Annotated in this window: 56 protein-coding genes (1 of these 56 running past the window's edge); 35 read left to right on the top strand and 21 right to left on the bottom strand. The window is 51.5% G+C overall.

The features are described 5' to 3' along the window. The first annotated feature begins 44 nt into the window (after positions 1 to 44). Entirely contained in the window at positions 45 to 2,060 is a 2,016-nt protein-coding gene (locus NDI45_RS11980) for a DICT sensory domain-containing protein (RefSeq protein WP_190790822.1), read from the top strand. Positions 2,061 to 2,152: 92 nt separating this feature from the next. Continuing rightward, positions 2,153 to 2,569: a VOC family protein gene (locus NDI45_RS11975; RefSeq protein WP_190790823.1), complete on the top strand. Its 417-nt coding sequence runs from the start codon at positions 2,153 to 2,155 to the stop codon at positions 2,567 to 2,569. A 30-nt stretch (positions 2,570 to 2,599) separates the two neighbouring features. Here NDI45_RS11975 and NDI45_RS11970 read toward each other — a convergent pair whose 3' ends face one another. After that, the gene (locus tag NDI45_RS11970; protein ID WP_190790824.1) at positions 2,600 to 2,776 is read right to left on the bottom strand and encodes a hypothetical protein; all 177 of its coding nucleotides are present in this window, start codon (positions 2,774 to 2,776) and stop codon (positions 2,600 to 2,602) included. 134 nt (positions 2,777 to 2,910) lie between these two features. On the opposite strand from NDI45_RS11970, the gene NDI45_RS11965 reads away from it, so the two are divergent. The 4 genes from NDI45_RS11965 to NDI45_RS11950 all read left to right on the top strand — a co-directional run bounded on the left by NDI45_RS11965 (position 2,911) and on the right by NDI45_RS11950 (position 4,796). Continuing rightward, complete coding sequence (locus NDI45_RS11965) at positions 2,911 to 3,216, top strand: hypothetical protein (RefSeq protein ID WP_190790825.1); 306 nt, start codon at positions 2,911 to 2,913, stop codon at positions 3,214 to 3,216. A 225-nt stretch (positions 3,217 to 3,441) separates the two neighbouring features. Next, positions 3,442 to 3,660 carry a hypothetical protein gene (locus NDI45_RS11960; RefSeq protein ID WP_190790826.1) on the top strand — a complete coding sequence of 73 codons (219 nt, stop codon included), beginning with the start codon at positions 3,442 to 3,444 and terminating at the stop codon, positions 3,658 to 3,660. Positions 3,661 to 3,989: 329 nt separating this feature from the next. Continuing rightward, on the top strand, positions 3,990 to 4,235 hold the full coding sequence (locus NDI45_RS11955) for a hypothetical protein (RefSeq protein WP_190790827.1): 246 nt from the start codon (positions 3,990 to 3,992) through the stop codon (positions 4,233 to 4,235). Positions 4,236 to 4,307: 72 nt separating this feature from the next. After that, a complete protein-coding gene (locus NDI45_RS11950) occupies positions 4,308 to 4,796 on the top strand; it encodes an FkbM family methyltransferase (protein WP_190790828.1) in 489 nt (162 codons plus the stop codon). 106 nt (positions 4,797 to 4,902) lie between these two features. Here NDI45_RS11950 and NDI45_RS11945 read toward each other — a convergent pair whose 3' ends face one another. Together NDI45_RS11945 and NDI45_RS11940 are read right to left on the bottom strand one after the other, a co-directional pair. After that, on the bottom strand, positions 4,903 to 5,598 hold the full coding sequence (locus tag NDI45_RS11945; RefSeq protein WP_199296419.1) for a tetratricopeptide repeat protein: 696 nt from the start codon (positions 5,596 to 5,598) through the stop codon (positions 4,903 to 4,905). A 495-nt stretch (positions 5,599 to 6,093) separates the two neighbouring features. Further along, complete coding sequence (locus tag NDI45_RS11940) at positions 6,094 to 6,291, bottom strand: hypothetical protein (protein WP_190790830.1); 198 nt, start codon at positions 6,289 to 6,291, stop codon at positions 6,094 to 6,096. Positions 6,292 to 6,426: 135 nt separating this feature from the next. Here NDI45_RS11940 and crtR point away from each other — a divergent pair, with 135 nt between their 5' ends. Next, entirely contained in the window at positions 6,427 to 7,380 is a 954-nt protein-coding gene (crtR, locus tag NDI45_RS11935) for a beta-carotene hydroxylase (protein WP_190790831.1), read from the top strand. Between the two features lie 203 nt (positions 7,381 to 7,583). Continuing rightward, positions 7,584 to 8,150 carry an NADPH-dependent FMN reductase gene (locus NDI45_RS11930; RefSeq protein ID WP_190790832.1) on the top strand — a complete coding sequence of 189 codons (567 nt, stop codon included), beginning with the start codon at positions 7,584 to 7,586 and terminating at the stop codon, positions 8,148 to 8,150. A gap of 77 nt (positions 8,151 to 8,227) precedes the next feature. On the opposite strand, the gene NDI45_RS11925 is transcribed toward NDI45_RS11930, so the two are convergent. Continuing rightward, positions 8,228 to 9,418, bottom strand: a complete 1,191-nt coding sequence (locus NDI45_RS11925; protein WP_348247462.1) for a glycosyltransferase — start codon at positions 9,416 to 9,418, stop codon at positions 8,228 to 8,230. A 696-nt stretch (positions 9,419 to 10,114) separates the two neighbouring features. On the opposite strand from NDI45_RS11925, the gene gloB reads away from it, so the two are divergent. After that, positions 10,115 to 10,888, top strand: a complete 774-nt coding sequence (gene gloB, locus NDI45_RS11920) for a hydroxyacylglutathione hydrolase (RefSeq protein WP_348247461.1) — start codon at positions 10,115 to 10,117, stop codon at positions 10,886 to 10,888. Positions 10,889 to 10,975: 87 nt separating this feature from the next. Here the strand turns inward: gloB and xth are convergent, their stop codons facing one another. The 4 genes from xth to rpmG all read right to left on the bottom strand — a co-directional run bounded on the left by xth (position 10,976) and on the right by rpmG (position 14,454). Continuing rightward, positions 10,976 to 11,761 carry an exodeoxyribonuclease III gene (xth, locus tag NDI45_RS11915; RefSeq protein ID WP_190790835.1) on the bottom strand — a complete coding sequence of 262 codons (786 nt, stop codon included), beginning with the start codon at positions 11,759 to 11,761 and terminating at the stop codon, positions 10,976 to 10,978. Between the two features lie 88 nt (positions 11,762 to 11,849). After that, entirely contained in the window at positions 11,850 to 13,883 is a 2,034-nt protein-coding gene (locus NDI45_RS11910) for a ribonuclease R family protein (RefSeq protein WP_348247460.1), read from the bottom strand. 87 nt (positions 13,884 to 13,970) lie between these two features. After that, positions 13,971 to 14,186, bottom strand: a complete 216-nt coding sequence (rpsR, locus tag NDI45_RS11905; protein ID WP_088892805.1) for a 30S ribosomal protein S18 — start codon at positions 14,184 to 14,186, stop codon at positions 13,971 to 13,973. Between the two features lie 79 nt (positions 14,187 to 14,265). After that, a complete protein-coding gene (rpmG, locus tag NDI45_RS11900) occupies positions 14,266 to 14,454 on the bottom strand; it encodes a 50S ribosomal protein L33 (protein WP_190790837.1) in 189 nt (62 codons plus the stop codon). Positions 14,455 to 14,556: 102 nt separating this feature from the next. Between rpmG and glp the strand changes: the two genes are divergently transcribed. The 4 genes from glp to NDI45_RS11880 all read left to right on the top strand — a co-directional run bounded on the left by glp (position 14,557) and on the right by NDI45_RS11880 (position 19,649). Further along, complete coding sequence (gene glp / locus NDI45_RS11895; RefSeq protein ID WP_190790838.1) at positions 14,557 to 15,810, top strand: gephyrin-like molybdotransferase Glp; 1,254 nt, start codon at positions 14,557 to 14,559, stop codon at positions 15,808 to 15,810. A gap of 152 nt (positions 15,811 to 15,962) precedes the next feature. Further along, entirely contained in the window at positions 15,963 to 17,267 is a 1,305-nt protein-coding gene (locus tag NDI45_RS11890) for a PRC-barrel domain-containing protein (protein ID WP_190790839.1), read from the top strand. Between the two features lie 48 nt (positions 17,268 to 17,315). Beyond that, positions 17,316 to 18,461: a hypothetical protein gene (locus NDI45_RS11885; protein WP_348247459.1), complete on the top strand. Its 1,146-nt coding sequence runs from the start codon at positions 17,316 to 17,318 to the stop codon at positions 18,459 to 18,461. A 231-nt stretch (positions 18,462 to 18,692) separates the two neighbouring features. Then, positions 18,693 to 19,649: an NAD-dependent epimerase/dehydratase family protein gene (locus NDI45_RS11880; RefSeq protein ID WP_348247458.1), complete on the top strand. Its 957-nt coding sequence runs from the start codon at positions 18,693 to 18,695 to the stop codon at positions 19,647 to 19,649. 116 nt (positions 19,650 to 19,765) lie between these two features. On the opposite strand, the gene NDI45_RS11875 is transcribed toward NDI45_RS11880, so the two are convergent. The 4 genes from NDI45_RS11875 to NDI45_RS11860 all read right to left on the bottom strand — a co-directional run bounded on the left by NDI45_RS11875 (position 19,766) and on the right by NDI45_RS11860 (position 24,898). Further along, a complete protein-coding gene (locus tag NDI45_RS11875; protein WP_347277837.1) occupies positions 19,766 to 20,446 on the bottom strand; it encodes an ABC transporter ATP-binding protein in 681 nt (226 codons plus the stop codon). 525 nt (positions 20,447 to 20,971) lie between these two features. Beyond that, positions 20,972 to 22,204: an ABC transporter permease gene (locus NDI45_RS11870; protein WP_348247457.1), complete on the bottom strand. Its 1,233-nt coding sequence runs from the start codon at positions 22,202 to 22,204 to the stop codon at positions 20,972 to 20,974. A 285-nt stretch (positions 22,205 to 22,489) separates the two neighbouring features. Continuing rightward, positions 22,490 to 24,037 carry a mercuric reductase gene (locus NDI45_RS11865; protein WP_348247456.1) on the bottom strand — a complete coding sequence of 516 codons (1,548 nt, stop codon included), beginning with the start codon at positions 24,035 to 24,037 and terminating at the stop codon, positions 22,490 to 22,492. A gap of 246 nt (positions 24,038 to 24,283) precedes the next feature. Further along, a complete protein-coding gene (locus NDI45_RS11860) occupies positions 24,284 to 24,898 on the bottom strand; it encodes a superoxide dismutase (protein ID WP_348247455.1) in 615 nt (204 codons plus the stop codon). Positions 24,899 to 25,288: 390 nt separating this feature from the next. On the opposite strand from NDI45_RS11860, the gene secD reads away from it, so the two are divergent. The 4 genes from secD to NDI45_RS11840 are packed head-to-tail and all read left to right on the top strand — an operon-like array spanning position 25,289 to position 29,158. Then, entirely contained in the window at positions 25,289 to 26,707 is a 1,419-nt protein-coding gene (secD, locus tag NDI45_RS11855) for a protein translocase subunit SecD (RefSeq protein ID WP_348247454.1), read from the top strand. Continuing rightward, positions 26,704 to 27,654, top strand: coding sequence for a protein translocase subunit SecF (gene secF, locus NDI45_RS11850; protein WP_348247453.1), 951 nt, complete (start codon positions 26,704 to 26,706; stop codon positions 27,652 to 27,654). The genes secD and secF overlap by 4 nt, the downstream gene beginning before the upstream one ends. A gap of 6 nt (positions 27,655 to 27,660) precedes the next feature. Further along, complete coding sequence (locus NDI45_RS11845; protein ID WP_348247452.1) at positions 27,661 to 28,317, top strand: Uma2 family endonuclease; 657 nt, start codon at positions 27,661 to 27,663, stop codon at positions 28,315 to 28,317. Positions 28,318 to 28,360: 43 nt separating this feature from the next. Then, positions 28,361 to 29,158 carry an RMD1 family protein gene (locus NDI45_RS11840; protein ID WP_348247451.1) on the top strand — a complete coding sequence of 266 codons (798 nt, stop codon included), beginning with the start codon at positions 28,361 to 28,363 and terminating at the stop codon, positions 29,156 to 29,158. A 13-nt stretch (positions 29,159 to 29,171) separates the two neighbouring features. Here the strand turns inward: NDI45_RS11840 and NDI45_RS11835 are convergent, their stop codons facing one another. Next, positions 29,172 to 29,477 carry a DUF3288 family protein gene (locus NDI45_RS11835; protein WP_190789960.1) on the bottom strand — a complete coding sequence of 102 codons (306 nt, stop codon included), beginning with the start codon at positions 29,475 to 29,477 and terminating at the stop codon, positions 29,172 to 29,174. A 66-nt stretch (positions 29,478 to 29,543) separates the two neighbouring features. Next, positions 29,544 to 30,434, bottom strand: coding sequence for a LysR family transcriptional regulator (locus NDI45_RS11830; RefSeq protein ID WP_348247450.1), 891 nt, complete (start codon positions 30,432 to 30,434; stop codon positions 29,544 to 29,546). A gap of 190 nt (positions 30,435 to 30,624) precedes the next feature. Between NDI45_RS11830 and NDI45_RS11825 the strand changes: the two genes are divergently transcribed. After that, positions 30,625 to 31,329, top strand: coding sequence for a pirin family protein (locus tag NDI45_RS11825; protein ID WP_348247449.1), 705 nt, complete (start codon positions 30,625 to 30,627; stop codon positions 31,327 to 31,329). A 117-nt stretch (positions 31,330 to 31,446) separates the two neighbouring features. On the opposite strand, the gene NDI45_RS11820 is transcribed toward NDI45_RS11825, so the two are convergent. After that, positions 31,447 to 32,616 (bottom strand): low temperature requirement protein A, encoded by a 1,170-nt coding sequence (locus NDI45_RS11820; protein ID WP_190789962.1) that lies wholly within the window; start codon positions 32,614 to 32,616, stop codon positions 31,447 to 31,449. A gap of 267 nt (positions 32,617 to 32,883) precedes the next feature. Here NDI45_RS11820 and NDI45_RS11815 point away from each other — a divergent pair, with 267 nt between their 5' ends. The 3 genes from NDI45_RS11815 to NDI45_RS11805 all read left to right on the top strand — a co-directional run bounded on the left by NDI45_RS11815 (position 32,884) and on the right by NDI45_RS11805 (position 36,160). Next, entirely contained in the window at positions 32,884 to 33,615 is a 732-nt protein-coding gene (locus tag NDI45_RS11815; protein WP_190789963.1) for an SDR family oxidoreductase, read from the top strand. 372 nt (positions 33,616 to 33,987) lie between these two features. Continuing rightward, on the top strand, positions 33,988 to 34,329 hold the full coding sequence (locus NDI45_RS11810; protein ID WP_190789964.1) for a hypothetical protein: 342 nt from the start codon (positions 33,988 to 33,990) through the stop codon (positions 34,327 to 34,329). 232 nt (positions 34,330 to 34,561) lie between these two features. Then, the gene (locus tag NDI45_RS11805) at positions 34,562 to 36,160 is read left to right on the top strand and encodes a HAMP domain-containing sensor histidine kinase (protein ID WP_348247448.1); all 1,599 of its coding nucleotides are present in this window, start codon (positions 34,562 to 34,564) and stop codon (positions 36,158 to 36,160) included. Here NDI45_RS11805 and NDI45_RS11800 read toward each other — a convergent pair. The 3 genes from NDI45_RS11800 to NDI45_RS11790 form a co-directional block, all read right to left on the bottom strand. Further along, positions 36,146 to 38,389 (bottom strand): ATP-binding protein, encoded by a 2,244-nt coding sequence (locus NDI45_RS11800; protein WP_190792857.1) that lies wholly within the window; start codon positions 38,387 to 38,389, stop codon positions 36,146 to 36,148. The genes NDI45_RS11805 and NDI45_RS11800 overlap by 15 nt on opposite strands. A 380-nt stretch (positions 38,390 to 38,769) precedes the next feature. Beyond that, a complete protein-coding gene (gene cysH / locus NDI45_RS11795) occupies positions 38,770 to 39,519 on the bottom strand; it encodes a phosphoadenosine phosphosulfate reductase (RefSeq protein WP_190792858.1) in 750 nt (249 codons plus the stop codon). Between the two features lie 109 nt (positions 39,520 to 39,628). Continuing rightward, positions 39,629 to 39,796: a hypothetical protein gene (locus tag NDI45_RS11790; RefSeq protein ID WP_348247447.1), complete on the bottom strand. Its 168-nt coding sequence runs from the start codon at positions 39,794 to 39,796 to the stop codon at positions 39,629 to 39,631. Between the two features lie 176 nt (positions 39,797 to 39,972). Between NDI45_RS11790 and NDI45_RS11785 the strand changes: the two genes are divergently transcribed. From NDI45_RS11785 to NDI45_RS11765, 5 genes are all read left to right on the top strand, one after another. Next, a complete protein-coding gene (locus NDI45_RS11785) occupies positions 39,973 to 40,260 on the top strand; it encodes a glutaredoxin family protein (RefSeq protein WP_190792859.1) in 288 nt (95 codons plus the stop codon). 31 nt (positions 40,261 to 40,291) lie between these two features. Continuing rightward, on the top strand, positions 40,292 to 41,788 hold the full coding sequence (locus tag NDI45_RS11780; protein ID WP_190792860.1) for a UDP-N-acetylmuramoyl-L-alanyl-D-glutamate--2,6-diaminopimelate ligase: 1,497 nt from the start codon (positions 40,292 to 40,294) through the stop codon (positions 41,786 to 41,788). A gap of 164 nt (positions 41,789 to 41,952) precedes the next feature. Beyond that, a complete protein-coding gene (locus NDI45_RS11775; protein WP_348247446.1) occupies positions 41,953 to 43,641 on the top strand; it encodes an ATP-binding protein in 1,689 nt (562 codons plus the stop codon). 293 nt (positions 43,642 to 43,934) lie between these two features. Further along, positions 43,935 to 44,399: an NUDIX domain-containing protein gene (locus NDI45_RS11770; protein WP_348247445.1), complete on the top strand. Its 465-nt coding sequence runs from the start codon at positions 43,935 to 43,937 to the stop codon at positions 44,397 to 44,399. Position 44,400: 1 nt separating this feature from the next. Then, positions 44,401 to 44,559 (top strand): hypothetical protein, encoded by a 159-nt coding sequence (locus NDI45_RS11765; RefSeq protein ID WP_190792863.1) that lies wholly within the window; start codon positions 44,401 to 44,403, stop codon positions 44,557 to 44,559. A 54-nt stretch (positions 44,560 to 44,613) separates the two neighbouring features. Here the strand turns inward: NDI45_RS11765 and NDI45_RS11760 are convergent, their stop codons facing one another. Then, positions 44,614 to 45,012, bottom strand: a complete 399-nt coding sequence (locus tag NDI45_RS11760) for a response regulator (RefSeq protein WP_190792864.1) — start codon at positions 45,010 to 45,012, stop codon at positions 44,614 to 44,616. 248 nt (positions 45,013 to 45,260) lie between these two features. On the opposite strand from NDI45_RS11760, the gene gyrA reads away from it, so the two are divergent. The 5 genes from gyrA (at position 45,261) to NDI45_RS11735 (ending at position 52,296) form a co-directional block, all read left to right on the top strand. Next, on the top strand, positions 45,261 to 47,804 hold the full coding sequence (gene gyrA / locus NDI45_RS11755; RefSeq protein ID WP_348247444.1) for a DNA gyrase subunit A: 2,544 nt from the start codon (positions 45,261 to 45,263) through the stop codon (positions 47,802 to 47,804). A gap of 402 nt (positions 47,805 to 48,206) precedes the next feature. Beyond that, entirely contained in the window at positions 48,207 to 48,737 is a 531-nt protein-coding gene (locus tag NDI45_RS11750) for a MarR family transcriptional regulator (protein WP_190792866.1), read from the top strand. 188 nt (positions 48,738 to 48,925) lie between these two features. Next, complete coding sequence (locus NDI45_RS11745; RefSeq protein ID WP_348247443.1) at positions 48,926 to 50,263, top strand: efflux RND transporter periplasmic adaptor subunit; 1,338 nt, start codon at positions 48,926 to 48,928, stop codon at positions 50,261 to 50,263. Between the two features lie 80 nt (positions 50,264 to 50,343). Continuing rightward, positions 50,344 to 51,561: an ABC transporter permease gene (locus NDI45_RS11740; protein ID WP_190792867.1), complete on the top strand. Its 1,218-nt coding sequence runs from the start codon at positions 50,344 to 50,346 to the stop codon at positions 51,559 to 51,561. A gap of 9 nt (positions 51,562 to 51,570) precedes the next feature. After that, positions 51,571 to 52,296 carry an ABC transporter ATP-binding protein gene (locus NDI45_RS11735; RefSeq protein ID WP_348247442.1) on the top strand — a complete coding sequence of 242 codons (726 nt, stop codon included), beginning with the start codon at positions 51,571 to 51,573 and terminating at the stop codon, positions 52,294 to 52,296. A gap of 198 nt (positions 52,297 to 52,494) precedes the next feature. On the opposite strand, the gene NDI45_RS11730 is transcribed toward NDI45_RS11735, so the two are convergent. Next, entirely contained in the window at positions 52,495 to 52,665 is a 171-nt protein-coding gene (locus NDI45_RS11730) for a hypothetical protein (protein WP_348247441.1), read from the bottom strand. 146 nt (positions 52,666 to 52,811) lie between these two features. Between NDI45_RS11730 and NDI45_RS11725 the strand changes: the two genes are divergently transcribed. The 4 genes from NDI45_RS11725 (at position 52,812) to NDI45_RS11710 (ending at position 55,937) form a co-directional block, all read left to right on the top strand. Continuing rightward, positions 52,812 to 53,342, top strand: coding sequence for a pentapeptide repeat-containing protein (locus NDI45_RS11725; RefSeq protein WP_190792870.1), 531 nt, complete (start codon positions 52,812 to 52,814; stop codon positions 53,340 to 53,342). Between the two features lie 341 nt (positions 53,343 to 53,683). Then, on the top strand, positions 53,684 to 54,268 hold the full coding sequence (locus NDI45_RS11720) for a sigma-70 family RNA polymerase sigma factor (protein ID WP_190792871.1): 585 nt from the start codon (positions 53,684 to 53,686) through the stop codon (positions 54,266 to 54,268). 6 nt (positions 54,269 to 54,274) lie between these two features. Then, positions 54,275 to 55,027 carry an anti-sigma factor gene (locus NDI45_RS11715; RefSeq protein ID WP_348247440.1) on the top strand — a complete coding sequence of 251 codons (753 nt, stop codon included), beginning with the start codon at positions 54,275 to 54,277 and terminating at the stop codon, positions 55,025 to 55,027. 412 nt (positions 55,028 to 55,439) lie between these two features. Continuing rightward, positions 55,440 to 55,937, top strand: a complete 498-nt coding sequence (locus NDI45_RS11710; protein ID WP_348247493.1) for a GNAT family N-acetyltransferase — start codon at positions 55,440 to 55,442, stop codon at positions 55,935 to 55,937. Between the two features lie 189 nt (positions 55,938 to 56,126). Here NDI45_RS11710 and NDI45_RS11705 read toward each other — a convergent pair whose 3' ends face one another. Further along, on the bottom strand, positions 56,127 to 56,857 hold the 3' portion of the coding sequence (locus NDI45_RS11705) for an AraC family transcriptional regulator (RefSeq protein ID WP_348247439.1). It continues 145 nt past the right edge of the window; the window shows 731 of its 876 coding nt (coding positions 146-876); its start codon lies off the right edge, out of view; its stop codon occupies positions 56,127 to 56,129.

Here is a 56,857-nt window from a genome sequence, read left to right as displayed (position 1 = left end):
TGTACCTCGACCTGTTTTCCGTAGGGATCGACAAAGTACTGCCAATGAGCCTCCAAACTTCCGTTCTGGAAGAGTTATTGCAGATCGCGCCCCAACTGCGACCCCAGCTTTACTTCAAGTCCTCCCTGACTGCCCTTTCGCACGCAATGGAGGATCAAGTCCTGGCGGGCGGATCAACTTCTTCACTGGTGATTGCCAGCTTCCAGCGTGAGCGATTTTATCGCCAGGAGGCACACCGCTACGAACGCATTGCTGCTCTGACGCCCCAAGTATATGTGCTGGCTGCACCTGAAACCAGTTTTACAAGCGCATCGAGAGAATATGAAACGATCGCCTTTGAGCCAGACGATCGCCTCAGTCAGGAATGGCACCTGGTGGTGATTGGGCAGCAGTATGCGGCTTGTTTGCTTTGTCAGGAACGCTATCCCGCTCCTGTTACCAGTCGAGGAGAGGCGGCAGGCATGGATCAAACGCGCCGCTTTGAGGGCATCTGGACGTTCGATCGCCAGGTGAGCGAGCAGGCAGCAAAACTCTTGTTGAACCGCATTCAGGTTTATCGACCGGAACTAAGCGAAAAAATTGAGCAGGCAAAAGAAATGTTCCTGACCCACCCCCTGCCGACCGAAGGACTGGGGGTTGACCCCGATCCGTTTGCTCAGCGACTGGTGACTTATTTGCAGGCGGGACAATACAAATTGCTCAAGGCATACCGATCGATCGCTGCCCAGGAACGACGAGAACGATTGGTGAATTCGATTACGTCTGCCATTCGTCGATCGCTCGACCCCAACGAAATCTTTAAGGTGGCAGTGGCGGAGCTGGGACAGGCGATGGAAGTCTGTCGCTGTGTGCTGTATCGCTGCCGGGCAACGGATACGACGACGACGATTAGCTACGAATATCGATCGAATCCATCAATCCGTTCACTGATGGGCGAGGAATGGTTACTGAGCCGTAATCCCCTGTTTCAGACCGTCGCGCAAAAGCAGGAAAGCCTCTCGGTTCCCAATACCCAGGATTCAACGTTTGATTTCTCCCCGATTCAGACCCGGCTCGATCGCTGGCAAATTCGCTCGTGGCTAATGGTTCCCGTGGTGTATCAAGGCAAGCTGCTCGGCATGATGGAACTGCATCACTGCAAGAGCGAACCGCACGCCTGGACTCATGATGAAATCGGCATGGTTGAGGCGATCGCCACACAGCTTGGTGTCGCCCTGATTCAGGCAGAATCCTATGCCAACCTGGAAGACCTGAACCAGCAGCTTGAAGCATTGGAGCGCACCCGCAGCAACCTGATCGCCATTACTGGACACGAGCTGAGAACGCCGCTTTCTACGATTCAGGTCTGTCTGGAAAGCCTGGTGAGCGAACCGGATATGATGCCCGAACTGCGGCAGGTGATGCTGAATACGGCGATGACCGATGCCGATCGCATGAGAAAGCTGATTCAGGACTTTCTCACTTTGTCGCGGCTGGAAAGCGGACGAGTCGAGTGGCATTTGGAGCCGATCGCTTTGGAGGAAGTCGTTAGCCTGGCGTTGAGCAGCATTCGCACCCGCCAAGCAACCGAAGAACTGCCGCGCATCACCGCAGAAGTGCCGATCGAGCTGCCCCCGGTGAAGGCAGACGGCGAATGGCTAGTGGAAGTGTTATCGAAGCTGCTGGATAATGCTTGCAAGTTCACCAACCCGGAAGGCGAAGTGACTATCGAGGCAAAGCCCAACGGCGGCAAAATGCTGGAAGTGACGGTTATCGATACGGGACGCGGCATTGAACCGAATCGATTGGAGGCAGTCTTCGATCGCTTCTATCAGGAAGAAGGGGCACTGCGACGCACTGCAGGCGGCACGGGCTTGGGGCTGGCAATTTGTCGGCAGATTGTGCTGGGCTTGGGCGGTAAAATTTGGGCAGAATCGGCAGGACGCGACCAGGGCAGCCAGTTTCATTTCACGCTGCCGATCGCCCAGGAAAAGGAACCTCCCCCTCCCCCCGCCAAGCCTCCTCGCAGCTCCAAATCTTCGCGATCGAAGTCGAGCGATCGACGGGCGGCAATGAGTTAGTCATTCAAAGTCCCCTATTAATGGGGATTTAAGAGGCAATGCAGCACCTCGGATACTGCTCCAACATTCTTTCAAGCTTTAACCGCAAGTCTATGAGTCTTCGTCCTTTCCACGTTGCATTTCCCGTTACTGACCTGGCAGCAACCCGCAATTTCTACGAAACCCTGTTGGGTTGCTCGATTGGGCGCACCTCCGATCGCTGGATTGACTTTAATTTTTTTGGGCATCAAATCACCGCTCACCTGGCTCCGTCTGCCACAGGGACACCCACGAATCCTGTAGACGGCAAAAATGTTCCGGTGCAGCACTGGGGCGTGATTCTGGAAATGAACGAATGGCAAATACTCGCCGATCGTCTCACCCAGCAGGGCATTGAATTTATTATCAAACCCTATACTCGCTTCAAGGGAGAAGTGGGCGAACAGGCAACAATGTTTTTTCTCGATCCGAGCGGCAATGCGCTGGAATTTAAGGCGTTTGCTCAGGATGAGGCGATTTTTGCCCGGTAGTGAGTGAGCAAGTGAGCGGCTGAGTCTTTATCAGGGAAGGTCGGGACAGGTGAACTGGTCTTCAACTGCGGTCAGCGTGACTTCCTGAGTTTCGTTTGATGGGAGGAGCGTCTTTTGCAGTCGGAGGGTAGCGTCGGTTAGTTCCAGAAATTCTAAAACTTGAGCCTCCTCTGGCGATTGCTCCGTCACCTTCTGAGCGATTCGCACAAGGTAAAACTGTTAAAAGGACGATCATCTCGTTCCTTAACCAAGGAGTTTTCGAGCTGTGTTCAAGCTCCTGAAGTAGCCCCGTTTATGCTGGAGCTAATGCTGTCGTCAAAAGCTCCGCAAGTGGCGCGGCGATGGTTAAAGGGGATAATTGCCTGAATCATGCACGAATTGAAGCAATACTGAACGCTCTGAGGCAAAGCAAATTAGACAGTTCCCAGCCGTTCATTGTGGCAGTTCAGGCTCAGATCGATCGTGCTGCAACCGATTCCTTTGCCTGGAAACTGTTTGAACTCTGGTTAGAAGGCGCACCTTCCAGAGAAAACTGGGCGATGATGGCAGTCGGCCTGCCGCTAATGCAAATTAACGGCATTGCTCGCTGCACTCGGTCAGCCGTCCGAAACCATAAAATTTGTCCCGGGTCGAGTTTGTCTGGGTAGTCAGGGCTTAGTCATCGCGCCCATTTCCCTAATCCTTCAACGATCGGGCAACAGAATCATGCTCCAGCCCTGGGTCACGCACTCCTAGCTATCCCCCCATCCCCTTCCTCCCCTCCTCATTTCCTCTCTCCCCTCCCTCCAGCTGCTAAATCCACTGTCTAACCCGTAGGCGAGTCTGCCCGCTTCACGCTAGGATCAATGTGACAGTTACCCGAAGTGTCTCTCATGTTTATGGACGAATTGACCCCTGTAATCCGCGAACTTGCCGGACATCCGATCGCCTTTCTGGGAGGTTTTGTCTCTGGGCTACTGCGGCTCAATCTCGCAGACGATCCGGTTAAGAGCTGGCTTGAGCAGCAGTCTGGTGTCACGCTCACACAAAGCACGCCGTCAAACCAGACCAATGGCAACGGAAACGGTCCTCAGCAAATTTCGATCGATTAAAGCACCAGCTTGGAAGGGATTAGCCTTCCGATTGAGGATTTGTTAGAGGATTTGCTAAACGAGATGCTGCACTGCTCTTTCCTGATTGATTGCACTAGGCAGAGATCATCGTTTAGGCAATCAGAAAATCGCAAAAATGATCGATCGCCACACTTTTCCTAACCTGTGTTTATTCATGGCAAGGGGGATATGCTATTCAGACGGCGATCGATTTTTGTATTTGCATTCCGATTTGTATTTGCATTCCAATTAAATGCTAGGTTGAAGTGCTGTATTGAACTGAATGACAAAAGGTTGAGCAGTGAGCAGTACAGTTATTTCTTGATGGCATGAATGCGTATAACGATTTTAACTATCCGGCTAATATGGGGCTGCTCATTAGGCAGCTATTAGCTGACCCTAAATGTGAAGACCCCAAGCGTCTGGAGCGTTTTGGATTTAAGGCGTACTTCCAGAACGATGAGGACGGAATCATTCAAGAAATTTTTCAAAGAATTGGAATTAAACACCATGCATTCATTGAGTTTGGTGTGTGCGATGGCTTAGAAAATAACACTGTTTACCTGCTTTACTAGAGGTGGGGAGGACTGTGAATTGATGCCAGTCAGAAGCTTTGCGAGATCATTGCAAAAAGCGTTCAACCTGTTGTGCCCATTGCTCTCACAGTCGTCAATCAATTCATTACTGTAGAAAACATAAACGATTTATTTGTTCAAAATGGTTTCGAGGGTGAAATCGATTTGCTTTGTATTGATATTGATGGTAATGACTACCATGTTTGGAATGCCATTGAGTCTGTTTCTCCACGGGTCGTTGTCATTGAATACAATGACAAATTTCACCCTCCTGTGAACTGGACTATTGCCTATAACCCTGCTCATGAATGGCGAGGGACTGATTATTTTGGTGCGTCTCTCAAAGCTTTAGAAATCTTGGGTTTAAAGAAAGGCTACAGGCTTGTTGGCTCCAACCTTGCTGGTGTTAATGCTTTCTTTGTGCGAGAAGATTTAGTCGGCGATCGCTTCGCCGCACCATTTACCGCAGAAAATGACTATCACCCACCGCGATACTACTTACTGCCGTTCTACAGCCAATTAGGACATCAACCCGATTCTGGAGAATGGGTAGAAGGTTAAGAAGCGTTTAGTAGCCGATTAAGGCTCCAGGCAAGGCTTCAAATTGAGGTTTCAAACAGTGACTCGCGTCTGAGAAGCCTCAGGAACTGTCTTAAGCAGAAATGACTTAAGCAAAGGGGTAGAGCAACTCTCCCATCCAGCTTTCGACCTGATGACGCAGACGAGCCGAAGGATGGTGTGACTGTCCTTTCGTTGCGGGCAGTGCTTCGATCGCCCGATGATAGTCTCCAACGGCACAGTTCCAGTCGCCCCGCAGGTGATAAGTCCGTCCTCGCTCGGCGTAGATATGTCCTTCCAGGCGACCCAGACAAAGCGCCAGCTCAAAGCTTTCCAGGGCACGATCGTACATCTCTAGTTCCCGGAACGTGATTCCCTGATTAATCCAGACTCGGACATTGGCAGGGTTCAAATCGAGGGCAACATCGTAGTCCAAAATTGCCTCCAGGAATTGACCCTGAGCCGCATAGTAGTTCGCCCGGTTGTTGTAGGCACTGTCTAGCTGCGGATTGAGTTCGATCGCCCGGTTGTAGTCCTCGATCGCCGCTTCAAGCTGTCCGCTCTGGAAGTAAACCAAGCCCCGGTTGCTATAGTCGCTTGCGCTATTGGGGTAACGCTCGATCAGTTCGCTGAACAGGGCAACCGCAATATCAAAATGCCCTTGCTGCGCCTGGGTCAGTGCCTCCTGCCGCAGAAGTTGGTCTTGCTCTGCGCGACTAATGGTTGGCTGGGTATGAGAAAAATCTGCTGTTCGCTGTTTTCTGGTGAACCTGGACTGCCAGCGTCGCTGAAGAGGACGGTTCACGCTGCAATCGGGTATTCCTGATCCAGTTGGGCAGGGCGTACGGTTATCCCGTGAGGGGGACTGCTTCCCATTAGTTCTTTTACTTTGGCTGGCGAAAGTGCGTATATTCATGCCATCCTCACAGTTGCTAAAGCTCGTGGAGCCAAACGGATTTGAATCTCAAGATCAGTCTCTAAGTTTTGGATGTTTGAAACATCCTTCTATAGGTCACTTAATAAGCTGTCCATCGTACGAGTTTAAGGTTGAAACTACGGAAATCAAGGGAGGCTCTCGAATCTTGACAATCTCCCGCAAACGGGTCGCTAGGTAGAGTCCGTAAGGATTTCACGGCTAGTTCGTGCTTCTATCTCTATCAGTAGTATTGCGGAGTAAACCTGCGTTTTCTATAAAAGTTTAAGGAAGTCTAAATTATTTCTCTTAAGCTGCGATAAACCTTTTGTTTGACTAAAACCTGGAGTGACTTTTTAAGCTGAACAAAATTGTTAATTGCCTTCCTCATGCGATCGCCTCCAGGCAAGAATTGTTCCGCATTGCCTGACGCTGAGACGAATGAGTGTGTTCCACTTTGTGTTCTTGCATTCTTTTGTGTTCCTGCATTTTGTAGAAATCAGCACAGCGAACCCTTCTGACCGTAGAATCTTTAAAGCTTGCCTGAAACATATTTTTTTGCACCGCTTCCTTTGTCTTAAACAAAAAACTGCGCCGCGTTTTCTGAGAACAAGGGGAAAATAGTGTAAAGTTTTATCTCAGTGCATCCTGCTCGTTCCTACGAATGGGCCTGCGAACGAGGGCAAGTCGCTCAATTTAGCTGTAAGGAGAAAACAGACGATGTCGGAGGCAGTTCAGCCCCTGACTGTACCGAGGGAATTCCTGGGCGCGCCGAGGGCATGGAATCCAACGCTGCTCATGTTCCTGGTTTCAGTAGTCATGGCAATCCTATCCACGATTGGCTATTGGTGCTGGCACGTCCCCGACTGGATCTGCTTTTGCGCCAATGTTCTTGCGCTCCATATGGTGGGCACAGTCATTCACGACGCATCCCACAACGTTGCCCATAGCAATCGAATTGTGAATGCGCTGATGGGTCATGGCAGTGCCCTGCTGCTGGGATTTTCCTATCCGGTCTTTACCCGCGTCCACATGCAGCACCACGCCAATGTAAATGACCCAGAGAACGATCCCGACCACTATGTGTCTAGAGGCGGCCCGCTCTGGCTGATTTCGGCTCGCTTCTTCTACCACGAAATTTATTTTTTTAAGCGACGGCTGTGGCGCAAATATGAGCTTCTAGAGTGGGCAGTCGCTCGGCTGATTGTGATAACGATCGTCGTCCTGGGGATACAGTACGGCTTTGTTGGCTTTATCTTTAATTTTTGGTTTATTCCTTCGGGCATTGTTGGTCTGGCTTTGGGGCTGTTCTTTGACTACCTGCCTCATCGTCCCTTCCAAGAGCGCGATCGCTGGAAGAATGCGCGGGTCTACCCCAATCCCATTCTGAACGTGCTGATTATGGGGCAGAACTATCACCTGATCCACCATCTATGGCCCTCGATTCCCTGGTATAAGTATCAGCCTGCTTATCGAGCCACAAAGCCACTCCTCGACGCAAAAGGCTGCCATCAGACTTTAGGTTTGATGAAAGGCAAGGATTTCTGGAATTTCATTTACGATGTTTTTCTCGGAATCCATTTCCACAGCCATAAGCTTACTGCTGACTCGGCAAAGGCTGAATCTGCTTCTATCACCTCAATTCAGGATAAGTCGCATCAATCAGCAGCATAGCGATTTTGGCTGCCGATTCTGGCTGCATTAGGGGGAATGGGTCGTCCGAAGAAAGCGAAGGACATCTCATTCCCCTCTTTTCTTGTTTCCAGCTCTCCATCCTCAGATCTGCTTTCCATCTCCCTCCTAAGTCGTAGTCATTACAACTTTGCTTAAGCTATATTAAAAAATAGCTAAGATTAGTTGTCTAAGGACTCAGCCCTATGATCAAGGTTGTTGGTATTGGCGGCAGTTTGAGAGCTGATTCTTACAGTCAGCAAGCCTTAGAAATTGCAATGGAGCGAATTGAGGCGTTAGGCGCTGAAGTCGAGGTTTTAGACTTACGAGAGCTAGATCTTCCCTTTTGTGATGGTGGCAAAGACTATCCTAACCATCCAGACGTTGAGAAGCTGCGGGATGCAGTCCGTGAAGCAGATGGGATTATTCTGGCAACCCCCGAATATCACGGCAGCATTAGCGGTGTGCTGAAGAATGCGCTGGACTTGATGGGCTTTGAAGAATTCTCTGGCAAAGTAACGGGCTTTATCAGCGTTCTGGGTGGACAGTCGAACAGCAACGCCCTGAATGATCTGCGAATTATCATGCGCTGGGTTCATGCCTGGACGATTCCTGAACAGGTGGCGATCGGACAAGCCTGGAAAGCGTTTAATCAGCAGGGTGAACTTGTTGATTCTGATCTCTCGAAGCGATTAGACGCCTTTGCTCAAAGCCTGCTGGAAAACACCCACAAGCTTCGCAGTTTGCCTGAGCGTGAAATGGCTTCTGTTTAGGGTTTCCTTATCCCTATTTCCTGTAAGAGCATAATCAGGTTGTTGGGGCAGTTGCCAATCTGCCCTTTAACCGATTATCAGCAGTTTTCTAACACTGGGGCAAGCCGATGACTCATTGCTTCCAGGCTGTAATGCTCCCTGCACCGCTCCCTGGCACGCCGACCCCGATCGATCGCCTCCGCAAGATTGGCAAAGATGTGGGTGATCTCAGCCGCAAGCTGAGTGGGGGAACTAGAATCAACGAGATAGCCCGTATTCCCTAGGATCTGTGGAATATCACCGACACGAGTAGCCAGAATCGGTTTTGCCATTGCCATGCCGTCAGTAAGCTTTAACGGAAACTGAGCCTGGGCTGCTGGCGTGTCTCGCTGGGGGACAACCACAATATCGCTGGCGGCGATCGCCTCTGGCATTTTTTCATGCGAAAGCGCGGGTAATTTGATCAGCCATTGTCCCCATCGCTGCATCAGGTGACTGTCGTAATCGTCGTAGGGACTGCCGCCCACAATCACTAACCGTAAGTCGGGCTGGTTGAGCTGCTCTAACGCCATCAAAATATCTTCAACCCCTTTGTAGGGGCGAGGTGCGCCCGGAAACATCAGCACTCGATAGTCAGAAAGTCCAAAGTGCTGTTTAGCCGCTTGAGCGTCATACCGCTGCGGGTCGAACAATGATATATCCTTGCCGTTGGGAACGCACGTGCCGCCGAAACGGTGCTGGAGAAATTGGGTATGAACTGTTACGGCATTCGCACGCGAGACAAGCTTCTCGATCCAGCTTAGATAAAGCGGATGATCAGGCTGTCGCAAAGCACCCTTCGGTTTCAACACATCTCTAGCAAACTGTTTTAGCGTCGGGCAGTATTTCCAATCTTCTCCGCCATGCCAGCTTAGCTCCCAGTCATCAATGTCCAGGATCAGAGGGCGGCGTGTTTTCAAACGATGAAGCAGGGAAATTCCAAAGCTTGTAGGCTTCGGTTTGTAGGCATAGATAATATCGCCATCAATTTGCTTCATGAGATGACGCGCAGACTGGAAGAATTTGGGATAATCCGTTGGCGCGATCGTCACAATCGGCAAGTCAACTGTATAAGCGATCGCAGGGTCATCGCCAAATCCAAAAATTTCGACGCGATGTCCCAATTGCCGTAAAGCTTGAGCCAGTAGGAACGGACGAACGCCTCCACCCCAGCGACCAGCACCACTTTTTGATAAGTCACTGACTACAAGTGAGACGGTTGGCTTAGTTGTACGACGCTGAAAATCCATAAGTTTTAATGTTGAATTGCTGCGTTAGGTGATGGATGCCAACTTAGGTTAAAAAATGGCATCACTGGGGTTGATTTAGGCGAACTCTTTGATTAGCTCTAGGATTCCCTGGAGTTTGAGGAGATTACCGAGAAAAAGTGAACCTGAAAAAAACAGTGCATCCTTCCCAAAGAACGCACTGGCGCAGTAAGAACTAATGTCTCTAAACTTCTCTAAACTGAAATATATTCAAATCGAACTCTCAAATCTAATCAATCAGATGTAAATGCCCTGTTTGAACGTCATCGAAAAGACGATTAATCTGTCGCCTTTCTGCCTCGCTAAGTGATGTATCTGCCAGAATTACAGAAGTTAGATAAAAATAATCTTTGCAGCTGATCTGTTGGGTTAACCTGGTGCGATTGATCAATCGTCGAGCAGCTTCGGCTGATTTTTGAGCTGTAACGCGAACCATTCTATACCCCTACTCCTACCGTAACTAATGGCAGGACGTTTAGATTTGAGTTGAAGCTGATATGAATTAAAGCGAAATCAAATTGGTTGCCTTTGCCCGTTCTTCTATTCCGCAAAAGGCTTCTTTCTCACAGGCAAAGAGAGGGTGAGAATCCTGTAAAGCCTCAATTAACTTTAGCAGGCCAATTTTTCGGAAACCTGAGCGAAAATACAGAAAGAACTGTGTGAACCCTGGACTCAGTAATGCAAATTCACCGACTTCCTGCCCTATCTGATAACTATATTTTTGTGCTGCATGATCCCAATTCTCAGACTGCTGCCGTAATTGATCCGGCTGAAGCAGAGCCAGTTCTACGCTGTTTAAGCAACCTGAATGCGAGACTAGTCTCGATTTTGAACACCCATCACCACAGTGATCATGTAGGAGGCAATGCTCAGCTTCTCCGAACTTTTCCAGAGGCGATCGTTCACGGTGGAGCATCCGATCGAGGCAGAATTCCTGGACAGCAAATATTTTTGCAGGAGGGCGATCGAGTGACATTTGCTGATCGATCGGCGGAAGTCCTGGACGTGCCGGGACACACCAAGGCTCATATTGCCTATTACTTCGCGCCTGTTCATCCCGGAGAACCCGGTGAACTGTTTTGCGGCGATACACTATTTGCGGGCGGCTGTGGCAGGCTGTTTGAAGGCTCTCCGATGCAGATGGTGAATTCCCTGACCAAGATTCGATCGCTCCCGGATGATACGCGCATCTGGTGTGCCCATGAATATACGCAGAAAAATCTTCAGTTTGCGTTAACGGTGGACGAGCAAAACCAGGATTTACAGCATCGCGTAGCCCAGGTTAATCAGTTAAGAGGACGATCGGAAGCAACGATTCCCTCACTGCTGGGGGAAGAAAAACGGACCAATCCCTTTCTACGCTGGGATCAGCCTGTCCTTCAAACGAAGGTCAAAAGCCATGACCCAATTCAAACCTTCGCTCGACTGCGAGGCATGAAGGATCAGTTCTAGGGTGATGCAAATCTAGGATGACGCAAAGCAGTTTTCCCTACCGGGAATCGTCTCAACCCCTTGCTTCATCTCCCCATTCACTCACTCTTAAAGCAATTCCACCGTCACAGGGGCATGATCGCTCGGTTTCTCCCAGCCACGAGGCACAATATCTACTGCACAAGTCTGGGCACGATCGCGCAATTTCTCTGAGAGATAGTGATGGTCGATGCGCCAGCCGCGATTCCGCTGAAAGCCGCCCGTGCGGTAGTCCCACCAGGTAAATTGCCCGTCCTCATGAAACTGACGGCAGCCATCTGTAAATCCCAGGTCGAAAACCGATCGCTGAAGTGCCTCTCGTTCTGCTGGCGAGGACATAATGTGAGTGTCTTTGCCTTTGGGGTCGTAGATGTCCCGGTCTTCGGGGGCAATGTTGAAGTCTCCGCACACCAGGATTTCAGCGTGATCGGTTTGCCAAGCCTTGAGGTAGTCGCGCAGCACGGCAAGCCAGTTTAGCTTGTATTCGTATTTTTCGCTGCCGACTTCTGAGCCGTTAGGCACGTAAAGATTCACAATGCGAATGCCGTTTAGAACGCCGCTAATGACTCGCTTTTGTGCCTCAAAAGATGCTGCGGAACTACCAACGACTTCAGCAAAGCCAATGCTGACAGCTTCCAGAGGGGTGCGGCTAATCAGAGCAACGCCGTTATAGGATTTCTGTCCTGAAATGTAGGTGTGATAGCCCAGGTCTGTAAAGATCGATCGCGGAAAGTCTTCATCGACAACCTTGGTTTCCTGGACGCACAGCAGATCAACTTCGCTGGATTTGAGCCAGGTTTGCACCTGATCAAGGCGCGATCGAATCGAGTTGACATTCCAGGTGGCAATCTTCATGGCACTCTCTCTAGGGCAGTCCGGGCAGCAAAAAACAGCCTTCCTAGCTTACGGCAATTCGGGCTGTTTGAGGACGCCGAAGCAGCTCCTAAGCTGTTTGCGCCATTGAGCCTGTGACTTCTGTAAATTGGATAATGTCCTGACGTGGGTCAACGTAGGACACTTTGATTTCCAGCCGATCGCCCACTTCAACCGATCGGTTAAACCGCATTGCCATTTCCAGGCCCAAGTCTTCGATCAGCACCAGTCCCAGATTTTCGTGTTCGCGCAGCCAGCGCAGCATTAGCACTTGCCAGACCACATCGGCATGGCGACGCAGATACTCTAAGCCCCAGTAGCGATTCGTTTGTCGCTCGACCAGGGTGGATTCGTAGGCAGTGTTGCTAACTGATTGAATCAGTTCCTGGGCTTCTTCGGGCGAGAAGGGCAGCGGTGCACCCCGCAGGTGTGCCTTGATTTGAAAATGTGCCAGCAGATCGGCATAGCGGCGAATGGGGGAAGTGACCTGCGTATAGGTGTTGAGCCCGAGGCTCGCATGGCGGGCAGGCGTCAAACTAACTTCGCTACGAGGCATACAGCGACGAATCGCGCAGTAGCGCACGGGTCCGGCGGGAAGCTGCATGAGCTCTTCTTCGGGAGGCAATTCGGGCTGGGGTTGTCCCCGAAAAGGCAGCGGCAGATGGTGTTCTTCGCCATAGCGTCCGGCAACTTCTCCGGTCAGGATCATCATTTCGGCGACCAGATTGCGCGAGAGCGAGTCATCCAGTACGTCGATCGTAATCTCGTCGTCCCGCACTTTGATCGAAGATTCGGGCATCCGAATGCTGATTGCCCCCTGAGACTGTCTCCAGGCGTTGCGTCGCTTTGCCCAGATTGAGATTGCTTCGATTTCGGGTTCTGCCTCAACCTGTAATTCCAGCATTTCGTCTACATCTTCATAGGTGAGGCGGTAGGTGGGCTTGATCAAGCTGGGATGAATTTCGTATTCTTCGATCGCCCCCATCTCGTCCAAAATCACACCAAAGCTGAGCGCGGTACAAACCTGCCCCTGGTTGAGGCTCATTGGGCCGGTTGCCAGCTCGGACGGAAACATTGGGATCATTCCCGTGGGCAGATAAACTGTGGTGCTGCGGCGACGGGCTTCCAGATCCAGGTCGTCTCCGGGCATGACCCAGCGCGTCGGGTCGGCAATGTGTACCCAGAGCCGGTGTCGTCCGTCTGGCAAAAACTCGACACTCACCCCGTCATCAATTTCGCGGGTGCTTTCGTCGTCGATTGTATAAACTTTGAGCTGAGTCAGGTCAAGCCGATCGCGGTCTGGGTCAGGCGGCGGTGATGCAATGCGACTGTGAGCCATTTCAAGTACCCTTTGAGCGAATTGGGTTGGAATCTGGCTCCGCCGCAAGAACAAGTTTTCGTGGGGACTCCAGAGGCGAAGGTCTACCAAAAGCTGAAAAGCAGCTTGGGCGGTTTCCGGTTTACCCAGTGCAGACAGGGTTTCCAGAGCTGGGGTGCGATGTGTGGCTTCTTCACCTAACAGCGCGAACCGTTCAAGGGCTTCTAACCGGGGACGATCGCTCACCTGCCATTCTATCGATTCTCCGGTCAGGGCTTGTTGTAAGCGTGACAAAAATCCCTGCCATTCCTGGACTCGCTGTGCCTCGATCGTGGCTTGATGCTTGAGTTCATTCACCTGGGCAACGGGTCGCGGCTCGTAGCGATCGCCCTTTTGCTTAAAGTAAAGCTTGTCTTCGGAGAGTAAATAATAAGCCGCATAGCAAAGCGATGGGCTTGTGTCGGAGAAAAGGAGCATTGCCATTGTTGCGGGTTCGACTGCTTCTCCGTCTTCCACGAGCAGTTCCCAGGCAACTTCCAAGCTAGAAGGATCAAGATAGGGCTGAATCGACTGCCAGAAGCCGGAAATCTCTTTGGACTGATAAGCTTCTCTGGCGATCGTATAGGTGATTTGACGAGGATGCAGCGTGTGGGACTGTCCTCGCTCATCAACGACGATCAAATGCTTTTTTCCTTCGAGGCGATCGACTACCGCCAAGCGGCGCGGTCGTCCTTTCTCCGGCTGATCGCCTTGCAGTCGAAATTCAACTAAAGTGCCCTTTTCCATGTGTGCTGTGACGAGGGTTGTAAGCGTAGGGAATTTTCCACTATCAGCATATCGGGATAGAATCCCCTCCACCCACACCCGAATCCACTAACCTTCCTGATTCACGAACGGCAGGAGCGCGAGAATGCGTGCCCGCTTGATTGCTTGAGTCAGATCGCGCTGCTGTTTGGCAGTCAGACCCGTAATCCGGCGAGGCAGGATTTTTCCTCGTTCGGTGACGTATTTGCGGAGCAGATCAACATCTTTATAGTCGATCGGATCACCAGGCTTGATCGGAGAGACGCGGCGACGAAAGTAAGTCATAGGTCAAGATTTGCTTTATCTGTAGAAGAAATTAGAAAAAATCAACGGTCAACAGTGAGTCCAGGATTCAGGCAAGAAATTACTTAATTTCTTTGTGAGCCGTGTGACGGTTGCAGTGGGTGCAGAACTTTTTCAGTTCGAGTCTGCCAGTCGTGTTACGGCGGTTCTTCTGCGTGGTGTAGCGAGACACCCCGTAGGAACGCTTGTCTGGGTTGCTACGGCATTCCGTACATTCCAGAGTGATAATAATTCGGACACCTTTAGCCATAGTTGGAACGGTTTCTACCGGGCGCGACGATTAAACACAAACTCTTATTATTTCATACGAATCCAAGCTTGTGCAAGAAAACGCGAAATCCTGCTAAAACTTATGCTCTCTGCTCAAGACGCTGAAGCTCTGATTTTGAACCTGACCCAGCCGCTCGACCCAGAAAGCGATCGGGAAATGGTCGATTTACCCGCTGCTGCCGGACGCATTCTTGCTGCCCCAGTCACAGGAACGCAAGATTTTCCTTATTGGGATAACTCTGCAATGGACGGCTATGCAGTACGGCATCAGGATGTGGCTCAGGGAAGTGCAGAAGATCCGGTGATGCTGGAAATTGTCGAAGAAATTCCGGCAGGGAGTGCGCCGCAGAAAACGATTCAGCCCGGACAAGCTGCGCGGATTTTCACAGGTTCGATGCTGCCTCTGGGGGCGGATACGATCGTCATGCAGGAAGACACCCAGCCAGAAGGCGATCGAGTAAAGATTTTCACTACCCCTCAACCTCAAGCCTTTGTGCGACATCGAGCCGCTTTTTATCAGGCAGGGCAACCTTTATTAAATGCAGGCATTCGGCTGGGAGCGGCAGATATTGCAGTGCTGGCGACGGCTCAGTGTCTTCAGGTTCCGGTGTATCGATCGCCCCAAGTTGCGATTCTTTCCACAGGAAATGAACTCGTTTCGCCCGATCGCCCGCTTCAGCCCGGACAGATTGTAGACTCGAATCAGTACGCGCTTGCTGCGCTGGTGGCTCAAATGGGAGCGAAGCCCCTGCCTCTCGGAATTGTGCCCGATCAGCCGGAAGTCCTGAAAGAAAAAATGGCTGAGGCGATCGAATCTGCGGATCTCGTGCTGTCGTCGGGGGGCGTTTCGGTTGGGGATTATGATTATGTTGATCGCATTCTGGCAGAGTTGGGGGCAGAAATTCATGTGCGATCGGTCGCGGTCAAGCCCGGAAAGCCGCTAACCGTTGCCACCTTTCCTAAAGCCAATTCAAGCCGTCCGGTTCTCTACTTTGGACTTCCCGGAAACCCCGTCTCTGCGCTGGTGAGCTTCTGGCGATTCGTGCAGCCTGCGCTTCGTAAGTTATCCGGTTTACAGGCAGGATGGCAACCTGCGATCGTTCAAGGAAAAGTGCTGCAAGACTTGCGATCGGATGGTAAGCGGGAAAGCTATGTGTGGGGACAGGTGCAGTTGAGCGCGGGTGAATTGGCTTTTGAAGTCGCAGGGGGAGCGCAGAATTCAGGCAATCTGATCAATCTGGCACAGACGAGTGGGCTAGCGATCGTACCCGTAGGGACAACTCGTATTGCTGCTGGGGAATCCGTATCAATTTTGCTGGTGAATGGCTTGAGCTAAATGATTAAACTGAAGGAAAAGCTTCCTGCTATTCAGGTTTTGGTAGTTGGGTGATGTGTCCTACCTTGCCCCCTGAATTCCCCACTTTTAGGGGACTTTGAGACTGGATTTACCTTTTTTCTTTCCATTGCCTTCTCTTCCCATTGCCCTCCATGACGCAACTTCCCGATCGAGTCCGGCAAAGCAATTTTCTCAATCAGGTCATCATCGATCGCACCACGACTGAAGAACTGGGGCGGGTCGAAGTTCTGTGGATGTATGTGCCGAAGCATCGAGTGCTGGGGTTTGTGGGGAAAAGTGGGTTGCTGGGCAACAAGAAATTTGCCTTCAAGCTAGAGCAAGTGCAAGCTATTGGCGAAGGGGGGATCGTGACGCAGGGACAGCCCGAAACAACGACACCCGATCGCGTTAAACGGCTTGAGTCTTTGATGCAGCACGAAGTTTGGACGGAAGGCGGGGAACGGCTGGGGAAAGTAACCGATTGTGTGTTTAACCTGAAAACGGGCGAAATTACGCATTATCTCTTCGTTTCTAGCGATATTTCTGGAATTCTGGGCAGTATCTATCAGGTTTCGCCCCGATGGATTGGTAGTATTGGCGAGAAGCGAATTTTGCTGTCGGTGACTGCGATCGTTGAACCTTATCAGGAAAGCCTGCCGCAAAAGATTACGAAAACGGCTGAAACTCTGAAAGAAGAAGCGGTGCAGGAATGGCGATCGATCACTGAAAAAGCCACGGGACAGATCAAGCAAATTCGATCGCAGGTGAAGGAGCGAGGTCAGGAAGTTTCAGAGCGGCTGCGAGAAGAGGCACAAACGCTGGCAGAACGGGCGAAAGAGCAGAGTCAGACCCTGGCAGAGCAGGTCAAGGAACAAAGTCAAATCCTCAGCAGACAGCTTGAGGAAGGAATTCAAACCCTGACTGTGCAGGCGGAAGAAATCTTCGATCGCAGCGATGAACCAGAGACGCGCCAGTATTCCTATGAAGAAGCCGATTTCGATTGGGACTGGGATGAACTAGACGAGGAACCTTCTGGCGATTACCCCGAAGGGGAAACTGCTTTGCATCGCAATCCTCAAGACCAATCCGCTTCTCAGCGCAGTCGGGGCTTTAATACGTTTGTCGATGCGGACCCGTTTTCTGTGCAGGGGAATCGCGTTCCGTCTCACTCCTGGCAGCCAGGAACATCGAATACGAGCGGGGTAGAAGATCCCGGTAATCCGTTTGATTCCAATGCGATCGACGATTTTGACTTCGATGATGATTTCTGGAGTGATGAGCCTGCGTCTTCTGCACCCGTCACCCCAAAGCCAGCCTCCGAAAAGAGCCAGCCTGCTGTTCAAGAAGGTCGCCCTCTGGTTCCGCCCCTTGTCCCTCCGCCTCATCCGATGACCCCGAAGGAGGAACAGTTGCCCACTGCCGATGCTGACGACTTGGACGACGAACCCTGGATCTAATGTCGTGAAGGCGGTAAAGTCTCTATGTGAATCTACGCTGCTTCTGCCATGGGCCACGCTTCTTCTGCGATCGAGATCCGCTCTGTTCAAACCCCACAGGATCAGGAATTATTTCTGGATGTGCCTACCAGAGTTTACAAGGGCGATCGAAACTGGGTTCCGCCTTTTCGCAGCAGCATTGCCAAACAGCTTGCGCCGGATAATGCGTTTCGGCAGTACGGCAGGCTTCAGCAGTTTATTGCAGTGGATTCGCAAACCCAGGAAGCAGTTGGTCGGATTGTCGCGGCGGTAAATGATCGCCTGATTGAACGCGAAGGGCGACCGATCGGACTGATGGGCTATTTTGAGTGCATCAACGACTTTGACACAGCAGAGGCTTTGCTGAAAGCGGCTTGCGACTGGCTGCGAGAACAGGGAATGACGATCGTGCGGGGACCGATTGATTTGTTTACCCACAATCGCTGCCTGTTTCTGGTGCATGGCTTTGACACGCCGCCCACAATCATGATGCCCTACAACCCGCCCTATTACCCGGAGTTTGTAGAAAAGGATGGCTGGCACAAAGCGAAAGATGCTTATGCCTATGACTTTCCGATTGCAAGCGTTCTGCCGGAGGAGTTTGAAAAAGCATACCGAATCGCCACCAAAGCCGGGATCACGTTTCGCCCGATTCGCACCAAAGGCGCAGCATTCGAGGAGGACGCCATCAGCGTCTACAACCTGACAACGCAAATGTTTGCCAATAACTACAGCACCACACCCCGCCCTCAAGAGGAATTTCTGGAAGAAGCTCGATCGATGCAAACCCTGATCGATCCCGATGTGTTCCCGGTGGCAGAGCATGACGGCAAGATGATTGGCTACTGGTTTGGTTTACCGGACTACAATATCGCCCTGAAGCACGTTAACGGCAAACTCGACCTCTGGGGCACGCTGAAATTTCTCTGGTATCGCCGCAATATTGATCAGGGACGGGTGCTCCTGTTCTGCTGTTTACCTGAATACCGCCGCCAAAGGGTTCCCCTTGCGCTAATTTACCTGGGCTTGCAGGGCGGTCTGAAAAAAGGCAAACCCTATAAACGCGCAGAGCTGGGGCACGTTTACGAGGACAATATGCCCTCCCGCAAACTGATCGAGGCAACAGGCGGCAAAATCTACAAAACCTACCGGATTTATGAAAAAAGTTTAGGGTAGATATGCTGCTCAATCCGCCAAGACGCACTTCTCTAAAGACTCACAAAACTGGGACGATGTTCAAGACCTGGAACATCTTGTCAAAGACAAACGATCTGAAAAACGGGCAGCTTCTGCCAAAGGACATGGGATGTAAAGGTTCGGAATGATGCGTTACGGCTTCGTCTCACCTATCCTCTAGGTTATTCTGTCCAATCGATCGCATTCCGCATTCACTCGACCCTCGCAACTATGAAAGCACTCGTCACAGGCGCAAACGGATTTACTGGCTCTCATCTGGTTCAGGCATTGATCGATCGCGGCTTTGAAGTCGTTGCCTTGGTGCGAAAAACCAGCAATCTATGGCGTCTGGCGAAGCTGCCCGTACAGTATGCCTATGGCGACATTACCGATCGCCCTGCCCTAGAAGCCGCAATGCAGGGAGTTCAATGGGTGTTTCATACCGCTGCCTATGTGGAACTTGGTGTGGTAGACGCAGAGGCAATGGAGCGCATCAACGTCGAGGGAACTCGCGCCGTTCTCGAAGCGGCTCAGGCTGCGAATGTTGAAAAGATGGTCTATTGCAGCACGATCGGCGTGTATGGCGATACGCAGGGGCGATCGATCGACGAAACCTTTCAGCGGCAGCAGCAGGGCTTTTCCTCGGCATACGATCGCACCAAATATCTTGCACAGCAGCTTGTCGATCAGGCGGCAGCAAACGGTTTTCCAGTCGTGAGCGTCATGCCTTCCGGGATTTTTGGTGCGGACGATCCCCATTTTGGTCCTGTCCTGAAGACGTTTCGGCAGGGCAAGCTGAAAGTCTGGGCAGGGGGCGATCGCATTACGGGGATCGTTCACGTTGATGACTTAGTGAGTGCGATGTTGCTGGCGGCGGAAAAAGCCCCTTCCGGTTCGCACTACATTATCTCTGCCGGAGAGCTTTCCACCCGCGAAATGTTTGATTTTGTCAGTCAGGAAACCGGGGTGCCTGCTCCGCGTGAAGTGCCCCAGCCAATCGTCCGTCTTGCCGGAACTTTGCTTGACCCGATCGGGCAACTCTTCTCCTGGCAACCTCCGATCAGCCGTGAGCGAGTTCACTACATTTACGATCGCTGTGTGCGGGTCGATGCAAGTAAGGCACAGCGGGAACTAGGTTGGCAGCCGCGATCGGTAGAGGAAACGCTGAGAGATTGCTTGAAGGGTTAGAATTCCAGGAATTCAGAACGGCAATGGATGAAGGTGAGCCTGGCTAGGGAGGTGAAAGTCATCCCATAATTGCAACGCCAGAACCCGCCCCTGCACCTCAGATGTAAACTATCGCATCAGGTGAACTGCCAGACCGGGCTGGTTGTTGCACTGTGACCCTCGCCCAAAATGCCATCCTCTAACGACCCAATGCGATCGGCAACGTCAATAATGCGCGGATCGTGCGTTACCATGACCACCGTTCGATTCGCTTCTTTTGCCAGTTTACGAAGCAGGGTGATGACTGCATAACCGCTTTGAGAATCAAGGGAAGCCGTCGGTTCATCGGCAAAAATAAATTGCGGATTGCCTGCCAGAGCACGGGCGATTGCCACGCGCTGTTTCTGACCACCGGATAAGTCACGCGGCAGGTTTCTGGCTCGGTCTGCCAAACCTACCTGGTCAAGCAGCAGACTGGCTTCCTGGCGAGCGTGCCGTCCTTTAATGCCTTTGAAGTTGAGGGCAACCTCAATGTTTTCTAGCGCAGTCAGAGCCGGGAAGAGGTTAAATTCCTGAAAGATAAAGCCGATGTGCTTCAGCCGGAAGTTGGCAAGCTGCGATCGGCTCAGACGAGTCAAGTCTGTTCCTAGCAGAGATACATTCCCCTCCGTTGGCTTGAGGATACCGCCCAGAATCGAGAGGAGCGTCGTTTTACCAGAGCCAGACGGTCCCATCAAAAGCTGAATCTCACCGGGGTAAATGTCGAGATTGATTTGCTTTAGCGCGTGATAGGACTGTGAGCCGTTTTTAAAGACCATCTCCACATCGCGCACGACGATCGCCTTTCCTCCTGCCCGACGAGTCTCCAGACTGCTATCGCCAATTGGCGGCAATCCTTTTGATGATTCCGTAGCATTGACTTCAAAATTAACGCGAGTCGCTGTCATCTTCACTGTAAGCGTTGAGTGGGTGGGCGGTGGATGGAATGGGCAGCACTGAACAGACAGAAAGAAAGCCCGAACAACGAAGCCCGACAGACAGGGTGTGGAGGAGGAACAGAAATTAAACTGGGATCACGGAGCGCTTTGGGATAGCTTCACGGGAATTGATTGCAAATTCGGACAGCATTTTCAAAATGATATAGATTGCCTTTATTAATTGCCTTTAATGAGGAACTGCTTCGCATCATAGAAACAGCCTTAAGCCTTCAAAGATGCATAACCCGCATACAAATGCCCTGAACAATAAGAACGGGAACGAAAAGAGTTATCGGTTGTGATTCTTGATCGTTATTCATATCTTTTAACATCTGTCCTCGCTATCACACCCTGCCTTAAGTAGATTTACGATTTAAACACGATCGCTGGATCAACGCGGGTCACTCTTTGAATGGCGAACAGTGCAGATCCCACACACATTAAAACGGTGATGCCAAAGATGCCTGCGGCAGTGAGCGGCGTAATCAAAATTGCAATGCCCTGAGTAGCGTACGTCCAGGTTCCCAGTCCCCAACAAAGTGCCAGACTGGGGAAATATCCCAGAACTGCCATCCAGAGAGACTGCTGAATAATAATGCTGTAAATGACGCGATCGGCAACGCCCATTGCTTTTAGCGTGGCGAATTCTTTGATGTGGTCTGAAACCGACGAATAGAGAATCTGTCCGACGATCACCATGCCGACAATTACGCCCACCGTTGCCCCCAAGCCCAGGATAAAGCCCACTCCGGTTCGCCTAATCCAGTAGCTGCGAGTGCGAGTTGCCATCTCAGCACGGGTGTAAGCGCGGGTGTTCGGAAGCGTGTTCTCCAGGCGTTGCTTGAGCTGGTCTAGATTTTGTCCAGCCTCGGCACGGACCAGAATATAGCTGATGGGATCATTGGCTGCTAGGGGACTCGGTTTAACCGTGCCATTCCCTGGCGATGACTCATAAACGTTCCTGCAAAGAAACTGTCCGTTATTCATACGACAGTCTAGATTCGCAGTTCGGTTCCCGGTTACGTAAGCTTTTGCATTTTCGATCGAGGTGAATAGAAAGGCACTGGACGCGATCGACTGGGAATCACGGGTAATGCCTGCGACTTTAACGGGTAAGGAACCAAGCGTCGCCGTATCACCCACCTGCCGGACATCCAGACTGTCTAGCCTGCTGCGATCGATAATCACCTGATAAGGCTGCACATCTTTGAGGTCGCCAGACAGCATCTCGAAATCGCTAAAGAGCTGCCCGTTTGGGTCGAAGCCGAAAATCCGAACCGAGCTAATGTCACCTTGTGGACTGCGCCAGATGCCGCCTCCTAGTGCGAGGGCTTCTGCCCGATCAACCCCCTTCACCTGCTGAGCCTGAGGCAACAGACTGGCAGGGATCGGCAGGGTCAATTCCTGCTCAACCATGTCCTGATTGGCAACCCAAATATCGGCGGTAGAGCGATCGATCAGCAGCCCAACTGAGCGAATAAATCCGCTCAAAACGCCAACCTGAATTGCCACCAGACTCACCGCAAACATAATCCCAGCTTGCGCAACCAGAAAGCGGGGAATATCTTCAAATAAATTACGGCGAGCGATCGAAGCCATATTAAAAGGAGTATGTCAATAGCTAGGCTAGATGGTTCTAAACGGTATCCTCCTAGTGTCAAACAGTTACTAGGAAAAGACATCATCTTTTCGGAGTCACCCGATCGAATGAGAGATCGCCGAAAAGGAGGTAAACAAAGGAATTAAGCTCCAATATGAAGCTTACTAACAGACTCTACTGTGTTCAAGACAGCAAACTTGCTGACCTTGTGCCACTGACTCGCCAAATTCTTTACGCTGCTGAACTGTCTACTGCCCATCGTTTAAGCAATTGTTTCAGCCCGATTAGCGGGTCAGGCAACGAAGAATACCCAGAAGGGTTTGCGATCGAGGTGTCAGCAGGGTGCGGCGATAGGCATCTGCGGCTTTTTTAATTCCTTCTGCCTGAGTCGGATAGGGATGAATGACGCTGGAGAGCTTGCTCAGCCCCACCTTTCCCACGATCGCCGTCGTGATTTCGCTAATCATTTCTCCGGCGTGTTTTGCCACAATTGTCGCTCCCAAAATCCGATCCGTACCGGGTTGGTAATGGATTTTGACAAAGCCCTCGGTTTCGCTGTCGGTAATGGCACGATCGATTTTTTCAAGGGGAATGACAATGGTTTTAATTGCGATCCCTTGCTGTTGGGCTTCCTGAGTGGATAAGCCAACTCGCGCTACTTCTGGATCGGTGTACGTCACCCAGGGCATGACTAAATCGCTCAGCTTCGATCGCCCAATTCCAAACGGAGTGAATAACGCATTCTTGATCACAATCCGGGCGGCGGCATCAGCAGCATGAGTAAATTTCCAGTTCATGCAAATGTCCCCCGCTGCATAGATTTTGGGGTTGGTTGTTTGCAGATAGTCGTTAGTTTGGATACCCTGCTGCAAGTCATACTCTACGCCGATCGCCTCTAGATTTAGCTCCTCCACGTTTGGCGCACGTCCTGCCCCGACCAAGATTTCGTCCACCGTGACCGAAGCTTCCCTGCCCTCACTGCGGTAGGTAATGACCTTGCCTGCTGCCGTTCGCTCCACCCGTAGCACTTCACCTTCTAGGACAAGCTGAATTCCTTCCTGTCGAAAAACCTGCTGCACGATCTCGGCAGCATCCGGGTCTTCTCGCGTCAACACCTGCGCTCCCCGCTCTAGCAGCACCACTTCTGAGCCAAACCGTCGAAATGCCTGCGCTAGTTCACAGCCGATCGGACCTCCACCAACCACTGCCAATCGATCTGGGCGATCGGTCAGGCTGAAAACCGTTTCATTGGTTAAGTAGCCCGTTGTTTCCAGCCCGGGAATATTGGGGGCTGCGGCTCTTGCGCCCGTGGTGATGACCGCTTTCTGAAAGCGAAGAATTTCCCCTGCTACCCGGATCGATCGTCTATCTACAAACTTCGCCTCGCCCAAAAACACATCCACGCCAAGCGACTGAAAGCGATGTGCAGAATCGTTAGGGCTAATTTGCGATCGAATGCGCCGCACCCGCTCCATCACTGCTGCAAAATCGACCGAGGGTTCGTCTACCCCAATTCCGTAACCTGATGCTTTTTTGAGATCTGCAATGACACGGGACGATCGCAGTAAACTTTTCGAGGGCACACAGCCCACATTCAAACAGTCCCCGCCCATTAGATGCCGTTCAATTAGGGCAATCTTCAACCCCAACCCTAATCCGGCAGCTCCGCCAGCTATGACCAGTCCAGCTGTTCCCGCACCAATTACGACCAGATCATAGCAAGCCTGCGGGGTTGGATTTTTCCAGTTCAGTGGATGCACCTGAGCCACCAGAGCTTGATTGTAGTTGTCGTTGGGGAGAATCAACGGTTCAAAGGGTTGAGCGGCAGTCATGGAATTTTCTGAATGATTCGCTCTATCTATTGTGAGATAGACCTCTGTGGGACGGACATTTTTAGATCCAGGCAGGCAAGGACACCCATCCCAAATCCATTTCCATCCCACAATTCATTTAAGTTACAGCGTTTTTCACTCCTGTAAGGTACGGGGGTGTGGGGGCGAAGCCCCCACGCAGGGGCACAGCCCCTGCACCCCATTTTTTGTACTTCAATAGCCTGAACAAGGCTGTAAGTCACGATCCTAAGCCGTCGCTGCTGCCAGATTTTGCGCCACGAAGTCCCAGTTGACCAGATTTTCAACAAACGCCTTCTCGTAGTCGGGACGGCGATTCTGGTAATCCAGATAGTAGGCGTGTTCCCAGACATCCATTGTGAGCAGAGGAGTTTGACCCATCGCCAGCGGAGTCACTCCATCCGGGGTTTTGGTGATTTTGAGCGTACCGTTCTCCAGCACCAGCCATGCCCAGCCGCTACCAAACTGAGTAGTTCCAGCCGTAACGAACTGTTCTTTGAACGCATCATAGCTGCCAAAGTCAGCGTTGATTTTGTCCAGCAGTGCCCCGGTCGGAGTGCCGCCGCCATTGGGTTTCATGCAGTTCCAGTAAAACGTATGGTTCCAGGCTTGAGCTGCGTTGTTGAACAGCCCGCTCTGGCTTTTTGCTGCATCACCGTTGAAGGATGTTTTGATCACCTCTTCGATCGGCTTATCTGCCATGCCTTGCTCGGCTGCCATTTTGTTGTAGTTAGTGACGTAGGCAGCATGGTGTTTGTCATGGTGAAACTCCAGCGTACCGGAGGAGATATGAGGTTCTAGAGCCTTGTAATCATAAGGAAGGGGAGCTAGTTCGTAAGCCATCGTGTTCGTCCTCTCGTAAAATTGTTAAGTTCTATGGACTGAAACGTAAGAAAAGGGAATCAAAGGGAGTCGGTGTTTGCTGATCAAAAGCAGTTTCCCCTCGGGGGAATCGCCTCGCCCTTAACACCCAATCAGCCTAAATCTGTGCTGCATAAAATTCTCTTTTGCAGCAAGAAACAAACTATCGAAAGCATTTTATATCAAAAACTAGAGAATATTAGTATCCTGCCGCCCCCGTCGTTGTTTCTCAGTGACCTAAAAGCAAAATTAGAAGCAAAATCGTTCCCTCTACTTCCCTTACCTCCCTACTTACGATTCTCCCAAAAACACCCAAGCGAATCCGCCGAAAATGCGGCTATCATGTTGCATGGGCTACCGATACAGGTCAATATGGGCAGACAACGTTCGATCCTCGCATTTATCTTCGTGCTGGCAATCGCCGCGATCGTCGTACTAATAAAAGTGCCGCTCCAGCTTGGACTGGATTTGCAGGGCGGTTCGCAAATTACGCTTCAGGTCAGAACCACCGAAGCCGTCCCGCAGATTACGCCTGAAAAGCTGGACGGCGTAAAGCGCGTCGTCGAAAACCGAATTAACGGTTTGGGCGTTTCCGAAGCCGTAGTGCAAACGGTGGGTGAAAACCAGCTTCTCGTTCAGCTTCCGGGCGTAAGCGATCCGGCTCAGGCAGAGCGGGTTCTGGGCGGCACGGCGCAGCTTGACTTCCGGCGTCAGCGATCCGGAACCGAGGCCCAGTTGAGCGTAGAATATCAGGTCTTGCGGGGCTTGCTTCAGGAACAGGTTGCTCTGAGCCAGGGCAACGACCAGGAAGCGATTCAGAAGAATAAAGAAGCGATCGATCGCAGCAGTAAAGCGATCGCAGAACTATTTGATAAAACCGATTTCACAGGCGACAGTCTCAGGAATGCCTATCCGCAGCCGCTCGGGCAGGGAAGCAATACCTGGGAAGTGGTGCTGGTGTTTAACGATAAGGGAGCGGAGCAGTTTGCCCAGCTTACAAAAGATGTGGCAGGAACCGGACGCAGCTTGGGAATTTTCCTGGATCAGCGGCTTTTGAGTGCGCCGGTCGTGGATGCCCGCTATGCTGAAACCGGAATTACAGGCGGTACTGCCAGCATTAGCGGCAACTTTACGACTCAATCTGCCAACGATCTGGCAGTTCAGCTTCGCGGCGGTGCGTTGCCCGTTCCGGTGGAAGTTGTGGAAAACCGCACCGTGGGCGCAACCCTGGGGCAGGACAGCATTCAGCGCAGCATTTATGCCGGAGTTGCCGGGCTGCTGCTGGTGCTGATTTTTATGGTGATTTATTACCGTCTGCCTGGATTAATCGCCGATATTGCCCTGGTACTCTATGCCCTGTTTACGATGGCAATTTTTGACCTGCTCGGCGTGACCCTCACCCTGCCAGGAATTGCCGGATTCATTCTCAGCATCGGTATGGCGGTAGACGCAAACGTGCTGATTTTTGAGCGAACGCGGGAAGAGCTAAAAGCAGGCAAAACGCTGTACCGATCGGTCGAATCCGGCTTTTATCGCGCTTTTTCCAGTATTCTCGACAGTAACGTGACCACGCTGATTGCCTGTGCTGCCCTATTCTGGTTGGGAGCTGGACTGGTGCGCGGCTTTGCGCTGACGCTGGCTCTGGGCGTAGGCGTGAGTATGTTTACGGCACTCACCTGTAGCCGGACACTGCTGCTGCTGGCACTGAGTCTGCCCAGTCTGCGGAATCGGAACTGGTACTGTCCTAACCTCTCTGCTGCTCCTTCTCTTCAAGCCGAAAAAACGTCATGACACTGAAAGTCATTCAACAGCGATCGATCTGGTGGGCAATCTCTGGAGTCGTCATTCTAGCGGGTTTGATTGCCATGCTGATTTCCTGGCAGCAAATCGGTGCGCCACTGCGTCCCAGTCTCGACTTTGTGGGCGGAACTCGGCTGCAGCTTGAGCGTGATTGCGCTCAGCCCAATAACTGTACAGAGCCGATCGATCCGGCAATTGTGCGTCAGGTGTTAGAGTCGCAAAATCTGGCAAGCAGCAGCATTCAGATCGTGGGGCAGGATCAGCAAGCCGTGTCGCTGCGAACTTCTTTCCTCAGTCCTGATCAACGTTCCCAGCTTCAAGATGCGCTATCTAAAGAACTCGGCGCATTTGATCCCCAAAAAACTCAGATTGACACCGTAGGGCCAACGATCGGACGGCAGTTGTTTACCTCTGGTTTGCTGGCGTTGGTGCTGTCGTTTGTTGGGATCATGGTTTATGTAGGCTTTCGCTTTCAGCCGGACTTTGCGGTGTTTGCGATCGTCGCCCTGTTTCACGATGTGCTGATTACAGTCGGTATTTTTGCCATTCTGGGACTGACGCTGGGCATTGAGGTAGACAGCCTGTTTATCGTGGCACTGCTGACGATCGTGGGCTTTTCGGTCAACGATACCGTGGTCATTTACGATCGAATTCGAGAGACAACTCAGGTTGACGGCGATCGATCGATTAATGAGATTGTGGATGATGCCGTGAATCAAACCCTGGCCCGATCGATTAACACAACGCTGACGGCACTGCTGCCTTTGACGGCAATCTTCTTCCTGGGCGGCGATACGCTGAAGTATTTCGCGCTGGCTCTGATTATTGGTTTCCTTGCTGGAGCCTATTCCAGCATTTTCATTGCCAGTACAATGCTTGCTTGGTGGCGGGTGCGAAGTGAAAGAACCGTTTCAGCCACGCCGATCGAAGGGAACTAACGCGTCATGCCCAAAAAACCGATCGCAACCGAACAACGGGTGATCCTGCAAGATGTAAGCTGGGCGCAATATGAGCAGCTCTTAAAAGAACTCGGCAAAGAGCGACAAACACGGCTCACTTACTGGCGGGGCAAGCTAGAAATGATGACCCCGATCGACGCGCACGAGCGATGCAGTAAACTGATCGAGTCGCTGCTGCTGGTGCTGGCAGAAGAAAAACAAATTCCCTTGACGACGATCGCGCCTGTGCTGCTGAAGCACCCGGAATACGGCTATGCAACCGAAACCGATACGGGCTACTACCTTCAAACCAACGCGCTTCAGAAACGCAAGCCCGCGATTGTGCTTCCTGATGAACCACCGCCTGATGTGCTGGTCGAAGTCTCTCTAACCAAAAGCGCGATCGAAAAACTGCCGCTCTATGCCACGTTAGGGATTACCGAAGTTTGGCGATACCTGACAACCGCAGGCGATGATGTTCTCAAGGGCAAACTCCACATTTATCATCTGCACGATTCAGACTACGTTGAGCAGTCTCACAGCCTTCACTTTCCCTTCCTTCCCGCCGATCGCATTCAGCAATTTCTAGAGCAAAGCGACTCGATGAGTTTGGCAGCTGCACTGCGCGTTTTGCGATCGTGGGTGCAGGAGCTTTCTGATTGAGGCTTTTCTACCCTGGGGGAGAGGCTTCATAATCAAAATAAATATGCGAAAACTACTTTTTACAGACAAAGAAACGCTCAAAGTGCGGGCGATCTTTCTGGGCGAAAGCCTGGAACTTAAAGCACTAGAAACCACCGATTACCTCGGTAAGCTGCCACTAGTCGTTCCGGCGGGTGAGCAGGGTTGTGCCGTCTTCTTTCGCTACGGTGCCATTACCCTGTTTGGGTTGAGTCCAGTCGAGGAGGCTTCCTTCTTAAATAACCTGACGCCGTTTGTCACCCAGCCTTTTTCTAAGCCAGAAACTGAGGAAGCCGTGCTACAGCTCGATGTAGTGAACGGTGGGCGTGTCGAAAATGGCGTGATCTGGGTGCAGGATTTCAGCATTGAGCGACTGCAAATTGTGGCGGAAGTGCTGGCAAAAAGTGTTGTGTTAGCGCACTATGAGTCGGGAACCGCCCGCATTTTCGACCAGCTCGAACCCCTGGCAGATGGGCTTCAGCGCACTACCAAAGACGAACGCTGGGGTAAAGAACTGCTGCGGCAATTAGGCAGAACGCTCTCAATTCAGCACAGAATGGTGGGACGGGTCGAAATTACCGATAAGCCCGACTTGCTCTGGGATGCGCCCGACCTGGAAAGAATGTATCTCCGTCTTGAAGATGAATACGAGATTCGCGAACGCCATCAGGCACTTGAACGCAAGCTCAACCTGATTACCCAAACTGCAGAAACCGTGCTGGATCTGCTTCAGCATAATACGGGCTTACGGGTAGAGTGGTATGTGGTCGTTCTGATTGTGGTTGAGGTGCTGCTGTCGGTCTATGACGTGTTGATTCAGTAGCGATCGCCCCAGCCTAGCTCCAGTCGTCGCGCTGAGAGCCACGGCCGCGATAGACCTGCGCCACTTGATGAATCTGGCGTGTCCGGGTAAACAGCTCTTCCTCGGTCATCGACCACTGCTCTAGAGCACGCTCGAGATCTGCCTGAATATCCCTTGCTCCCGGAAACCCGTTGTACCGAATTCGCAGCCGCGCCAGTTCTGCTAGATTGTAATCCGTTGGCTCAGCGTCCAGTAGGGAATTGACGATCGCCCGATCGCTACTCCAGAGCGGATGCTGCTGGTCTTTCTGCCCTGTGTTCTTTTGAGATGCGTCTGCCATCGTTTGCTGCGGAATATTGAGGTGAAAATTGCCCCTCAAATCTTACCGAATTTCCTGCTGGAACGCCTAGCTCTGAGCAAATTGCTCCTGCAGAAAATCGACCAGCAACCGAACTTTGGTAGACAAATGACGATTAACGGGATAAAGCACCGAGATCGAAAGCTCAGGCGCGTGATAGTTGGGCAATATCTGCTTCAGCGTTCCCTGCTCTAACTCCTGCGACACGATAAACGTCGGTAGTAGGGTAATGCCCAGCCCGCGAACTGCCGCATCTCTCAGGACTTCTCCATTGTTAGAACACAGTGCCCCGCGCACCGTCATGGTTTGTTCTCCGTTTGGTCCAACAAGCGTCCACTGATTTTCGATCGCCAATTGCCCGTAATGCAAGCAGGAATGATGGCGTAGATCATCGGGACACTGGGGAATACCATGTGCTTCCAGGTAGGCTGGGGCAGCACAGAGAACTCGTTCAGCGAAAGTGAGCCGATGCGCGATCAGACTTGCGCTGTCCTGGAGTTCTGCAATTCGCACGGTGATATCAAAACCTTCTTCGATCGGATCAACAAAGCGATCGCTCAGGGTGAGCTGCACCTGAAGGTCGGGATATTGCGCCAGAAAGTTTGCCAGGGCAGGCGCGAGGTGCATCGTGCCGAAGGACATGGGAGCATTCACGCGCAGTCGTCCCTTGGGTTCTGCTTGAAGCTGGGTAATCGATCGCTCGGCTTCCTCTAGACTCGCCAGAATTTCTACAGAGCGTTCGTAAAAGGCGAGCCCGGTTTCGGTGGGAGTGACAACGCGCGTACTGCGATGCAAAAGCTGCACGCCCAATTCGTTTTCCAGGGCAATGACGAGCTTGTTGACCGCCGATCGCGACAGTCCCATTTCTCTAGCTGCCGCTGCAAAACCACCTGAGTTCACGACTTGGGTAAAGGCACGCAGGCTATCAAACTTATCCATGCTGACATTGTAGAGTAAATGGATACAGTGCGTTTATAAAATGATGTATTGTCTTTTATTTGGATTCAGTTCATAATCATAGTATGCCGAAAAGGAAAGGACGATCAAAACCACGATTTGCGATATCCTTTTCCACGCATTCCAGAAGACCCATTCTAGGAGACGTGACCTATCACAGGAGATTAAACAAATGATTACCCTTCGACCTGCCGAAGCTAGAGGTGCCGCGAATTTTGGTTGGCTTGATAGCCGCCATACTTTCTCTTTTGGCGAATACTTTGACCCCAATCACACGAGCTTTGCAAACCTGCGTGTGATCAACGAAGACAAAGTTGCTCCCGGTCAGGGGTTTGCCACCCACGGACACCGCGATATGGAAATCATTTCCTATGTTCTTGAAGGCGCATTAGAACATAAAGACAGCATTGGTACAGGATCGGTGATTCGTCCCGGAGATGTGCAGCGGATGTCTGCGGGAACAGGCATTTTGCACAGCGAATATAACGCTTCTAAGACTGAGCCAGTTCACTTTTTGCAAATCTGGATTTTGCCAGAGCGTAAGAGTATTGCACCCGGCTACGAACAGAAAACCTTTACCACTGCGGAAAAGCAGGGTCAGTTGCGTTTGGTTGGTTCGCAGGATGGTCGAAATGGCTCGATTACGATTCACCAGGATGTTGACTTGTATGCTGCCACACTACACGAAGGCGATGAAGTTAACCATCAATTTGAGAATGGACGAGTTGCCTGGTTACAAGTGGCGCGAGGAACAGTTGAGTTAAACGGTCAGCAATTGGCTGCGGGCGACGGTGCAGCGATCGCAGATGAACCCTTGATTACGCTGCGAGGAACGACCCCGAATGCAGAAGTGCTGATGTTTGATATGGCAGCGTAGATAATTGCTGCGGCAATTCAAGACAAGGTTCGTTCAAGACAGGGTTTATTCAAGACAAGCTTCACACTGGGAGCCGACGCATCATGAGAATGCTTGAAAAGTAGGATGCTTGAAAATTCATTTTGAGCGCAGGCACTCGATCCGCGACAGTCCAATCAGAATGAGGGCAAGTAACCCCACCATGAGGAAAGGCGTGAGGAAAGTGCCTAATCCTGCCAGCCCTGCACAAGCGATCGCGGCGATTCCACGTAGCAAAATGATGCGCCTGGAAAGCGAGCGTGGAGTCGCCCACTGAACTGCCGTCAAACTCAGCAAATACAACGCCACTCCGCCACCCAAAATCACAGAGAGCGCAGGAGATAGCCCTTCCGCTGCCGCTGCTGCCTCGATCGCCGCTTGAATTCCCACCCCGATCGCCACAATACCCATGAACAAAAAAACATGGCTATAGCCATATACATACGCATGCATCAACGCCCGTCGATCACCCCGCAAAGCTGAGTGAATAACAGAGTCATCGGCTCGCTCAAAGTACATCCACCACAGACTCACGGCGGCAATAAATCCAGCGATCGCCGTCAACACTTCGTACCACCGCCACTGAAGGTCGGCAACCCCGGTGGCAACTGCAATAATCGCTTCCCCCAGGACAATGATCACGAATAGTCCAAACCGTTCATCCATGTGCGAGACCTGCTGGGGCACAGAACGAATCGTGGCATAGGTAATAGGTCCTGTCGTGATTTCAATCAGCAGCGCAATACCCCAGAGCAAAAAGCGAATCGGCGGAGGAAGGACGATCGACACCAGCCACAGCACCAGCGCAACCGAAAAGCTGAGCGTGTACCGCTTTGTTAATTCTCGCGATTGAGGCACCAACCGCCACGCCTGGAAATATAAGCCAACAATGACCAGACGTAGTGCTGTATAAACGCTGGCAAATTGGGCTGATCCCTCAACCTGTAATGCCTCTGGCAGTGTTAACGCCAGCACAATCATGCCAAACATAATGCCCAGCATAATCAGGCGATAAAAGCCTTGCTCGACATTAAATTGGTCGGCATAGTAGCTGAAGTCAATCCATAGCCACCAGACCGGGATAAACAGGATCGCAAAGCTGGCAATGCCGCCCCAATCGAGATGGTCATGAAGCAGGTGGGCGAGTTCTGCGATCGCCACGACAAATACGAGGTCAAAAAAGAGTTCTAGCCAGGTCGCATGACGTTCTCGATTGCCTTTATGGTCTCCAGCGTAAAGTTGCAGTAATTGCCGTGGAATTGGGTTCATTTGCCTAAGTTCATCTTGCTTAGATTTTGCCTGGATTTTGCTTGAGCTGTATCTAAACTTTTGCCTAAACTGTACCTTCCCCCAGTCCGTTAATTGAGGAGAACATCGCCTCCTCATTTTAAAGTCGCCAAATTAGGGGGCACTATAGAACATTTAACGCTTTCCAAACAGCCTCTTAGGATAGAAGAACAGCTTGGGATAGCCGATCGCTTGAAACCATTTTGGAAATCAGTAGAATCAGGATAGCCCTGAGCCAAAGGCAAAGCTATGACCCAAGCTCGATCGCTTGATTTTCAGTTTCCCGAAGGAGGCATCGCACTTGTCACGGGAGCCAATCGGGGCATTGGACTGGAAGTTGTTCGTCAGCTTGCTCAGCAGGGGATGACAGTGATTCTCGGTTCTCGTGACCCGCAAAAAGGCAAAACGGCAGCCGCAAGATTGAGCGATGAAGGATTACAAGTGCTGCCGCGCCAGCTTGATGTCACAAATTCTGGCACTATTGCTCAGCTTGCGGCTCAGGTCGACCAGGAGTTTGGAAAGATAGACGTGCTGGTGAACAACGCAGGCATTCTGTATGATACCTGGCAGCAGCCCAGCACCGCTGACCTTGATACGGTGCAGGAGGCATTCAACACCAACACGCTCGGACCCTGGCGGATGTGCAGTGCCTTTGTGCCCCTGCTTCGTCGTAGCCAGCACGGTCGCATTGTCAATGTTTCCAGCGAAGCCGGGTCGATCGCCAGTATGGGCAAGAGCACCCCTGCTTATAGCGTCTCGAAAGCGGCACTCAACGCCTTGACTCGTACCCTAGCAGCAGAACTAAAGGATGCTGGCATTTTGGTAAATGCAATTTGTCCGGGCTGGGTGGCGACAGACATGGGAGGTTCAGGCGGACGACCCGTGACAGATGGGGCAGCCAGTGTAGTGTGGGCGGTGATGTTGCCGAATGACGGACCCACAGGCGGCTTTTTTCGAGATGGTAAGCCTTTGCCGTGGTAGGAATCAAACGAAACTCGCTCTTCCGGCGCAACCCCCCAGAATTGACCCCTTTAGGGGACTACCTAACGATGTCACCCTGAACCCTTCATTCCCCGGCGTTGCTGAATCGAAGTATGAAGACATAACTTGAGAGCCTGCATCGCCCCCTAAATCCCCCAATTCTGGGGGACTTTGAGGATCAGTTCCCCCCAATTTTGGGGGGCTAGGGGGGCTAGGGAGGCTAATCATACTCCAATTCAGCAACGCCCATTCCCCGATGCAGCAACACCAAATCGCTTTGCATTGCCGTATCAGGGAGCCTTGGATATCGTTTCAATCTTGCATTAATTCTGCATTCGTTCTTGCATCATCAAGCTCTACATCGAGTTTTGCATGATTCGGTTTTTGCACCATCAGATTTTGCATCATCCAGTTTTACCAAAGCAGTACAAAAGTGAAATATGCGCGATCGATCGGAAGCATTATTCAAAGACAGCTCATGTTTTGCGATTTTGGCTTGATTTTGACCGATTGATTATTGGAGCAGGGTCGGCAGGATTGGTAGCGACGAAACGGGCTGCTACTTGGATGAAGGTAGCGATCGCCGAACAGGATCATTTAGGCGGCGGCTGTGTCCTCTTTGTAAGACGACCACCGATCGGATTACCCAAACGCCAACTGTTCTCAGTCGTACTGAAGCTGCTGGTTTTTTCTTTAATTCTGTTAATTTTGTAACTTCCTGCTCTTCAAAATGACAGTACGGGGGGAGATTGCGACCTCAGGAGTACGGTTATGAGGTTGTTTCGATCGCGGAAATCTCGGTATCGTCGTAGTAGCAGGACAAAGATTATTCTTTTGAACTGGACAGCCCACGTTATCGTCAGGCTTCTCGGCAAGCTTTCCCAGTGTCATTCAATGTCCAGTGTCTCTGCCTGTTTCTTGCCGTCGGTCAGATAGGTAAAGTGTTGTGTATAAGTGGTATCTGCCAACTCTCAGTGAAATTCTGGCGTTGAGTACATCGCCTGTTTCTGCGCCAAATTCTGCGAATCCAAACTCTGTGAATCGCTTTCCGGCACAGCAGCAGGTGCGTGCAGAGCGGGAATGGAGTGGGGCGATCGCTGCCTTAAACGAACTTCTGCAACTCCAGGCTGCTTCAGGCTCTGCTGCTTTGGGCAAAGAAGTGTCAGGGGTGGTGCTGTCGGGTCCGGTTGCCGTGCTGGATCAGTGTTTGGTGCATCAGTTTGCTGCCTGGACGCTAACGGTGAGTTCGCCTCAGGAGCGGTTAAAGCTTCCGGCTGCTGAGAATTTGCCGATCGACTCTGCCTATGCCACGCCGCCTACCCTGCCACTGATGGCGAGCGACCCGCTGGCTGGTGAGCAGTTTTGCCTGGTGCTTACCCCGACTCTAAGTTTGGCAATGGCAGTTGGCGAAACCCCTGCCGGAACTCCGACTTTTCTGTTTTCCTTTGAACCCGAAACCGTATGGCAGGCATGGCGCTCGATTCAGGCAAGGCTGAAGCTTGCGTTTGCTCCTGCTCTTAGCAATCTGGAATCTCTGGTCGAGCAGTTTGCTCCGGTCGCGCCCGACTATCGCACAGTGATGCAGTTCACGCGGCTGATGCTAACCCACCTTCCCGACCCGGCAGACCTGGAGGCAGACGATCGCAAACGGGTTGAGAGCATTGCTGCGCCTAGCGTGAAGCCACCCGCTTACAAAACTGTTCAGCCGATTAAAGTATCTGTGCCGCCTAAACATCACGGGAAGAAGTCAAAGTATCCCGGTGAGAGGGTGTTCACCGTTGAGCCGATTCTTTCCCATGGCGCGGAGACGGTTGTTAACCAGGGCAATGCCTGCCCTGATACCGAACTGCTTCAGGCGATCGCCCATGAAGTGCGGACTCCCCTGACTACGATTCGTACCCTGACTCGACTGCTGCTGAAGCGCAAAGAACTCAGCCCAGACGTGATCAAGCGACTGCAAACTATCGATCGCGAATGCACCGAGCAAATCGATCGCTTTAACCTGATTTTTCGCGCTGCCGAACTGGAGACGACCCAAACTCGCGCTCCGCTCAGTCCGCTTTCACCGATTTCCCTGGCACAGGTGCTTCAGCAAAACATCGATCGCTGGCAGCAGCAAGCCACTCAGCATAGCCATACGCTCGAAGTCAGCCTGCCGCAAAAGCTGCCAATGGTCATCACCGATCCCACAATGCTTGATCAGGCACTCACGGGATTAGTCGATCGCATTACCCACAGCCTGCCGCCGAGAAGCCATATCCATGTGTGCGTCACCCTGGCAGGACATCAGCTCAAGCTGCAATTTGAGTCATACCCGGAAGGCAAATCCAAAGACGGCAAAGAAGAAGGCATGAAGTTTGGCGTGATGCCGACACTGAAATCGATTGGTCAACTGCTGATGTTCCAGCCGGAGACGGGCAATCTTAGCCTGAATATGAGCGTCACCAAAAACCTTTTTCAGGTGTTGGGCGGCAAGCTGATCGTGAAGCATCACCCGCAACAGGGCGAGATTTTAACAGTTTTTCTGCCTCTAGAAACGCGGTAAAGGCGATCGCTCTGCTGAGGTGAGTTCAGTTGTTTTATGGGCTTCCAGTTGAATTGGGAGCTGAATTATGAATTCGGTTCCTTCTCCAACCGTCGAGAAACAGTCTAATTTACCACCATGCTTCTCGACAATAATCTGATGGCTAATAGACATTCCCATGCCCGTTCCTTTGCCAATCGGTTTGGTTGTGAAAAAGGGATTAAAAATAGACTGACGAATCGCTTCCGGCATGCCAGAGCCATTGTCAGCGATCGTAATTTCTACCCAATCTGTATTGACAGTTGAAGTACGAATTGTAATTTGATTCGGATGATCTTTTAGCTCCTGATAAGTCCGCTTTGTGTTACTTTCTTCGAGAGCATCGATCGCGTTTACCAGAATATTCATAAAGACTTGGTTGAGCTGTCCGGGATAACATTCCACCAAAGGAAGCTCGCCGTAATCCCGAATTACCTGAATTTCTGGACGGTTGGTGTTCACTTTCAGTCGATGCTGCAAAATCATCAAGGTACTATCCAATCCCTCATGAATATTGACTTCTTTGACCTGCGCTTCATCTAAGCGGGAGAAGGTGCGGAGAGATTTGACAATTTCTTGAATTCGCTCTGTTCCAACTCTCATGGAGGCAAGCAGCTTCAGAACATCTTCTGTGAGAAACTCCAGCTCTATATCGTCAAGTTTGGCTTGAATTGCTGAAGGTGGAACCGGAAATTCTTGCTGATAAAGCTGGATCAGCTCTAAAAGATCCTGGCTATATTGGCTTACATGTGCCACATTTCCATGAATGAAATTCACAGGATTGTTAATTTCGTGAGCAACTCCAGCCACTAATTGCCCCAGGCTTGACATTTTCTCAGCCTGAATCATTTGAGATTGAGTGCGCTGAAGTTCTTGAAGTGTATTGCTCAATTCTGTGGTGCGTTCTTCAACTCGTTGTTCTAGCTGTTCATTGGTTCGCTCTAGCGCAGTAAAAGATTCGCGGAGCTGCTGCGTCATTTGATTAAACGAACGAGCCAAAACTCCTAACTCTCGAACATTCGATGGATTCACAGTTTGATCGAATGCTCCATCTGCAATTGCCTCAGATGCCTGGCTCAAGCGCAGAATGGGTTGAGAAATCCATTTTGATGTATAGATACCTAGAATCGTTGCCGTAATCAGTGCAGCGAAACAGAGCAGAATGGTGGTGCGGGTGTTGGCATTGATTTCTGCCATGAAGTCCGCTTCGGGAATGACCACAACACTGAACCAATTAATTCCGCGCCCGTCTTGAAGCGGGGAGATTTGTACAAATTGACGACCGCTATCCGTTTGAATCTCAAACTGCTGAATTTGATTAATCTGACTGAAACTCCCAAATTGGTCGCTCAAGGCTTTTGCGGTAGCCTGAATGACAGGATTTTCAGAATTCTCAGCTGGAACGAGTTCTAGTTTCTGATCATGTATTTTGAAGGGTTGCTCAACCTTTGAACTCGCAATCAAATTGCCAGTACGATCGACAATAAACGTTTGTCCGGTCTGTCCGACTGCCACGTTTTTTAGAAACTCATGAATTTGTGAAAGGCGAAAGTTGCTGCTTTGCACCCCTAAAAGATTGCCTGTTTCGCTGTAGATGGGTTGAGATAGAGAAATGGTAACTCTTGAGGTTGCAGCCCCGACAAAAATTTCGCTCCAAATAGGCTGACCCGCTTCCAGCGCAGCTTTGTACCAGGGGCGCGTCCGTGCGTCGAACGGCTGAGTTTGCAGTAATTCAGCCCGTCTACCTCGTTCATCAAGGCGATAGCTCTGGCGATCGAGTCGGTTTGCTTCTTCGATTGTGCGAGCTACAATGAGTCCCTCTTCCAGGCGATCTATAAGAATGTTAGTCCCGCTAGGAGTGGCAATCTGAAGGAAATCGACTGTGTTTTGGTTCACCAAACGCCAATAGAAATGCTCTAATGCGGGGATGTCTGTTACATCAGGCTGCCCTCCTGCAATTCCAGCCGCAATCACTTGATTAATGATGTAGGGCTTTTCCAGATAATTGAGAATTTGCTGATTAATGCGATCGCTAATTTCACTGCGTAACTGGGATGTTGCTTTTTCAACTGATTTTTGACCGTTGCGGATCGCGAAATAACCCGTCAAGCCAACTGCCAGAAAGATTTGCAGCACGAAGGGAATGATTAGGATTAGGCGTAATGGTAGCTGTTTGACTATAAACCGCCGCTCCAGAACTTTGATCGCCATAGCTCGATAGACAAAGAAAGAGTGGCTTTATCGTTCCCTAGCGAATGCGACAAATCCCAACGCTTGATCATTTCCTGCTTGCGTGGCATTTCTATCTGGCATTCCTGTCTAGCATTAAGGGATACGGATAACCAAAACCGGGTAGGAGCCGTACTTTTGCAATCGGGTATGCGACCGGGTATGCGATCGGGCGTGATGGGTTTGCTAGGTGATCGAGGTACGATGCCCAACTTGCTCTGGTTAATTGCTATAAAAAATTGCCATAAAAATTGCCATAAAAAAAGGTGGACCAACCGCCCACCTGATGAAAATTAGTCGTAATTCGACCCGATCGGTAGCACTCCTGCGATAGAAGTCAGAATCGAGCTAAATCAAAATCTCTAGATATGAATACCGCACTCGGTTTTGCCGGTGCCGCGCCAGCGTCCAGCCCGCTCATCCTCGCCCTCGCCAACCGGAGTCGTGATCGGTTCATCGCCAATGCTGGGATAGCCTTGATCGTGGAGCGGGTTGTAGATGACTTTGTGTTCCATCGCGTATTCCCAGGACTGTTTGCGCGTCCAGGCTGCTAGTGGATTAATCTTGAGCCGCTGCTGGTTGTCTAGCTCAAAGACGGGCATATCGGCGCGGGTAACTGCCTGATCTCGTCTGCGTCCGGTAATCCAGGCGATCGTATTGAGTTCGTCCAGTCCGCGCTGAAGCGGTTCAATCTTGGTGAGCTGGTGGAACTTAGCGATATCGGTATCCCACAGAGCCTCGCCGTACTTAGCGGCAAATGCCTCACGCGAATCGACATCTGGAATTTTGTAGGTCTGGAGGTTCAGGCTGTACAGTTCCTTTGCTTTTTCAACCAGTTCCAGCGTTTGCTTGAAGTGGTACAGCGTATCCAGAAAGATGACGGGCACAGGCGGGACGAACTTGAGCTGGCGATACAGAATGTCTGTAATCACTAAATCGTCGATATTAAAGGCGCTCGTCTGCACCAGACCACTTGGAATATTCGCAGCACACCAGGACAAAATCTCCAGGGGGGTAGCGGTATCAAAGCGGCGGTTTAGCTCCTCCAAATCAAACTGACTGATATCGACAACGTGCTGTCCAGCGTCGGCTTCAGGGGAATAACTTGTCATAACCCGTTCTTTCAGGCTGATTTACTCTTGTGTATTGATACCTATTCTATCTTAGAAAGGCACATAAGCCGATCGGCTTAGGAGTTTGATAACGATATGCTGAGAGAGATCAGAATTCCTCATGCAACGCGCATGCTTTATCTGTCTCTCTGCCATGATTATTTCGCCAGGATTCCGCCAGAATTTCGATCGCGGCAGTATGTCCCGGTGGGAGAGCCTGGCTAATTGCCTGGCTACTTGTACTATTCCGTAGAAGGTGTGCGTGAAAGATCTGCATGAAAGATCTGCGTAAAAGAGCAAAGTATCTGTGCTGAGGAGTCTTGCCATTTGCAGGAGCGATCGCCTTGCCGGAAGATTGCCTTGCCAGCAAAGATCGCCGCAAATGTTGCCTCTTTTCTTTTGCCTGCTTGCAGGTGGAACAACGTTACCGCAAAGCTTAACTTTATTCTTACGATGAAACTCATTCTTTTTAGCAAGCCGGGCTGTCACCTCTGTGAAGGACTCCAGGAGAAGCTAGAGCAAATCCAGAGCCTGCAATTTGATCTGGAAGTGCGCGACATTACCACCCGCGACGATTGGTTTCAGGCATATCAATACGAAATTCCGGTGCTTTATCTGGTTGCCTCGTCTGACCCAACTCCTGTTCTGGTTCCGCGTATTTCGCCCCGTGCTTCGATCGAGCAAATCGATCGATTGTTGCAAAAGATCCTATTGCAGAGTTCGAAAAATAAGGCAGAATAATCGCAATTCCAGTCCAGGAGGAGCTGTCGATATGAAGCTGAAAGAACTGCTGTCTCACCTTCCCGCCCTGTCTGTGCTGCCCAATCACCCTGCACTAGAGGCTGAGGTCAAAGGATTAACGACCAATTCCCACGCCTGCCATCCCGGAGATGTGTTTATCGGGATGCCCGGAACCCGTGTGGATGGGGGCGAGTTTTGGCACAGTGCAATGGCGGCGGGGGCGGTTGCGGCGATCGTCTCCCCTGGGGCCGCAGAAAAATCAGCTTCAGCCATTGAATCGCACTGCGTCATTCCCTACCCGGATATGTGGCAAGCCTGTGCCCGGCTCGCGGCAGCTTTCTACCAGTTTCCTGCTGAGAAGATGAATCTGGTGGGGGTCACGGGAACTAACGGCAAAACGACGACGACGCATCTGATTGAGTTTTTGCTGCTTCAGGCACGGCAACCGGTTGCCCTGCTGGGAACGCTCTATGCTCGGTGGGCAGGCTATCAGCAGACGGCAGTTCACACCACGCCTTTTGCCGTCGAACTGCAAGAACAGCTTGCCGAAGCAGCTAATGCAGGCTCCCAAGTTGCCGTTCTGGAAGTGAGTTCCCACGCGCTGGCACAGGGTCGGGTCTGGGGTTGTCCGTTTGAGGTTGGCGTATTCACCAACCTGACACAGGATCACCTCGACTATCACAGAGATTTGGAAGATTATTTCAATGCAAAGGCTCTGCTGTTTAGCCCTGATTATTTGAAGGGACGGGCGATCGTGAATCAGGATGATCCCTACGGTCGTCGTTTAATCGAGCAAATTGAGCGCGATCGAGTCTGGACGTACAGCGTCACCGATTCCTCTGCGGATTTATGGACGAGCGATCTGGAATACGAATCCGACGGAGTGCGGGGCGTTTTGCATACGCCTGCTGGAGAAATTGCTTTTCAGTCGCCGCTGGTGGGACAGTACAACATTGCAAACGTGCTGGCGGCGATCGGTGCGGCTTTGCATCTCGGCGTAGATCTTCCGACGATCGCCCAGGCTTTGCCTCAGTTTGGCGGCGTACCGGGACGCATGGAGCGAGTGCAGACTAATCTCCAGCAAGATATTAGTGTCATTGTGGACTATGCCCACACGCCGGATAGCTTGGAAAACTTGCTGCGGGCATCGCGTCCATTTATTTCGGGGCGGATGATCTGCGTGTTTGGCTGCGGGGGCGATCGCGATCGAACCAAGCGTCCGAAGATGGGAGCCATTGCCGCCGAGCTAGCAGACTGGGCAGTCGTTACCTCTGATAATCCGCGGACTGAAGACCCCAATCGCATTCTGCAGGACATTCTCGCCGGAATTCCTGAAACGGTAGAACCCACGGTGATTGCCGATCGTGCCTTAGCGATTGAAACGGCAATTCTGGAGGCGCAGCCCGGAGATGGGGTGTTGATTGCCGGAAAAGGACACGAGGATTATCAAATTTTGGGAACGGAAAAGGTGCATTTTGACGATCGAGAACAGGCGCGGCTGTCCTTATCAATGAGGCAAAATCAGTAAGGCAAAATTAATGAGGCAAAGAAAACTAGATTTGCAGCATTAACGCTGATCAGGGGGAAGGATGGAGAAAGTTAACAGAAAAAGTACGAATTTGTCCAGAGGGCTGCACAATCGGTATAGGTAGCCCCACCCTTGATCTCTTTCCTTTTTCTATCCTCATAATCATGACAGCTTTGCCCCCCGTTAACCGATCGCTTTATGAGTTAGCAAGTCAGGCTGCCTCTGCTTCCTCGCCGCTGCAACTCAGTCCCACGACATTTAAATCGATGGTAGGGCTGATGTTTGATTTTTTGCTGGAACAGCCATCCCCTGCGGCGGTCTGGGTCAAACTGCCAAGAGGAACAGCCTGGCAGGCAGAACTCAATCGTTTTTGCCAGACCGCTCAATTGCCGCATCAGATCTACCTGCTGCAAACCCAGGCTGAAATGGTGCAGGAAGCCGCCCAAGCCAGAAAAGACAGATCAGTTCATGCAAAGCGATTGGCATCGGCTCCGCAGCCTCCTGCTCAACAGATAACCGACTGGACAGACGACATGATGGACATAACCGTCATTGGCGCGCCTGTTTCCAAAGCCGACCCTGAGCCAGCGGGCAGCAGCAATGTCAAGATTTATTCCCTCACGCTTGCCGCCGAGGCCCAGCTTAAACGAGAGTACTTTGTGCTGGCAGCGACGGCTCATTTTTATGGGCTGATTCTGGCGCATCGCCCTCGATTGAACCGCAACAGCAGCATGGATAGGCTGGCATGGAGTGAGCCGGATCGACTGGCAGGAAGACCAGCCGGGATTCAGGATGACGAAGGGCTGGAACGCAAGCATCCGCTCCTGACGCTGTATTCGTTTGATGCTGCGCTGCTGAAGTCCGTGCTTCAAGGGGTGAATCAGGCGGTGATTTGCGAAGAAACCGCTCGATCGCCGGAAGTGATGCCGCTGACTTGGGAGCAGCTTCAGGCACAGGGCATGGCTCAGAGTCTTGATCCCTTGCTGCTTGCCCAACTCCTGACCAAACAGGTGCAGCGACAGGAAGACTTGTGGCGCAGTGGGGCGATCGATCGACAGCGGGCAAAGCAGGCAGCAGAACTTCAGCAGGAAAACCAGCAGTTACTTGCTCTCCTTCAGCAGAAAAATGATTTTGTCCAAAACCTGGGGCAGGAACTCCGTACGCCGCTTGCCACCATGAAAACTGCTCTGTCGCTGCTCAACTCGCCCAGCCTTAAACCGCCTCAGCGTCAAAAATACATGGAAATGCTCAGTCGCGAGTGCGATCGACAAAACTCCCTGATCTCCAGTGGTTTGTCGCTGCTGCAAATTGAAAATACTGCCGAAGTCGCGCAGGAACCGCTGCGGTTGAGCGAAGTCGTGCCGGGTGTGGTCAGCACCTATCAGCCGCTTGCTGAGGAAAAGGGCGTGCGGTTGGCTTATACCGTGCCAGAAGAACTTCCTCCGGTTGCCTGCTCACTCCACTGGCTACGGCAAATTGTGATTAATCTGCTGCACAACAGCATCAAATTTACGCCCGGTGGGGGTCAGGTCTGGGTCAGAGTCAGACAGCAAGACGATCGCCTTTTGATCGAGTTTCGCGATACCGGAGTCGGCATTGCCACCAGTGAACTGCCAAAAATCTTCGATCGCTTTTATCGGGGTCGCCAATCCGGAGAAGATAGCGGTGTGGGACTGGGGCTAACGATCGTGCAGCAGCTTGTAACGCGCTGTGGCGGGTCGATTAGCGTCAAGAGTAAGCCAGGCGAAGGAACCCTGTTTGTAGTGCTTCTGCCCATTTATTCTGGCTCTGCAAAAACGGTTGATGCGACGCAAAATGGCTTTTCTCCTGGTGGGGGCAGCAGCGAACTGTGAAGTGGTTTAATTACGAGCGTGAGTCAAACTTCCTCCAAGCCTATTTCTTTTTCTTCTTTTTGCTCTTCTTGGAATTGGCAATTGGCGCGTTGCCAAATCCTTCTGGTTTGTAGGCGCGGTTGGTGATTGCTTTTACGGTCTTCATCATTTGCATCAGTACTTAACGGGCTGGGTAGAGCGATTAAGGCTTATGAAGGCTTGTCCTTTCCTTCGTTTTGAGGATTTGCAGAGGCGATATAGCACAATGGACTAGAGCGAATCCGATTCCCCTACATTCCATGAATCCGATCGGCATGAATCTTCCTAATTCCGCTTCAATTTCCGAACGAGTTCGCGCCTTTATTTTGCGTCAGAATGCCTGTAGCCAGTATGAGCTCCTGCTGTTTCGCCATCCGCGTTGTGTGGAGGCTCCCATCCAGATTCCGGGCGGGGGGGTTGATCCCGGAGAGTCGATCGAAGCAGCCCTGTATCGGGAAGTAGCAGAAGAAAGCGGTCTAACCGATCTGCAAATTGTTCGCAGACTGGGAACGGTCGATCGCTGTGACCTGAAATCGAAACGAGTCACTCGCCGTCACTATTACTTGCTGGAAGCTCCATCGACTCTACCCGATCACTGGGAGCACACCGTATTTGGTACAGGGGCAGATCGTGGCATGTGCTTTACCTTTTTTTGGCAGCGTCCGCCGATCGCCTATCCAAAGCTCAACTACTCAATTTTTGTCAATCCACGCGATCTGCCCGAACTGTTTCTGAGTTAGTTTGTTTGCGATCGAAGCAACGGAGCGACTCAAGTTTCAGACGCTTGAGCATGGTTTGACGAGATACCTGAACGAATTTCCGATCGAAGCTCTGGTCGAAGCTTGGGTTGAAGCCTCGGTTGAACGGTCACTTTGCCAAACTTTTGTCAAAATGGAATAGTACGTATATACTCAGTTTGAGCATTCGTAGACCCAGTCGCGTCTGTTTGAAGAATTAGTCTTGTGGCAGCAATGCTATGACCTGATCGACAAACTGCTGATGATCCACCACCGGCTTCGAGATGTAGTCATCTGCGCCGCTTTGCCGAAGGAAATTTTCTCGATCACCTTCCATCGCGTGTGCCGTGACCAAAATGATTGGTAAACTAGCCGTCTGAGGATCGGACTTCAGCATTTGCGTGATCTTGATGCCGTCTACGGGCTTGCCCTGATACATACTGTGTGACAGAGACACATCCATTAGGATAATATCTGCCTCTTGTGCCTGGGCAATTTTCATAACTTCATCCACATTTTCGGTATGTTTAACTTCTAGCCCGCCTCGTTTTGTCAGTATTTTGGAGAATACTCGCGCATTAATCAAATCATCTTCCACAATTAGAACGGTCTTCATCGTTTTTCTCTCTGTTAGCTCTTTATCTAACCTTAGTTCAAGCGTAGAGGATCGTCATGTCCGATCGTCGAATCATCTGGTCGTTTCAATGAATAATTAAATGAAGCAGAGGTGTGAGAAGCCCGCTTCAGAAGGGGACAGTGCCCCTGCTTCCCCAAAACACGCTTACAACTTGCTCACGACCATTGGCAATGCACGCCTCAACCGTCGTGATTTTATGACTCGCGAATTGCAAAGGAATCTGACTCATGGCTGAACAACTCAACATCTTAAATTCAGGACAGGTGATTGCCACCGCCTTGCACACCGAAGTGCAGCGATCGTACCTGGAATACGCCATGAGTGTAATCGTGGGTCGAGCGTTGCCCGATGTGCGAGACGGCTTAAAACCTGTGCATCGACGCATTCTCTACGCCATGCACGAACTGGGTTTAACCCCCGATCGCCCTTACCGCAAATGTGCTCGTGTGGTCGGAGATGTGCTGGGTAAATATCATCCCCACGGTGATCAGGCGGTTTACGATGCCCTGGTGCGAATGGTGCAGACCTTTTCGAGCCGCTATCCGCTGTTGGAAGGACACGGCAACTTTGGCTCGGTGGACGACGACCCGCCTGCGGCAATGCGCTACACCGAAACCCGTCTGGCAGCTGTGGGCAACGAAGGCTTACTCTCGGAAATCGGCGAAGCAACCGTAGACTTTATCGGCAACTTCGACAACTCGCAGCAAGAGCCGATCGTCCTCCCCGCCCAGCTTCCTTTCCTGCTGCTCAACGGCTGCTCCGGCATTGCGGTGGGCATGGCAACCAATGTTCCGCCCCACAACCTGGGGGAACTGGTCGATGGACTGATTGCCCTGATCGATCGCCCCGAACTGCCCGACAACGAGCTATTCCGGCTGATTCCTGCACCCGACTTTCCCACAGGCGGCGAGATTCTCGATACGTCCGGCATTTTTGAGGCCTACCGCACCGGACGCGGCAGCATTCCGATTCGTGGTGTGGCTAAGCTGGAAGAAATCAACCTGGGACGCGGTAGACATCGGCGTTTGGCGATTATCGTCACTGAACTGCCCTTTCAGGTCAACAAAGCAGGCTGGATCGAGAAAGTTGCAGAACTGGTAAACCAGGGCAAGATCGACGGCATTGCCGATCTTCGCGACGAAAGCGATCGAGAAGGAATGCGCGTGGTGATCGAAATGCGGCGGGAAGCGCAACCTGCCCAGATCCTCGAAAAACTGTATCGGCTCACGCCTCTGCAAATGAACTTTGGCGTGATTATGCTGGCGATCGCCGACGGTCAGCCGCGTCAAATGTCCCTGCGCGAATTGCTTCAGCAGTTCCTCAGCTTCCGGGAAGAAACGCTCACCCGCCAGTATCGCTACGAACTGGAAAAAGCCGAAGCCCGCGCCCATTTGCTGGAAGGAATGCTGAGTGCGCTTGAAAATATGGATGGCGTGATCGAAATCCTGCGCCGATCGCCTGATGGTTCCACGGCAAAGCTGCAAATGCAGGAACGGTTTGGCTTTAGCGATCGACAGGCGAGCGCAATTCTCGCAATGCCCCTCAGTCGATTGACTGGCATGGAGCGGCAAAAGATCCAAGACGAATATCAGCAGCTCAACAATCGAATGGAAGAACTTGATCGCCTGCTGAATAACCGCAAGGAGTTATTGAAATCCCTCAAAAAAGACCTGCGAACCCTGAAGCGTAAGTTTGCGGACGATCGCCGCACTCGCTTAGTCTCTGCAGCCGAGCAAGCATCGGCACAGGCAGAACTGGCGCAGTTTGGCGGCGACGAAGAGGCAGCCGAACAGGAAGTCGTACTGGAATTTACCCAGAAAGGCTATGTGCGGCGATTCACGCCCAAGGCATACCAGAAACGGCAGGAAAAGCAGGAAACTCCCGTGACCCAAACCCTGACCGAACTCGAAGACTTCCCGGTGCAAACGGAAACCGCCAATACCAGACACTCGCTGCTGATGCTGACCAAAGACGGTAAGGCATACAGTGCCAGTATTGCCGCGATTCAAGCAACCGCCCGCCAGTCAAAGGGAACGCCTTTAGTGACGCTGCTGCCTGCGACGGCGCAAACCGATCCAGAGGCGATCGTCTCTCAGCTCATCCTGCCTTCAGCGCCCGAAGATTTGGAAGGGCTGGATCTGGTGCTGCTGACCTGCGAGGGACGCATCAAGCGCATGCCTCTGTCAGAGTTCACCAACCTCACCGCACGCGGCATTACTGCCCTCAAGCTCAAGGAAAATGACGAACTGCGCTTTGTTCGCCTGACGCAAGCCGGAGAGCAGCTCATTCTGGCAACTTCAACCGGACGACTGCTGCGGCTCGAAGTCAACGACGAGCAAATTCCTCTGATGGGGCGATCGGCTCAGGGACAGCAAGCCATGCGCCTCCACAAAAACGAGCAGCTCGTAGACTGCATCACTGCCCTGCAGGAAGATGATCTGCTGCTAATGACTGCACAGGGCGATGCAAAGCGTATCCCGGTTTCCACGCTCAAGCTCATGTCTCGCGGTGGGTTGGGCGTTCAGGCAATCCAGTTCTCATCGCGATCTGACACTTTGGCTGCCGTTGGGCTAGCGTTGCCGAATGGAGAAGTCACAGTGCTGACCAGTGACGATCGCCTTGCGAAACTGCCGATCGACAAAGTGCCCCTCTTGAAACGCAGCGATGCAGGTGATCCAGTGCTGAAACTCAGTAAGTCTGAAAAAGTGGTGCGCCTGTTTGAGAATGAGGCGATCGAGCCGGAGGAAGACGCGGCTGGGAAATCCGCCTGAGCTGAATAACTTGATACCAAACAGTAACTTGCACCCAGCAGGGTACTAAACAGGGCACTAAACAGGTAGGTGTGTAGTTCTGCTTAGCCTAATAAGGATGGTTGAAAAGTATCCAGTGTCCTACATTGCCCCCTAAATCTCTCAACTTTGAGGAACTTTGAATTCCTTAAAGCGAGCCAGGTTTCCCCCAGAATTGGGGGGCTAGGGGGGCGGTTCGGGTTCCTCTGTTAACACTTCTCAAACGTTTCCTTGCTGCCTAAAGCAAGTTCACCTACAATAACTAGCCCGTTAGAGCGAGGTGAGACAGCAGAGGACTGAGCTAGATTATAGTTCAGTGGAAGTGGGGAGCTTTTTTAAGCCTTCGACGTTCAATAAGTTCAGTTTTTGCTGAACGGATTAAAGATGGTATCCTTAGAATTAAGTAACGTTAATGATCTCTCTGAACCCTTGAGCAGCGACCCGCCGTTTGAAAAAATTCGTTTTATTGAAGAAGTTGGCTTGATGTTCGAGCTGGTTGGCTTTCCTCGCATGGCAGGGCGCATCTTTGGCTGGCTATTGATCTGTGAGCCGCCCCAGCAGTCTCATAGTGAGCTGGCTGATGTCCTCAAAGCGAGTAAAGGCTCGATCAGTACGATGACGCGGCTGCTGATCCAGATTGGTTTTATTGAACGAATTAGTCTGCCGGGCGATCGACGCGATTATTTTCAGATCAAGCCCCATGCGTGGACGCAGCTCACTAAGCAGCGAATTGTTCAAATTACTGCTTTTAAGGAATTGGCTCAGCGCGGAATGGATCTGATGGGCAATGCTCCTTCTCCGCTGAAAGAGCGTCTTAAAGAAATGCGTGACATTCACGCTTTCTGGGAACGAGAACTGCCTTTGCTCGACCAACGGTGGGATAAAGAGCAGCATTCCAATCAATCGGATGATTAGTTTCCGGTCATTTGGATGATTCCTTTCAGGTTCTTGTATCGCTACCTTGTAGGGCAAGTCTGTGCTGAATCTTTCTAGCTAGAGCAGCTTTATCTGCCCTGGCTTTTTGACTTCACCTTTTTCGTCTTTATTTCTGTATTTCTGTCCTGTATCTGTATTGTTTCTGCTCAAAATACAATCCGCCTACCATGACTATGCAACTTCCTTTGATTGGTAAAGTCCGTCAACCTGCTCCCTGGGCGATCGGGTTACTTGCCGCCGGATTGCTCGGTACAGGCGGAATTACCTATGCAGTCATGCAGCGCAATACAGGAACGCCTGACGTTGCGACCATGACGGTTCCGGTCGAGTCTCAATCTTTGCGGGTGCGAATTACGGCAAGCGGCACAGTACAGCCCATCCAGACGGTGAATCTGAGTCCGAAAACTTCTGGCGTTTTAGCAGAACTGCTGGTGGAACAGGGCGAGCGTGTGCAGCAGGGTCAGGTGGTGGCGCGGATGGAGTCTCGCACCGTTCAGGCGCAGCTCACTCAGGCGCAGGCAAGAGTGGCTCAGGCAGAAGCGCGGCTGGCAGGCCAGCGAGCAGGCAACCGTCCGCAGGAAATTGCTCAGGCAGAGGCAAGAGTCCGGCAGGCAGAAGCGGTGGTGAATGCAACTCAGGCACGGCTGCAACTGGCGCAAGACCGGGTAGTTCGCAACCAGCAGTTGGCAGACGAAGGTGCAATTTCCCAGGATGCGCTGGATGAAGTGATCAGCAATGCCGCTAATATTCAGGCAACTCTGGAGCAAAACCAGGCGAGTGTGCAGGAAGCCCGCCGCAGTTTGGATCTGGTGCAAAGCGGCAACCGCAGCGAAGACATTGCCGCCGCCCAGGCAGAACTCCAGGAAACACGGGGCAATCTGGAAGGCGTCGAAGTGCAGTATCAGGATACGCTGATTCGCGCTCCGTTTAGCGGCATTATTACCCAGAAGTTTGCGACTGAAGGGGCATTTGTCACCCCCACCACGTCCGCTTCCGAAGCAACCTCAGCTACTTCAACGGCGATCGTCGCTTTGGCAGAAGGCTTGGAAGTGCTGGCAGAAGTGCCCGAAGTGGATGTGCGGCAGTTGCGCATCGGTCAGGCAGTCGAGATCCAGGCAGATGCTTACCCGGATCAGGTGTTTCAGGGACGGGTGCGCCTGATTGCGCCAGAAGCAGTGGTACGGCAAAATGTAACTTCTTTCCAGGTGCGGATCGAGCTGACCAACGGTTTAGACAAACTGCGATCGGGCATGAACGTAGACACTACTTTCTTGGGCGATTCGGTGAAGAATGCGGTCGTGGTTCCCACGGTGGCGATCGTGACAAACAACGGCGAATCGGGAGTTCTGGTTCCGAACGATCGGGAACAGCCCCAGTTCCGCCCAGTCGTGCTGGGAACCACAGTGGGCGACCAGACGCAGATCTTAGAAGGCGTTCAGCCTGGAGAGCGGGTGTTTACCGACATTCCGCCGGACTCTGAGTGGAATAAGCCGAAACGTCAATAGCGTCAGTCGTGCTGCTGACCTTGGCTCCTGACCTTGACCCCTGACCCTTCCGACTAACTTACCTTCATCAATCCTTTGAGATGGATATTCTAGAAAGCGTCAATATGGCAGTGAAGACGCTAACTGCCAACAAACTCCGCAGTACGCTCACGATGCTGGGCATTATTATCGGCAATGCGTCGGTGATCACGATGGTCGGCGTGGGTCAGGGGGCGCAGCGATATGCGGCAGGACAGTTTGAGTCGCTGGGTCCAAACGTGCTCTTTATTATTCCGGGCAGCGAAGAAGCAAACCGTAGCACGATCGATGTTCCCCGAACGCTCACCCTGGAAGACGCAGAAGCGATCGCAACGCAGGTTCCGACTGTGACTTCTGTTGCGCCGCAGCTTCAGAGCCAGCAGCCTGTGACCGCCGGAAGCAAGCGCAGCAGTATTTTGATTCTGGGAACGACGCCTGCTTTCACAGAAGTGCGAGATTATGAAGTCGATCGCGGACGCTTTTTCACCGAGCAGGACGTAGAGCGCAGTAACCGGGTGGCAGCCTTGGGAGCGGATACTGCCCGCAAGCTGTTTGGTAATACCAATCCGGTGGGGCAGCAGATTCGCGTCAAAAACATTAGCTTTGAAGTGATCGGCGTGATGGAGGCAAAAGGGGCGTTTCTGGGCAATAACCAGGACGATACAGTGTTTATTCCCCTCACCACCATGTCGAGCCGGATTACGGGTGCTCGATCGCCCTACGGCACAGAAGTCACCTTTATCTCGGTCGGCGCAAAGGACGAAAAGACGATTAATGCGGCACAGTTTCAGATCGCGAACCTGTTGCGGCTCCGGCACAAAGTCACTACCGAAGACGATTTCACGATTCGCAACCAGAAGGACGCGCTGGAGATTGTCGGCAATGTGACGGGCGCACTCACCCTGATGCTGGCTGCCATTGCCGGAATTTCACTGTTTGTCGGCGGCATTGGCATTATGAATATCATGCTGGTTTCCGTGCGGGAGCGCACCCAGGAAATTGGTCTGCGAAAGGCGATCGGGGCATCGCAGCAGGATATTCTGACCCAGTTTATGATCGAGGCAATTATTTTGGCAGCGATCGGGGGTGTGGTTGGAACGGCGATCGGAGTGGGGGGTGTGACGCTCATCTCAGCCGTGACTCCCTTAAAGGCAGGTGTTTCGCCGATCGCGATCGTGCTGGCAGTGGGTGTGTCGGGCGGCATTGGCTTATTCTTCGGCGTGTTTCCGGCGCGTCAGGCAGCAAAACTCGATCCGATCGTGGCACTGCGGAGTGCATAGGGAGAACAGATGCAAGCGATTATCCGACTCGAACATATCGAAAAGACTTATGGCGCAGGCGATACGATCGTCCATGCGCTGCAAGATGTGAATCTGGTGGTGGAGTCTGGCGAATACTGCGCGATTATGGGTCCGTCGGGTTCAGGGAAATCTACCGCGATGAACGTGATCGGCTGTCTCGATCGCCCCACGAGCGGCAGCTATTACCTGGATGGGTTGGAGGTGGCGCAGATTGACGATTCGGAACTGGCGCACATTCGCAACCGCAAGCTGGGTTTTGTGTTTCAGCAGTTTCATTTGCTGCCACAGCTTAGCGCAATGGAAAACGTGATGTTGCCGATGGTGTATGCAGGCGTTCCGACAAATGAGCGCAGAGAACGGGCGGCAGAAGCACTGACTCGCGTAGGACTGGCAAACCGCCTCAACAACAAACCGACTCAGCTTTCCGGCGGACAGCAGCAGCGCGTTGCCATTGCTAGAGCGATCGTCAATCGTCCTGTGCTTTTGCTGGCAGACGAACCCACTGGAGCACTCGATTCCCACACAACGCAGGAAGTTTTGCATATCTTTGGCGAACTGAACGCCAGCGGCATTACGGTGGTGATGGTGACGCACGAACCCGAAGTTGCCCGCCAAACGAATCGCATTGTCTGGTTCCGCGATGGGCAGGTGATGTACGATCGCCTCACGCCAGCCGATATGGCGCAGTTGGTCATGGCACCATCGGCAAACTAAAAACTGCTGAGCGGTTTATCCTACTCAGGAAGGGCAGGTTGTGCATCTAATCCATTTCTAAGGTTAGATGCTGCTTATTTAGGCAGACCGCTACTGTAAATACGATAAATACGATCGAACTGTGTTCCGAACTCCCTTTGCGGATTCCTCTTTTGGGCGGATTCCCGTTTTGGAATGGGGTTTGCGATCGCCGCTTGGCTACTTGTCCGGCTTTGGGTGATGGGCTGATAGAGGCATGGGAGCGATTGCTTTGATTGCAGCAGGGTCAACTTTGCCGATAACGATCGCGGTAACGATACGACTACAGGACGGGTGCTGCCCACCGGGGTGAATGGCAACATTCCTGCTTCTGGCTCTGATATTTTGCATCTGATATTCTGCATCTGAGACTTTGCAGCTGTGAGTTAACCATCAAGTTAACCAGTTGGCGTTAACCAGTTAGAGTTAACCATCAGTTGAATGTGAGTTAATCGATTGCGCTTGAACCAGAACAACTCGTTTTTGGAGGTCAGTCAATGGGACTCGTAGAAATCCTGGAAGAATATGCCAACGGCAGAAGAGACTTCACCGGAATTGACCTGAGTGAAACTAGCTTGGTCGGCGTCAATCTGAGCGGTGCCATTCTGGATCATGCCGATCTGAACGGTGCAAACCTGAGTCATGCAAATCTAAGCCATGTGCGGTTGCAACATGCCGATTTGAATGGTGCGAATCTGAGCCACACGAATTTGCAGGGAGCCGACTTGCAAGATGCCATTCTCGACGGGGCAATTTTACAGGGAGCCGTGCTTGATCATGCCAATTTGAGCCACTCTGAAATGGCAGTGGCAAACATTACCGAAGCTCACTTAAGCGAAGCCAATCTGAGCCAGGCAAATTTATCTGCGGCGAACCTCGAACAGGCAGACTTGAGCGGGGCGAACCTGGAGGTTGCGGACCTATCACAGGCAAATTTGCACGAAGCCGATCTAAACCAGGCAAATTTAAACGGGGCGAATCTGGAGGGAGCCAATACCGAGGGAACGCTTTTAGAGGGAGAAGGCTGATCCCGTAGCGATCGCGCTAATCCTGATATCTCCTGCTCTCCTGCTTTCACTTACGCCCAAAACGTAAGGATTGCGAGTGACGGCTTGAGTTCAATATGACCTGCTCAGGCTCTAGAAGGAGGTCTGGGCAGCTTTCTGATTCGTGTGAATTGACTTTCTTTGAAGGAAGGCTAGGGAGGATCTGCCGAATCTCACCAGCCACTCAAGCTCTCTTTCCAGCCAGCCGCTAAGAATCGAACTGAGAATCTAATATGATGTCCTAAACTAGGATGTCCAAACTAGGCTGTTCACAGCCTATCCAATGCTCTTTTGGACTCGTTCTCACAGGTTTTCTGTAACGTATGCGTCCTGAACAACCGACTAGTAGAGAAGCTCTGGCTGCCCCAACAGATGCAGAATTACTCATCGCATTAAGCGCGGGTGAAATAGACGCATTGAGCACAATCTACGATCGCCATGCCGGGTTAGTGTATGGGCTTGCGCTCAAAGTGCTTGGCAATCCTCAAGAAGCAGAAGACCTGACTCAAGACATTTTTCTGATGTTGGCCCGAGGCTGTTCTTATGATCCACAGCGTGGCTCGCTCAGGACATTTCTTGCAGTTCTAACGCGATCGCGGGCGATCGATCGGGTACGATCGCGCAGCAGAACCCTTGCATTTCTGGCTCGCTGGAAAGGAAGCCAGGCTGAACGTGCATCCGATCCACTGCTCGAATCCGTATTTCAACAGGAGCAATCCCAGGAAGTGCAGGCTGCGATCGCCCAACTCTCGGAAGAGCAGCAGCAGATTCTGAAGATGGCTTACTACGATGGTTTGAGCCAGTCACAAATTGCCGATCGCCTAAACATTCCGCTTGGAACAGCGAAAGCGAGAGCCAGAAGAGGATTGATTCAATTACGCCAAACCCTTGCTCACCTCACTCGCTAGTTGCCTATGTCGTCTCCAGAATCCTTACAGCGATTGATTGCAGGCTACGTTCTCGGCACACTCGATTCAGAAGAAGCTAAAGAATTGGAGCAGCTCCTAATCGTCGATGCGACGATCGCCGCAAGAATTGCCCAGATGCAAAAAACCCTGGAACTTGCTTATGCGCCGCCCGAAGTGCTCCCCCCCGCTCGGCTGCGATCGGCAATCTTGGCAAAAGCTTATGCGGGTCCTTCTGCAGATTCGCTTGCCACTCCATCCGCTGGCTATTCCTCTTGGCGAACTTGGGGAAAAGCAATCGCAGTCGCCGCTGCCGCCCTCATTGCCGCACTAGGGATTGCCAACTATCGCCTGTGGCACGCACTTCAAACTGCACAAAATGAAACGCAAGCAACGCAAGCTGCCCTGGCTTACTCGCTGCAAGCGACAGCAGCCAACAATCCCGCAACTGCAACAGTAAAGGTGAATCCTACGACGCTCGAAGGCACGATCGCGGTTCAAAACCTACCGCCGCTGCCACCGGGTCAAACCTATGTTCTCTGGACTGTTCTCCAGCCGAACGCGCCCTTCACAACGGATGCAAAAGGCGCAATTTTAACCAAAGCATTTCAGGTTGACGATCGTGGCAGTTTTTCGCAAACCATTACCATGCCTGAAGTTTATCGACAGCGCAATCTCGTTGCGAAAGTTGCAGTAACGGCTGAGCAGGCGATCGCGCCCCAGCAGCATAGCGGATCGCCCATTTTGATCAGTGACTTGTAACCATTTTTGACTTGTAACTGTTTTTAATCCTTTTCCTGACAGCGTTTATTTCACCAAGCGGAATGCTTCCCAGGAAACAATTTTGTGAGTGATTCGGATTCACGGCTTCCCGCTTCAACTCGCTCTGGTCGGTATAATCGATCCTCACCAGCATCATACTCAAACAGCTCAGCATAACTCCCTAATCCACGGCAGTAGCATGATGCGGAAATAATCTGCATAAGTAGTAAATTTGGGGTGTTATGCAGAATCATTCTGCCTATCCACCCATTAGGGGATCTTATGCAGATTATTTCAGTTTATTAATAGTTGTGCCGCTGAATGATCGGTGGAGACAATCCTTAAAAGCTACTTGTGGGTCTCTAATGTTAGGTTAATTCCAGTTCTCACAACGTAAGGTTGTTGGTTTTTGATGCAAGCTAATTTTACGATTCGTGCTGCTAAGCTTGAAGACCGACCAGTTCTCGTCACGTTAATGGAGTTGCTTCAGGATGCTGAGCGTGAGTTACATCTGAGCAGAGCACTGGGTTCAGAAATTAGCGATGCCCATCTCACGTATCTTGAAGAACTTGTTAAGCAGCAGAATGGTCAAATTTACGTTGCAGAGTCCCAAGAAGGCATCCTTGGCTTTGTTGCTTGTTTCGTTGAGAAACTTGATGAAAGCGATCTACATGTTGTTGAATCAGAGCGAGAATACGGTTACATTTCTGATTTGTATGTTGTTTCGACGATGCGAAAGCGTGGAGTTGCTGCTGCTCTGATGCAAGCAGCTGAACGGCATTTTCTGAATTTAGATTTGGAAGTTGTTAGAGTGGGTTTGTTATGCAGCAATGAACTCGCAGCCAAGTTCTACCAGAGAGCTGGATATCAACCGTATGAGATTTTGTACGAAAAGCGACTCAATGAGTAATCGCAGCACAACAACGCTGTTGCAGCGGACTAGCAGGGTCAATTAGTGTTGCAGTAGGTTGATCAGTTGCCGCTGAACAGCAACATTATGCGGCTGCGTTCTGCTTATCTTATGCATCCCTAATAATTCAAGATTAATAGAGGCAAGCTCAGTGCTGTTTCGAGATCGGCGTGGGAATATTTACGAAATTCAACGTTTTTGTCGATATGCCTTGGGTGTAACCCCTGTTAGCTTGCGAAATTGATGGGTAAAATGACTCTGATTATTGAAACCACACTGAATAGCAATCTCTGAAATTGAAAAATGGTGCTGGTTTAACAATTCCTTTGCATGTTCAACTCGTTGCTGCATGACATATTGCCAGGGAGAAATTCCCATGGAGTGTTTAAAAAGACTGGAAAAGTAACAGGGGTTGAGATTTGTTACTTGCGCCAAATCAGCTAGCTGGATCTCTTGTTCAAGATGAGCATCAATGTAGTCTAATACCTGGTTTAACGCCAACTTCCCCAGCCCCGGTTCAGGCTTTGATCGCCTCAGGGGTTGTGATGTGTAGTTTCGGAGCAGATGAATCGCTAAAAGGTTCGCTAATGAATCTAGATATAATCGGTTTCCCCAATCTGCGATCTGGATTTCCTGTTGAATGGATTGTGTAATTCCTTCAATGTGTGGATCGCGATGTTTAAAGGTGCTGATTAGCTCGATCGCATGAGGATAATCGGCTTCTAGCGACAATCGTTCTAAAAAAGCTGGCTCAATGGTGAACGCTAGTACTTCGTCTGGTGTTGCACAGGCAGCAGAAAAAGGAACCCCTGCGGGAATTAACAGAAGATCGCCTCGGTGTAGTGAGTCATCATGCGATCGCCCATCCATACAGAATATTTGTCGTGAAACGTTGCTCAATTCAAGCAGCAGAACGTGAT

It is taken from the genome of Leptolyngbya sp. GB1-A1, from assembly GCF_039962475.1.
Classification (GTDB): domain Bacteria; phylum Cyanobacteriota; class Cyanobacteriia; order Elainellales; family Elainellaceae; genus Leptolyngbya_A.
Note: the sequence above shows the minus strand (reverse complement) of the source record. Positions and strands in the feature narration are given on the sequence as shown.

Coding starts and splice junctions, on each gene's coding strand:
- NDI45_RS11750 (WP_190792866.1), top strand. CDS start 48,207: ATGGTATCCTTAGAATTAAGTAACGTTAATGATCTCTCTGAACCCTTG.
- NDI45_RS11825 (WP_348247449.1), top strand. CDS start 30,625: ATGATTACCCTTCGACCTGCCGAAGCTAGAGGTGCCGCGAATTTTGGT.
- NDI45_RS11835 (WP_190789960.1), bottom strand. CDS start 29,477: ATGGCAGACGCATCTCAAAAGAACACAGGGCAGAAAGACCAGCAGCAT.
- xth (WP_190790835.1), bottom strand. CDS start 11,761: ATGAAGATTGCCACCTGGAATGTCAACTCGATTCGATCGCGCCTTGAT.
- gyrA (WP_348247444.1), top strand. CDS start 45,261: ATGGCTGAACAACTCAACATCTTAAATTCAGGACAGGTGATTGCCACC.
- cysH (WP_190792858.1), bottom strand. CDS start 39,519: ATGACAAGTTATTCCCCTGAAGCCGACGCTGGACAGCACGTTGTCGAT.
- NDI45_RS11735 (WP_348247442.1), top strand. CDS start 51,571: ATGCAAGCGATTATCCGACTCGAACATATCGAAAAGACTTATGGCGCA.
- NDI45_RS11975 (WP_190790823.1), top strand. CDS start 2,153: ATGAGTCTTCGTCCTTTCCACGTTGCATTTCCCGTTACTGACCTGGCA.
- NDI45_RS11815 (WP_190789963.1), top strand. CDS start 32,884: ATGACCCAAGCTCGATCGCTTGATTTTCAGTTTCCCGAAGGAGGCATC.
- NDI45_RS11715 (WP_348247440.1), top strand. CDS start 54,275: ATGTCGTCTCCAGAATCCTTACAGCGATTGATTGCAGGCTACGTTCTC.
- NDI45_RS11775 (WP_348247446.1), top strand. CDS start 41,953: ATGACAGCTTTGCCCCCCGTTAACCGATCGCTTTATGAGTTAGCAAGT.
- NDI45_RS11720 (WP_190792871.1), top strand. CDS start 53,684: ATGCGTCCTGAACAACCGACTAGTAGAGAAGCTCTGGCTGCCCCAACA.
- rpsR (WP_088892805.1), bottom strand. CDS start 14,186: ATGACTTACTTTCGTCGCCGCGTCTCTCCGATCAAGCCTGGTGATCCG.
- NDI45_RS11865 (WP_348247456.1), bottom strand. CDS start 24,037: ATGACTGCCGCTCAACCCTTTGAACCGTTGATTCTCCCCAACGACAAC.
- NDI45_RS11740 (WP_190792867.1), top strand. CDS start 50,344: ATGGATATTCTAGAAAGCGTCAATATGGCAGTGAAGACGCTAACTGCC.
- NDI45_RS11875 (WP_347277837.1), bottom strand. CDS start 20,446: ATGGTCTTTAAAAACGGCTCACAGTCCTATCACGCGCTAAAGCAAATC.
- NDI45_RS11820 (WP_190789962.1), bottom strand. CDS start 32,616: ATGAACCCAATTCCACGGCAATTACTGCAACTTTACGCTGGAGACCAT.
- NDI45_RS11980 (WP_190790822.1), top strand. CDS start 45: ATGAGCCTCCAAACTTCCGTTCTGGAAGAGTTATTGCAGATCGCGCCC.
- NDI45_RS11925 (WP_348247462.1), bottom strand. CDS start 9,418: ATGGATTTTCAGCGTCGTACAACTAAGCCAACCGTCTCACTTGTAGTC.
- gloB (WP_348247461.1), top strand. CDS start 10,115: ATGCAAATTCACCGACTTCCTGCCCTATCTGATAACTATATTTTTGTG.
- secD (WP_348247454.1), top strand. CDS start 25,289: ATGGGCAGACAACGTTCGATCCTCGCATTTATCTTCGTGCTGGCAATC.
- NDI45_RS11860 (WP_348247455.1), bottom strand. CDS start 24,898: ATGGCTTACGAACTAGCTCCCCTTCCTTATGATTACAAGGCTCTAGAA.
- NDI45_RS11790 (WP_348247447.1), bottom strand. CDS start 39,796: ATGCAGATCTTTCACGCACACCTTCTACGGAATAGTACAAGTAGCCAG.
- NDI45_RS11780 (WP_190792860.1), top strand. CDS start 40,292: ATGAAGCTGAAAGAACTGCTGTCTCACCTTCCCGCCCTGTCTGTGCTG.
- NDI45_RS11880 (WP_348247458.1), top strand. CDS start 18,693: ATGAAAGCACTCGTCACAGGCGCAAACGGATTTACTGGCTCTCATCTG.
- NDI45_RS11725 (WP_190792870.1), top strand. CDS start 52,812: ATGGGACTCGTAGAAATCCTGGAAGAATATGCCAACGGCAGAAGAGAC.
- NDI45_RS11910 (WP_348247460.1), bottom strand. CDS start 13,883: ATGGAAAAGGGCACTTTAGTTGAATTTCGACTGCAAGGCGATCAGCCG.
- NDI45_RS11745 (WP_348247443.1), top strand. CDS start 48,926: ATGACTATGCAACTTCCTTTGATTGGTAAAGTCCGTCAACCTGCTCCC.
- secF (WP_348247453.1), top strand. CDS start 26,704: ATGACACTGAAAGTCATTCAACAGCGATCGATCTGGTGGGCAATCTCT.
- NDI45_RS11960 (WP_190790826.1), top strand. CDS start 3,442: ATGTTTATGGACGAATTGACCCCTGTAATCCGCGAACTTGCCGGACAT.
- NDI45_RS11840 (WP_348247451.1), top strand. CDS start 28,361: ATGCGAAAACTACTTTTTACAGACAAAGAAACGCTCAAAGTGCGGGCG.
- glp (WP_190790838.1), top strand. CDS start 14,557: ATGCTCTCTGCTCAAGACGCTGAAGCTCTGATTTTGAACCTGACCCAG.
- NDI45_RS11845 (WP_348247452.1), top strand. CDS start 27,661: ATGCCCAAAAAACCGATCGCAACCGAACAACGGGTGATCCTGCAAGAT.
- NDI45_RS11930 (WP_190790832.1), top strand. CDS start 7,584: ATGATCAAGGTTGTTGGTATTGGCGGCAGTTTGAGAGCTGATTCTTAC.
- NDI45_RS11730 (WP_348247441.1), bottom strand. CDS start 52,665: ATGCAAAATATCAGAGCCAGAAGCAGGAATGTTGCCATTCACCCCGGT.
- NDI45_RS11760 (WP_190792864.1), bottom strand. CDS start 45,012: ATGAAGACCGTTCTAATTGTGGAAGATGATTTGATTAATGCGCGAGTA.
- rpmG (WP_190790837.1), bottom strand. CDS start 14,454: ATGGCTAAAGGTGTCCGAATTATTATCACTCTGGAATGTACGGAATGC.
- NDI45_RS11810 (WP_190789964.1), top strand. CDS start 33,988: ATGATTCGGTTTTTGCACCATCAGATTTTGCATCATCCAGTTTTACCA.
- NDI45_RS11830 (WP_348247450.1), bottom strand. CDS start 30,434: ATGGATAAGTTTGATAGCCTGCGTGCCTTTACCCAAGTCGTGAACTCA.
- NDI45_RS11965 (WP_190790825.1), top strand. CDS start 2,911: ATGGTTAAAGGGGATAATTGCCTGAATCATGCACGAATTGAAGCAATA.
- NDI45_RS11710 (WP_348247493.1), top strand. CDS start 55,440: ATGCAAGCTAATTTTACGATTCGTGCTGCTAAGCTTGAAGACCGACCA.
- NDI45_RS11800 (WP_190792857.1), bottom strand. CDS start 38,389: ATGGCGATCAAAGTTCTGGAGCGGCGGTTTATAGTCAAACAGCTACCA.
- NDI45_RS11890 (WP_190790839.1), top strand. CDS start 15,963: ATGACGCAACTTCCCGATCGAGTCCGGCAAAGCAATTTTCTCAATCAG.
- NDI45_RS11770 (WP_348247445.1), top strand. CDS start 43,935: ATGAATCTTCCTAATTCCGCTTCAATTTCCGAACGAGTTCGCGCCTTT.
- NDI45_RS11885 (WP_348247459.1), top strand. CDS start 17,316: ATGGGCCACGCTTCTTCTGCGATCGAGATCCGCTCTGTTCAAACCCCA.
- crtR (WP_190790831.1), top strand. CDS start 6,427: ATGTCGGAGGCAGTTCAGCCCCTGACTGTACCGAGGGAATTCCTGGGC.
- NDI45_RS11955 (WP_190790827.1), top strand. CDS start 3,990: ATGAATGCGTATAACGATTTTAACTATCCGGCTAATATGGGGCTGCTC.
- NDI45_RS11870 (WP_348247457.1), bottom strand. CDS start 22,204: ATGGCTTCGATCGCTCGCCGTAATTTATTTGAAGATATTCCCCGCTTT.
- NDI45_RS11785 (WP_190792859.1), top strand. CDS start 39,973: ATGAAACTCATTCTTTTTAGCAAGCCGGGCTGTCACCTCTGTGAAGGA.